The sequence below is a fragment of the Streptomyces sp. SAI-170 genome (assembly GCF_049739565.1).
Classification (GTDB): domain Bacteria; phylum Actinomycetota; class Actinomycetes; order Streptomycetales; family Streptomycetaceae; genus Streptomyces.
On record NZ_JBMGQD010000001.1, the window covers coordinates 633768 to 687826 of the forward strand.

General features: G+C 72.6%; 60 protein-coding genes and 1 tRNA gene (2 of these 61 cut by a window edge). 25 read left to right on the forward strand and 36 right to left on the reverse strand.

From position 1 onward, the window contains the following. Together RKD23_RS02775 and RKD23_RS02780 are read right to left on the reverse strand one after the other, a co-directional pair. Window positions 1–713 carry the 5' portion of a YihY/virulence factor BrkB family protein gene (locus RKD23_RS02775; protein ID WP_424858147.1) on the reverse strand. The gene continues 355 nt to the left of window position 1, outside the view, so 713 of the gene's 1068 nt are visible here — the first part of the coding sequence; it begins with the start codon at window positions 711–713; the stop codon falls past the left edge of the window. Window positions 714–780: 67 nt separating this feature from the next. Beyond that, window positions 781–951, reverse strand: a complete 171-nt coding sequence (locus tag RKD23_RS02780) for a hydrophobic protein (protein WP_404041229.1) — start codon at window positions 949–951, stop codon at window positions 781–783. A gap of 158 nt (window positions 952–1109) precedes the next feature. Here RKD23_RS02780 and RKD23_RS02785 point away from each other — a divergent pair, with 158 nt between their 5' ends. Continuing rightward, window positions 1110–1976, forward strand: a complete 867-nt coding sequence (locus tag RKD23_RS02785) for an RNA polymerase sigma factor SigF (RefSeq protein WP_424852112.1) — start codon at window positions 1110–1112, stop codon at window positions 1974–1976. A 37-nt stretch (window positions 1977–2013) separates the two neighbouring features. Here RKD23_RS02785 and RKD23_RS02790 read toward each other — a convergent pair whose 3' ends face one another. From RKD23_RS02790 to RKD23_RS02815, 6 genes are all read right to left on the reverse strand, one after another. Then, window positions 2014–3717, reverse strand: coding sequence for a PP2C family protein-serine/threonine phosphatase (locus RKD23_RS02790; RefSeq protein WP_424852113.1), 1704 nt, complete (start codon window positions 3715–3717; stop codon window positions 2014–2016). After that, window positions 3714–4775 (reverse strand): ATP-binding SpoIIE family protein phosphatase, encoded by a 1062-nt coding sequence (locus RKD23_RS02795; RefSeq protein ID WP_424858148.1) that lies wholly within the window; start codon window positions 4773–4775, stop codon window positions 3714–3716. Before RKD23_RS02795 ends, RKD23_RS02790 begins: the two co-directional genes overlap by 4 nt. Then, window positions 4775–5218: an anti-sigma regulatory factor gene (locus RKD23_RS02800; RefSeq protein WP_424852114.1), complete on the reverse strand. Its 444-nt coding sequence runs from the start codon at window positions 5216–5218 to the stop codon at window positions 4775–4777. The genes RKD23_RS02795 and RKD23_RS02800 overlap by 1 nt, the downstream gene beginning before the upstream one ends. Beyond that, window positions 5215–5637: an STAS domain-containing protein gene (locus RKD23_RS02805; RefSeq protein ID WP_424852115.1), complete on the reverse strand. Its 423-nt coding sequence runs from the start codon at window positions 5635–5637 to the stop codon at window positions 5215–5217. The genes RKD23_RS02800 and RKD23_RS02805 overlap by 4 nt, the downstream gene beginning before the upstream one ends. Further along, window positions 5634–6533, reverse strand: a complete 900-nt coding sequence (locus RKD23_RS02810) for an STAS domain-containing protein (protein ID WP_424852116.1) — start codon at window positions 6531–6533, stop codon at window positions 5634–5636. The genes RKD23_RS02805 and RKD23_RS02810 overlap by 4 nt, the downstream gene beginning before the upstream one ends. 159 nt (window positions 6534–6692) lie before the next feature. Next, a complete protein-coding gene (locus tag RKD23_RS02815) occupies window positions 6693–7052 on the reverse strand; it encodes an anti-sigma factor antagonist (RefSeq protein ID WP_424852117.1) in 360 nt (119 codons plus the stop codon). A 371-nt stretch (window positions 7053–7423) separates the two neighbouring features. Between RKD23_RS02815 and RKD23_RS02820 the strand changes: the two genes are divergently transcribed. Further along, window positions 7424–7864, forward strand: coding sequence for an ATP-binding protein (locus RKD23_RS02820; protein ID WP_404041246.1), 441 nt, complete (start codon window positions 7424–7426; stop codon window positions 7862–7864). A gap of 10 nt (window positions 7865–7874) precedes the next feature. Here RKD23_RS02820 and RKD23_RS02825 read toward each other — a convergent pair whose 3' ends face one another. Then, the gene (locus tag RKD23_RS02825; RefSeq protein WP_424852118.1) at window positions 7875–8309 is read right to left on the reverse strand and encodes an ATP-binding protein; all 435 of its coding nucleotides are present in this window, start codon (window positions 8307–8309) and stop codon (window positions 7875–7877) included. Window positions 8310–8482: 173 nt separating this feature from the next. Then, window positions 8483–8956, reverse strand: coding sequence for a hypothetical protein (locus RKD23_RS02830; protein ID WP_424852119.1), 474 nt, complete (start codon window positions 8954–8956; stop codon window positions 8483–8485). Between the two features lie 262 nt (window positions 8957–9218). Between RKD23_RS02830 and RKD23_RS02835 the strand changes: the two genes are divergently transcribed. After that, window positions 9219–9908, forward strand: coding sequence for an esterase/lipase family protein (locus tag RKD23_RS02835; RefSeq protein WP_424852120.1), 690 nt, complete (start codon window positions 9219–9221; stop codon window positions 9906–9908). Between the two features lie 93 nt (window positions 9909–10001). Here RKD23_RS02835 and RKD23_RS02840 read toward each other — a convergent pair whose 3' ends face one another. Then, window positions 10002–10370 (reverse strand): DoxX family protein, encoded by a 369-nt coding sequence (locus RKD23_RS02840; protein ID WP_424858149.1) that lies wholly within the window; start codon window positions 10368–10370, stop codon window positions 10002–10004. 232 nt (window positions 10371–10602) lie between these two features. On the opposite strand from RKD23_RS02840, the gene RKD23_RS02845 reads away from it, so the two are divergent. From RKD23_RS02845 to RKD23_RS02860, 4 genes are all read left to right on the forward strand, one after another. After that, window positions 10603–10821, forward strand: a complete 219-nt coding sequence (locus RKD23_RS02845; RefSeq protein WP_424852121.1) for a hypothetical protein — start codon at window positions 10603–10605, stop codon at window positions 10819–10821. 272 nt (window positions 10822–11093) lie between these two features. Further along, a complete protein-coding gene (locus tag RKD23_RS02850) occupies window positions 11094–11531 on the forward strand; it encodes a phage holin family protein (protein WP_424852122.1) in 438 nt (145 codons plus the stop codon). After that, entirely contained in the window at window positions 11528–11935 is a 408-nt protein-coding gene (locus RKD23_RS02855; protein ID WP_424852123.1) for a DUF3618 domain-containing protein, read from the forward strand. The genes RKD23_RS02850 and RKD23_RS02855 overlap by 4 nt, the downstream gene beginning before the upstream one ends. An 89-nt stretch (window positions 11936–12024) precedes the next feature. Continuing rightward, the gene (locus RKD23_RS02860) at window positions 12025–12315 is read left to right on the forward strand and encodes a hypothetical protein (protein ID WP_424852124.1); all 291 of its coding nucleotides are present in this window, start codon (window positions 12025–12027) and stop codon (window positions 12313–12315) included. A 21-nt stretch (window positions 12316–12336) separates the two neighbouring features. On the opposite strand, the gene RKD23_RS02865 is transcribed toward RKD23_RS02860, so the two are convergent. Then, entirely contained in the window at window positions 12337–13221 is an 885-nt protein-coding gene (locus RKD23_RS02865) for an oxygenase MpaB family protein (RefSeq protein WP_424852125.1), read from the reverse strand. 209 nt (window positions 13222–13430) lie between these two features. Between RKD23_RS02865 and RKD23_RS02870 the strand changes: the two genes are divergently transcribed. Together RKD23_RS02870 and RKD23_RS02875 are read left to right on the forward strand one after the other, a co-directional pair. Then, entirely contained in the window at window positions 13431–13787 is a 357-nt protein-coding gene (locus tag RKD23_RS02870) for a PRC-barrel domain-containing protein (protein WP_404041274.1), read from the forward strand. A 17-nt stretch (window positions 13788–13804) separates the two neighbouring features. After that, window positions 13805–13972 (forward strand): hypothetical protein, encoded by a 168-nt coding sequence (locus RKD23_RS02875; RefSeq protein WP_424852126.1) that lies wholly within the window; start codon window positions 13805–13807, stop codon window positions 13970–13972. Between the two features lie 64 nt (window positions 13973–14036). Here RKD23_RS02875 and RKD23_RS02880 read toward each other — a convergent pair whose 3' ends face one another. Together RKD23_RS02880 and RKD23_RS02885 are read right to left on the reverse strand one after the other, a co-directional pair. Then, window positions 14037–14477, reverse strand: coding sequence for a hypothetical protein (locus RKD23_RS02880; protein ID WP_424852127.1), 441 nt, complete (start codon window positions 14475–14477; stop codon window positions 14037–14039). A gap of 41 nt (window positions 14478–14518) precedes the next feature. After that, on the reverse strand, window positions 14519–15049 hold the full coding sequence (locus RKD23_RS02885) for an SRPBCC domain-containing protein (protein WP_424852128.1): 531 nt from the start codon (window positions 15047–15049) through the stop codon (window positions 14519–14521). Window positions 15050–15194: 145 nt separating this feature from the next. Between RKD23_RS02885 and RKD23_RS02890 the strand changes: the two genes are divergently transcribed. From RKD23_RS02890 to RKD23_RS02900, 3 genes are all read left to right on the forward strand, one after another. Beyond that, window positions 15195–15602, forward strand: a complete 408-nt coding sequence (locus RKD23_RS02890; RefSeq protein WP_424852129.1) for a winged helix-turn-helix transcriptional regulator — start codon at window positions 15195–15197, stop codon at window positions 15600–15602. A gap of 65 nt (window positions 15603–15667) precedes the next feature. Continuing rightward, entirely contained in the window at window positions 15668–16234 is a 567-nt protein-coding gene (locus tag RKD23_RS02895; RefSeq protein WP_424852130.1) for an NADPH-dependent FMN reductase, read from the forward strand. 53 nt (window positions 16235–16287) lie between these two features. Next, window positions 16288–17145, forward strand: a complete 858-nt coding sequence (locus RKD23_RS02900) for a GNAT family N-acetyltransferase (RefSeq protein WP_424852131.1) — start codon at window positions 16288–16290, stop codon at window positions 17143–17145. Here RKD23_RS02900 and RKD23_RS02905 read toward each other — a convergent pair. The 4 genes from RKD23_RS02905 to RKD23_RS02920 all read right to left on the reverse strand — a co-directional run bounded on the left by RKD23_RS02905 (window position 17138) and on the right by RKD23_RS02920 (window position 21027). Further along, the gene (locus RKD23_RS02905) at window positions 17138–17491 is read right to left on the reverse strand and encodes a hypothetical protein (protein ID WP_424852132.1); all 354 of its coding nucleotides are present in this window, start codon (window positions 17489–17491) and stop codon (window positions 17138–17140) included. The genes RKD23_RS02900 and RKD23_RS02905 overlap by 8 nt on opposite strands. Before the next feature lie 101 nt (window positions 17492–17592). Further along, on the reverse strand, window positions 17593–18594 hold the full coding sequence (locus RKD23_RS02910; protein WP_424852133.1) for an MASE1 domain-containing protein: 1002 nt from the start codon (window positions 18592–18594) through the stop codon (window positions 17593–17595). Window positions 18595–18669: 75 nt separating this feature from the next. Beyond that, a complete protein-coding gene (locus RKD23_RS02915; RefSeq protein ID WP_424852134.1) occupies window positions 18670–19482 on the reverse strand; it encodes a PP2C family protein-serine/threonine phosphatase in 813 nt (270 codons plus the stop codon). A gap of 213 nt (window positions 19483–19695) precedes the next feature. Further along, window positions 19696–21027 (reverse strand): acyltransferase family protein, encoded by a 1332-nt coding sequence (locus RKD23_RS02920; RefSeq protein ID WP_424852135.1) that lies wholly within the window; start codon window positions 21025–21027, stop codon window positions 19696–19698. A gap of 142 nt (window positions 21028–21169) precedes the next feature. Between RKD23_RS02920 and RKD23_RS02925 the strand changes: the two genes are divergently transcribed. Continuing rightward, a complete protein-coding gene (locus tag RKD23_RS02925; RefSeq protein WP_424852136.1) occupies window positions 21170–21970 on the forward strand; it encodes a GNAT family N-acetyltransferase in 801 nt (266 codons plus the stop codon). Window positions 21971–21988: 18 nt separating this feature from the next. Here the strand turns inward: RKD23_RS02925 and RKD23_RS02930 are convergent. The 3 genes from RKD23_RS02930 to RKD23_RS02940 all read right to left on the reverse strand — a co-directional run bounded on the left by RKD23_RS02930 (window position 21989) and on the right by RKD23_RS02940 (window position 23823). Beyond that, window positions 21989–22063, reverse strand: a tRNA-Trp gene (locus tag RKD23_RS02930). 25 nt (window positions 22064–22088) lie between these two features. Next, the gene (locus RKD23_RS02935; RefSeq protein ID WP_424852137.1) at window positions 22089–22919 is read right to left on the reverse strand and encodes a DUF1206 domain-containing protein; all 831 of its coding nucleotides are present in this window, start codon (window positions 22917–22919) and stop codon (window positions 22089–22091) included. A gap of 85 nt (window positions 22920–23004) precedes the next feature. Continuing rightward, window positions 23005–23823 carry a dienelactone hydrolase family protein gene (locus RKD23_RS02940; protein WP_424852138.1) on the reverse strand — a complete coding sequence of 273 codons (819 nt, stop codon included), beginning with the start codon at window positions 23821–23823 and terminating at the stop codon, window positions 23005–23007. Window positions 23824–24011: 188 nt separating this feature from the next. Between RKD23_RS02940 and RKD23_RS02945 the strand changes: the two genes are divergently transcribed. Further along, the gene (locus RKD23_RS02945) at window positions 24012–24932 is read left to right on the forward strand and encodes an NADP-dependent oxidoreductase (protein WP_424852139.1); all 921 of its coding nucleotides are present in this window, start codon (window positions 24012–24014) and stop codon (window positions 24930–24932) included. A 20-nt stretch (window positions 24933–24952) separates the two neighbouring features. Here RKD23_RS02945 and RKD23_RS02950 read toward each other — a convergent pair whose 3' ends face one another. Further along, window positions 24953–25684: a FadR/GntR family transcriptional regulator gene (locus RKD23_RS02950; protein WP_424852140.1), complete on the reverse strand. Its 732-nt coding sequence runs from the start codon at window positions 25682–25684 to the stop codon at window positions 24953–24955. 154 nt (window positions 25685–25838) lie between these two features. On the opposite strand from RKD23_RS02950, the gene RKD23_RS02955 reads away from it, so the two are divergent. From RKD23_RS02955 to RKD23_RS02965, 3 genes are read left to right on the forward strand one after another with little or no spacing between them, the layout of a single operon-like run. Continuing rightward, a complete protein-coding gene (locus RKD23_RS02955; RefSeq protein WP_424852141.1) occupies window positions 25839–27161 on the forward strand; it encodes an enolase C-terminal domain-like protein in 1323 nt (440 codons plus the stop codon). Next, complete coding sequence (locus tag RKD23_RS02960; RefSeq protein WP_424852142.1) at window positions 27158–27961, forward strand: SDR family NAD(P)-dependent oxidoreductase; 804 nt, start codon at window positions 27158–27160, stop codon at window positions 27959–27961. The genes RKD23_RS02955 and RKD23_RS02960 overlap by 4 nt, the downstream gene beginning before the upstream one ends. Before the next feature lie 22 nt (window positions 27962–27983). Continuing rightward, window positions 27984–28856 carry an amidohydrolase family protein gene (locus RKD23_RS02965; protein WP_424852143.1) on the forward strand — a complete coding sequence of 291 codons (873 nt, stop codon included), beginning with the start codon at window positions 27984–27986 and terminating at the stop codon, window positions 28854–28856. 260 nt (window positions 28857–29116) lie between these two features. Here the strand turns inward: RKD23_RS02965 and RKD23_RS02970 are convergent, their stop codons facing one another. Further along, window positions 29117–30130, reverse strand: a complete 1014-nt coding sequence (locus tag RKD23_RS02970) for a LacI family DNA-binding transcriptional regulator (RefSeq protein ID WP_424852144.1) — start codon at window positions 30128–30130, stop codon at window positions 29117–29119. A 180-nt stretch (window positions 30131–30310) separates the two neighbouring features. On the opposite strand from RKD23_RS02970, the gene RKD23_RS02975 reads away from it, so the two are divergent. After that, on the forward strand, window positions 30311–32494 hold the full coding sequence (locus RKD23_RS02975) for a discoidin domain-containing protein (protein WP_424852145.1): 2184 nt from the start codon (window positions 30311–30313) through the stop codon (window positions 32492–32494). 58 nt (window positions 32495–32552) lie between these two features. Here RKD23_RS02975 and RKD23_RS02980 read toward each other — a convergent pair whose 3' ends face one another. From RKD23_RS02980 to RKD23_RS02990, 3 genes are all read right to left on the reverse strand, one after another. Continuing rightward, a complete protein-coding gene (locus tag RKD23_RS02980) occupies window positions 32553–33611 on the reverse strand; it encodes a hypothetical protein (RefSeq protein ID WP_424852146.1) in 1059 nt (352 codons plus the stop codon). A gap of 96 nt (window positions 33612–33707) precedes the next feature. Then, window positions 33708–34541, reverse strand: coding sequence for an AfsR/SARP family transcriptional regulator (locus RKD23_RS02985; protein WP_424852147.1), 834 nt, complete (start codon window positions 34539–34541; stop codon window positions 33708–33710). Between the two features lie 204 nt (window positions 34542–34745). After that, window positions 34746–35450, reverse strand: coding sequence for a ScbR family autoregulator-binding transcription factor (locus tag RKD23_RS02990; RefSeq protein WP_424852148.1), 705 nt, complete (start codon window positions 35448–35450; stop codon window positions 34746–34748). A 679-nt stretch (window positions 35451–36129) separates the two neighbouring features. Between RKD23_RS02990 and RKD23_RS02995 the strand changes: the two genes are divergently transcribed. Further along, the gene (locus RKD23_RS02995; RefSeq protein WP_424852149.1) at window positions 36130–37110 is read left to right on the forward strand and encodes a ScbA/BarX family gamma-butyrolactone biosynthesis protein; all 981 of its coding nucleotides are present in this window, start codon (window positions 36130–36132) and stop codon (window positions 37108–37110) included. A 54-nt stretch (window positions 37111–37164) separates the two neighbouring features. Here RKD23_RS02995 and RKD23_RS03000 read toward each other — a convergent pair whose 3' ends face one another. Continuing rightward, window positions 37165–38055, reverse strand: a complete 891-nt coding sequence (locus RKD23_RS03000; protein WP_424852150.1) for an SDR family oxidoreductase — start codon at window positions 38053–38055, stop codon at window positions 37165–37167. Window positions 38056–38219: 164 nt separating this feature from the next. On the opposite strand from RKD23_RS03000, the gene RKD23_RS03005 reads away from it, so the two are divergent. After that, window positions 38220–38921, forward strand: a complete 702-nt coding sequence (locus tag RKD23_RS03005) for a ScbR family autoregulator-binding transcription factor (RefSeq protein WP_424852151.1) — start codon at window positions 38220–38222, stop codon at window positions 38919–38921. Here the strand turns inward: RKD23_RS03005 and RKD23_RS03010 are convergent. Beyond that, window positions 38897–40426: an FAD-dependent monooxygenase gene (locus tag RKD23_RS03010; protein ID WP_424852152.1), complete on the reverse strand. Its 1530-nt coding sequence runs from the start codon at window positions 40424–40426 to the stop codon at window positions 38897–38899. The genes RKD23_RS03005 and RKD23_RS03010 overlap by 25 nt on opposite strands. Before the next feature lie 114 nt (window positions 40427–40540). Here RKD23_RS03010 and RKD23_RS03015 point away from each other — a divergent pair, with 114 nt between their 5' ends. Further along, window positions 40541–40912, forward strand: a complete 372-nt coding sequence (locus RKD23_RS03015) for a thioesterase family protein (protein WP_424852153.1) — start codon at window positions 40541–40543, stop codon at window positions 40910–40912. A 25-nt stretch (window positions 40913–40937) separates the two neighbouring features. On the opposite strand, the gene RKD23_RS03020 is transcribed toward RKD23_RS03015, so the two are convergent. The 6 genes from RKD23_RS03020 to RKD23_RS03045 all read right to left on the reverse strand — a co-directional run bounded on the left by RKD23_RS03020 (window position 40938) and on the right by RKD23_RS03045 (window position 48400). Next, entirely contained in the window at window positions 40938–41306 is a 369-nt protein-coding gene (locus RKD23_RS03020; RefSeq protein WP_424852154.1) for an NUDIX domain-containing protein, read from the reverse strand. Window positions 41307–41423: 117 nt separating this feature from the next. Beyond that, window positions 41424–42092 carry a DUF305 domain-containing protein gene (locus tag RKD23_RS03025; protein ID WP_424852155.1) on the reverse strand — a complete coding sequence of 223 codons (669 nt, stop codon included), beginning with the start codon at window positions 42090–42092 and terminating at the stop codon, window positions 41424–41426. A gap of 92 nt (window positions 42093–42184) precedes the next feature. Then, a complete protein-coding gene (locus RKD23_RS03030; protein WP_424852156.1) occupies window positions 42185–42616 on the reverse strand; it encodes a hypothetical protein in 432 nt (143 codons plus the stop codon). Window positions 42617–42678: 62 nt separating this feature from the next. Beyond that, complete coding sequence (locus RKD23_RS03035) at window positions 42679–47190, reverse strand: HEAT repeat domain-containing protein (RefSeq protein WP_424852157.1); 4512 nt, start codon at window positions 47188–47190, stop codon at window positions 42679–42681. 225 nt (window positions 47191–47415) lie between these two features. Then, window positions 47416–48159, reverse strand: a complete 744-nt coding sequence (locus RKD23_RS03040; RefSeq protein ID WP_424852158.1) for a CbtA family protein — start codon at window positions 48157–48159, stop codon at window positions 47416–47418. Between the two features lie 19 nt (window positions 48160–48178). Continuing rightward, window positions 48179–48400, reverse strand: coding sequence for a CbtB domain-containing protein (locus tag RKD23_RS03045; protein WP_404041374.1), 222 nt, complete (start codon window positions 48398–48400; stop codon window positions 48179–48181). Window positions 48401–48650: 250 nt separating this feature from the next. Here RKD23_RS03045 and RKD23_RS03050 point away from each other — a divergent pair, with 250 nt between their 5' ends. Then, window positions 48651–49214 carry a histidine phosphatase family protein gene (locus tag RKD23_RS03050; protein ID WP_424852159.1) on the forward strand — a complete coding sequence of 188 codons (564 nt, stop codon included), beginning with the start codon at window positions 48651–48653 and terminating at the stop codon, window positions 49212–49214. Window positions 49215–49224: 10 nt separating this feature from the next. Here the strand turns inward: RKD23_RS03050 and RKD23_RS03055 are convergent, their stop codons facing one another. Beyond that, window positions 49225–51651: a penicillin acylase family protein gene (locus RKD23_RS03055; RefSeq protein ID WP_424852160.1), complete on the reverse strand. Its 2427-nt coding sequence runs from the start codon at window positions 51649–51651 to the stop codon at window positions 49225–49227. Window positions 51652–51946: 295 nt separating this feature from the next. Here RKD23_RS03055 and RKD23_RS03060 point away from each other — a divergent pair, with 295 nt between their 5' ends. Beyond that, entirely contained in the window at window positions 51947–52474 is a 528-nt protein-coding gene (locus RKD23_RS03060; protein ID WP_424852161.1) for a hypothetical protein, read from the forward strand. Window positions 52475–52484: 10 nt separating this feature from the next. Here RKD23_RS03060 and RKD23_RS03065 read toward each other — a convergent pair whose 3' ends face one another. Beyond that, on the reverse strand, window positions 52485–52919 hold the full coding sequence (locus tag RKD23_RS03065) for an OsmC family protein (RefSeq protein WP_424852162.1): 435 nt from the start codon (window positions 52917–52919) through the stop codon (window positions 52485–52487). A gap of 140 nt (window positions 52920–53059) precedes the next feature. On the opposite strand from RKD23_RS03065, the gene RKD23_RS03070 reads away from it, so the two are divergent. Beyond that, window positions 53060–53494 carry a hypothetical protein gene (locus RKD23_RS03070; protein ID WP_424852163.1) on the forward strand — a complete coding sequence of 145 codons (435 nt, stop codon included), beginning with the start codon at window positions 53060–53062 and terminating at the stop codon, window positions 53492–53494. A gap of 1 nt (window position 53495) precedes the next feature. Beyond that, a protein-coding gene (locus tag RKD23_RS03075) for a tyrosinase family protein (protein ID WP_424852164.1) crosses the window boundary here: on the forward strand, window positions 53496–54059 show its 5' portion. The gene runs 411 nt beyond the window's last position; the window shows 564 of its 975 coding nt (coding positions 1–564); it begins with the start codon at window positions 53496–53498; the stop codon falls past the right edge of the window.

Consider the following 54059-nt stretch of genomic DNA (forward strand, 5'->3'; position numbering starts at 1 on the left):
ATGACCGTGACCAGGACGACCAGCACCGGCCACTTGGCGATCGACCACACGGTCAGCGCCGTGTCACCGACCCCTAGGGTGGAGCCGACCTGCTTGGCCAGGGCACCGGTGAACACGACGATCACCGCGCTGATCACGGCCAGGACCATCAGCACCACGGTCACTCCGACACGGACCGGCAGCACCTTCCACACCGGGCGTCCCTCGGGGATGTCGTACACCGCGTTGGCGCTCCTGATGAAGGCGGCGACATAGCCGGACGCCGCCCAGATCGCGAGCAGCAGGCCCACGATCGCCATCACCGAGCCGATGCCGGCCTTGCCCTGCATCTGCTGCACCGCGTTGCGCAGGACGTCCTGCGCGGCACCCGGCGCCAGTTTCTGGATGTTGTCCAGCACCTCCTGCGTCGTGGACCGCCCGAGCACCCCGAGCAGGGAGATCAGCGCCAGCAGGGCCGGGAACAGCGCGAGGATCCCGTAGTAGGTCAGCGCTGCGGACCGGTCGGTCAGCTCGTCCCTCTTGAACTCCTTCAGGGTGCCTTTCAGCACCGCCGTCCAGGAGCCGCGGGGCAGGGCGGCCGGACTGTCCGGCGCCCTGCCTTCCACCTGTTCGTCCGGCCCGGCCGGGGAGCTCCGCGCCCGCTCGGCCGTCGGGCCGGGCGCGGGCGCGGTGGACCCGCCGTGCCTTCCATGCCGTTTCACCGTCCGTACCATGCCGCACGAGTATCCGGACATGGCACATCATTAACGAAATTCCGGCACCTGGCTGTGGACGCCATGGTCACCAGCGGTACCAGCGCCCCCGGCGTCCTCCGGTCCCTGCGGGCCGCACGACGAAGCCCAGCAGCCAGACCACCAGGACGGCGACGGCGATCCACCACAGCGCCTTCAGCGCGAAGCCGGCGCCGAACAGCAGCAGAGCGAGCAACAGAACGAGCAGAACGGGAATCACGTATCTCCACCTCCGCTCCGCCGGGTGCCCCGCTCTCGGACTCCTATGCACGCGCACGTACCGGAACGATCACTGGGCATAGGAGCCGCACACCGGGGCAGACGCTCGCTCGGACCACCTGATCCGCAGTCACCGCACAGATGGAGGAGACGACCACCATGACGGCGACGTCCGTGGGAGAGACGACGGCCGCACCCGTGAACCGCTGCGACAGCGGGCCCGCGGCGCCCGAACTGCCGTGCGTCGAGGACGCGTCGGCGGTTTCCCCGCGGGACGCGCGGGAGCTGACCCGGCTGTTCCTGGAGCGCCTCGCGGTACTGGAGGAGGGCACACCCGAGTACCAGTACGCGCGCAACACGCTCATCGAGATGAACCTCTCCCTCGTGCGCTACGCCGCGAAGAGCTTCCGGCACAGCGGTGATCTGGAGGACATCGTGCAGGTCGGCACGATCGGCCTGATCAAGGCGATCGACCGCTTCGACCTCGCCCGCGAGGTGGAGTTCTCCACCTTCGCCGTCCCCTACGTCACCGGCGAGATCAAGCGCTTCTTCCGCGACACGACCTGGGCCGTGCACGTGCCCCGCCGGCTCCAGGAGCTGCGCGTACGGCTGGCCAGGGCACGCGAGGACCTGTCCGCCCGGCTCGGCCGGGAACCCTCGGTCGGGGAACTCGCCGAGGAACTGGGCATCAGCGAGGAGGAGACCGTCGAGGGCCTCGTCGCCGCCAACGGCTACACCGCCAACTCCCTGGACCTGCCCACCGACGGCGACGACCCGCAGGGTTCGACGACCTACGCCGATCTGCTGGGGGACGAGGACCCCGCCCTGGAGATGGTGGAGAACGTGCACTCCCTCGCCCCGCTCCTGAAGGAGCTCGACGAACGGGACCGCGCCGTCATCGAGATGCGCTTCGGGCGGGAGATGACCCAGGCGGAGATCGGGGCCGCGGTCGGCTGCTCCCAGATGCACGTCTCACGGATCCTGTCCCGGGTGCTGCGCAGGCTCAGGGAGAACATGCTCGTCTGACGGAGCCTGCGCTGAGGGCGGTGACGGCGGCGCGCCGTCACCGCCGTTCGTCCACGTGGCACAGCAACAGGCATACGTCGTCGTCGTGTTCGGAGTCGTCGAGGAGCGGCGGCAGGAACCGGTCGGCGGACGCGTCGAGGTCGTCGGCGAGATCGGCCGCGGGCACGGCGGCGAGGGCGTCGGCCAGACGCCGGATGCCCGGGTCGATGCCCTGGGCGCGGCGCTCGACGAGCCCGTCGGTGTACAGGGCGAGCGTGGAGCCGGGGGGCAGCGGCACGGTGTGGTCGGCGATCTCCTGGTCCAGCGGGATGCCGAGCATCGCGCCGGGTCTGGCGTCCAGGGTGTGCACCTGTCCGTCGGGGGTGCGCAGCACCGGGGGCGGATGCCCGGCGGCCGCCCAGGTGAGTTCGGGCACGCCGGGCTGGAACCGGGCGATGACCGCCGTGGCGTACAGATCGAGCCTCAAGTGGTGCAGGAACTGGTGCAGTTGGGTCAGCAGCGTGCCGGGGCTCGCGCCCTGGACGGCGTAGGCCCGCAGGGCGGTGCGCAGCTGGCTCATCATCACGGCCGCGTGCAGGCCGTGGCCGGTGACGTCGCCGACGACGGCGATCAGGCTGCCGTCGGGCTGGCGGAAGGCGTCGTACCAGTCACCGCCGATGTTCATGCCGCTGGTGGCGGGGAGGTAGCGGGCGGCGAGGCCCAGGCCGGGGATGACGGGCAGTTCGGTGAGCAGGGCGCGCTGGAGGGTCTCGGCGATGTCGCGGTTGTGCTCGTAGCGCCGGGCGTTCTCCAGGGCGATGCCCGCGCGTCTGGTCAGCTCGATGAGCATGACGGCGTCGTCGGGGTCCCAGCGCTCGCCCGGCGGGGTGAGGGTGATGACGCCCTGCGGTGCCCGGTGGGTGAGCAGCGGGATGCACAGCAGTGGCCGGTCGGGGGCGAGAGCCGACGGGGGCCGGTCCTCGACACCGGGGAGCCCGCCGGGGTGGTCGGCGGCGTACTGGGGCCGGCCGCGCCGCGCGGCGACGACGGCGGCGGCCGGACGCGCGGGCGTGCGCCGCTTGTCGTCCGGCGTGTCGAACAGCCATACGTCGACGGTGCGGGCGTAGCGGGGCACCAGCAGGTCCGGCAGCAGCCGGACGATGGCGTCGGGGTCCAGGGAGGCGGTGAGGGCGGCGCTGGCGTCGGCGAGGAAGGTCAGTCTCCCCCGGGCGCTCTCCGCCTCGCGCCGCGCTTTCTGCTCGGCGGCGAACAGCTCGCGCTGCCGCTGTCCGGCGGCGTCCAGCTCGGCGTGCAGGGCGACGACGCCCTGGTTCGTCTGATGGAGCTCCTCCCGGTGGAAGGCGACCAGGGCCTGCTGCTCGTCGAGCTTGTCCAGCAGGAGCCCGGCGTCCTCGTCGGCGGAGAACAGCGCCTCGGCGAGGGTGCCGGTGTCGTCCGCGACGAGCTCTGCGGGGGCGGCTTCGGTGTCCGGGGTGCGGGCGGCGGAGGCGTGCCACACCGTACGGCCGTCCTCGGGGCGTACGTCGACGGTGAAGCGGTCGGCCCGGGGCGGCTCGTCCGACAGCGCGGTCACGACCCAGGTGCCGCCTTTGGTGAGGCACTGTCTGAGCTGGGCGGTGAGCGCGACCACCAGGCGGGTGCGCTCGACGGGACTCACTCCGCACGCCCCGGCCAGCCGGGCGGTCGCGATGCGGGCCCGGGCGGCGTCGGTGGCGGTGCGGACGTACCAGGTGTGGTTCATGACAGGCGATCCGGCGAGGAGGGGCTCAGCACGACGACGGCCGTGTCGTCGCGCACCGGGCGGGCGGGGCTGCTGGCGTCGCGCACGATGGTGGCGGCGACGACGGCGGGGTCGAGGGAGCTGTCGAGGTCGAGGGGGCCGGCGGACCAGCGGCTGGGCAGGCCGTCGCTGTGCAGCACAAGCAGGCAGTCGTCGGACCACTCCTCGGTGTGCCAGGGGAGCCGGCCGGGCAGGTGGGCGCCGACGATGCCGGGGTGGGACAGCAGGGGCCGCCAGCGGTCGCCGCGGCGCAGCCTGGCCCCTATGTTGCCGACGCCGGTGAAGGACAGCCGCCCGCCGGAGAGGTCGAGCTGGGCGACCGCCAGGGCCGCGCCTCGGGTGCCGCGCAGGGCGGTGTGCAGGGCGCGCAGCAGCCGGTCCGCGGGCAGATGGGCGCAGCGGTGCACCTCCGCCACCGCCGTGGAGGAGGCCCGTGCGGCGTGCTCGCCGTGGCCGAGGCCGTCGGCGAGCATCAGGGTCAGCCGGTCGCCCGAGCGCACCCAGGCCCAGGCGTCGCCGGAGAACTCGGCTCCGGCGAAAGGGTGGTTGATGCCGCCGGCCCGGGCCGGACCGGGATCGGCCGCGGGGCGGCCCGTGCCGCGGGGGGCGATCCGGGCCAGGGCGATCGTGCCCCTGCCGGGTGCGCTGTGCAGCGCGAAGTCGTCGGCGGCGCGCCGGCAGGTGCCGAGGCCCGCGCCGAGGGAGCCGGCGGTCGAGTGGCCGTCGCGCATCGCGGCCGCCACGTCGGCGATGCCCGGACCGTGGTCGACGGCCAGGATCTGCACGACACCGGCCCGCTCATCGCCGTGGGCGGGCGTGGCCGGGCTGGTGATCTCCAGCAGGACATGGCCGCCGCCCCCGTGTTTGAGGAGGTTGGTGGCGAGCTCGGTGGCCACCAGGGCGGCCCCGGCCGTACGGTCGTCCTCGAGCCCGGCCCACTGTGCGGCGGCCTCGGCGGCCACGCGTACGTCACGGACCCGGGTCGAGTCGTGCACCGGCACCTCCCACACGCGCGGCATCAGCGCGCCTCGCGGGGCCGGGGCGGGCGGGTCACCCACGAGGTGACGGTCACGGTGGTGCCGGAGCCGGGGCGGCTGTCGATCTCGAAGTCGTGGACGAGGCGTCTGGCGCCGCCCAGTCCCATGCCGAGCCCGCCGCCGGAGGTGTAGCCGTCGCACAGCGCCTGTTCCACGTCGGCGATCCCCGGGCCTTCGTCGGTGAAGGTCAGCCGCAGCCCCGGCACCCCGGACCTGGTGACCTGAGCGCACTCCACCTGACCGCCGCCGCCGTAGACGAGCGCGTTGCGCGCCAACTCGCTGGCGGCGGTGACCAGTTTGGTCTGGTCGACCAGGCCGAACCCGACAGCGACGGCGAGTTGACGCACCTGCTGCCGCACCAGGACCAGGTCGAGGTCCGAGTGGATCGGCAGACGGACGGAAGTTTCGCCCGCGGTGTGGGTCACGGACGCTCCCGGCGTTCGTGACCGCCGCGGACGACGTACGCGGCCTCGGCGCCGAGCACCCGCATCGCCTCCTCCGTGCTGAGCGCCGTACGCAGTCCCGGCAGCGTCAGTCCCAGCTCCACCAGGGTGATGGCCACCGCGGGACGCATCCCGGCCACCACCGTCTCCGCGGCCAGCAGCCGCGACTGCGCGGCGATGTCGCTGAGCACGCGGCCCATGAACGAGTCGATGATCTCGACCCCCGACAGGTCGATGACGACGCCGGAGACACGGCTCGCGGCGACGGTCTCGCCGATGTCCTGCTGGAGTTGCTCCGCGGTGCCGTCGTGCAGGTCGCCCTGCAGCGTCACCAGCAGCACACCACCGAGCTTGAGGACGGGTACGCGCCCTTCGTGGGGCGAGGTGAACACTGCGCTCACCGCGGTTCCGTGCCATGTGCGGCGTGGGGCACGATGTCGGTGCCCAGCTGCCGCAGGGCGTAGGCCAGCGCGTCCTCGAGGCTGGCCCGGGTGAGCACGGAGCTCAGGTCGATGCCCAGGTGGACGATGGTCTGGGCGATGGGCGGCCGGATGCCGGAGACGATGCACTCCGCTCCCATCAGGCGCGCCGCGGCCACGGTCTTCATCAGATGCTGGGCCACGAGGGAGTCGACCGTCGGGACACCGGTGATGTCGAGGATCGCGAAGCGTGCCTGCTGGTCGACGACGGCGTTCAGCAGCGTCTCCATGACCACCTGGCTGCGGGCGCTGTCGAGGGTGCCGATCAGAGGTACGGCGACGACGCCGTCCCACAGCCTGATCACCGGCGTGGCGACCTCCATGAGCTGCAGCCGCTGCCGGTTGATGAGTTCCTCCCCCGCGCTGATGAGGGTCTCCTGGACGACCAGGCGGAGCGTGCCCATCAGGACCGTCAGCGCTGTCGCGCACTCGAGGACATGCTCGGTCGGCGCTCCCGGCAGTTCCGCGACGAGGAGTTCGGCGACGGGCGGCCGCAACGCGTCCACCTCGGACGAGATCTGGGCCGCGGCGGCACCGGCCCGGGACCGGGCGTCGGCGGTGCGGGCCAGTTCCTCGCGCACGACGGCGAACGCGCCGGCGTCCGGGTCGTCGACCCGCCCTTCCGCGGCGACCGCCGCGAGGGCCTCCACCACGGCCCGGGCCACCTCCACCGCCTCGTCCCGGGACACCGTGAAGACCGTGCGGAAGAACGTGGCGTCGGCCCAGCGTTGGGCGATCTGCTCCCGCCGTCGCCGCAGCAGTTCGGCGACCTCCTCCGTCGGCGGCGTCGGGTGCGCTGACGTCTGTTCCTCCGGCACGTACTTCTCTCCTCACCTGTCGGGCCGGCCCCGTGCCCCCGCGGAGCACGATCCGAGCCGGTTCCGTGCGGGCCGCAACCCACTGTAAGAACACCTTGATCCATTGCAACCCTTACGAGGAAGAAACCCCTCCTCCGGGTACACGGTCCCACGGGCCGCTCAACGGGCCGCCGCGAGTGCTTCGTCGACGCTGTCGAGCAGCGGAACGGTGAGGCTCACTCCGGTCAGGTCCAGGATGCGCCGGACCGCGGGGGTCGGTGAGATGACGTAGACGCCGCCCGCGCTGTCGCGCACCTCCTTGTACACCCGCAGGATGATGTTCATCCCGGACGAGTCCATGAACGGGACGCCTGCTATGTCCAGCAGGAAGTGCCGCCTGCCCAGGCGGAGTTGTTCGGTGAGGTGCCGCTGCAGCGCGACCGCGGTCGCCGAGTCCAGGTCTCCCTCGACCGTGAGCAGCACGGCGTCCTCGCGCGGCAGTTCCACCCTGACGGACAGAGAGTTCTGGGTGTCGGACACAAGACCTCCCACAGTCGCTGGCGATCGGGACGGGTGCCCCGTCGGACGGATTCCATGCGTGAGCGCGCCCATGCGCCCAGCGAGCCCTTTCCTCTGACACTCAGTCGGCCGGCTCGGACGGAACCGACGGGCGCCGACCTCCCTGAGCCGTGACCGAGTGTCATCACCCGTCTGCCCGGCTTCCCGCGGATCACTCCCCCGACCTGGCCGCCTTCCCGCAGGAGGCCGTATCGCCGACCGGCCGTGGATCTCCACGGATTCACATTTCACCCCTCATGGCCCGGCGCCGAGCGGGTAGACGAGACTCGAAATCGTTCACGAGGCTGAGTGGCAGAGGGGTGAAGGCTGTTGGTCACGGAAGAGGCGAAGCGATGACGTCCGCCGAGTACCGTCCGGCCGGGCACCGGGAGCAGGCAGGGGTGCGTCCCGTCGCGATCACGAGCGCGGCCGCGGCGCGGCAGTATGTGCAGACCCTGGTGCGGGAACAGTGGCGGGGCCCCTCGGGCCCGGCGGGCGAGGAGTCCGTGATCGACCTGCTGCTGGTGGTGTCGGAGCTCGTCAGCAATGCCATCCGGCACGGCGGCGGCCTGGCCCGCTTCGAGGTGACGCTCGTCCCCGAGGGCGTACGGCTGGGTGTCCACGACCACAGCGACGTCGTGCCCGCGGCCGCGTTCGGCCGGGGCACGTTTCCCCGCCCGCGGGAGAACGGCGGCTACGGATGGCCGTTGATCCTCCGGCTGGCCCGCGAGGTCGGCGTGCAGCGCCGCCGGGAGGGCGGCAAGGCGATCAGCGTCCTGGTCCCGCTGGCCTGACCGAAGGCTGTCACCAGGGCAGGAAGACGTGCACGTCCTTGCCGTCCTCCCGCACGACGACGCTGACCTGTTCGGCCAGCGTCTGGATCAGGTACCAGCCGATGCCGCCGGCGCCCGTGGCGGGGCGGAAGGCGCGCGGGGCGGGCGGGCTGGTGCTCGTGTCGGCGAGCGTCACATGGACGCCGTCGAAGGTCCTGCGCAGGGTCAGCCGGAAGGGGCCGGGCGCGTACTGCACGGCGTTGGCCGCGAGTTCCGCCACCACGAGCAGGATGTCGTCCCAGGGCTCCGGGGCCGACGGCGGGTCCGACCGGCTGAGGTCGGCCAAAAAGGCCTCCGCCGTCAGCCGGGCGTCCGTCACGTCCTCCAGCCGCCCGTCGAACGCGGCGACGCACTCCCGCATGTACTCGTACGACGGTTCCCTGCTCCACCGCGGTTCGGTCGACATCGCACCTTCCCGGCCGCTCCACTGCGAACTGTGTGACCTCTGGTCCCTCTGTCTCCTGCTCCTGGTTCCCCGAGCGAGGAGGTCTACGCGCGGGGAACGTCAGGGGCATGGTCAGCGGCCCGGATCAGGCGCAGTCGGCTTCGGTGACGCCGGTGATCTGAGCGGGCGTCAGGTCAGCCGCGTATCAGACGGGTGAGGCCTCCGCGCGTGTTCCGGCCGGCACGGCGGCCCATCGCGTACGACCCGGCGCCGAGTGCGGTGACTCCCGCGCCGACGCCGGCGGCCAGCAGCTTGCGGTGGGCGATCGCCGTCCAGGCCGTCCTGGCGACGCCGGCGACGTGGCCCGATGCCGTGATCAGGGCCTGGCGCCCCGACTCGACGCCCTCGGCCGCCGTACGGGCCGCACCGCTCGCCGTCTCGGCCGCCGTACGGGCCGCACCGCTCGCCGTCTCGGCCGCTCGCTGGGCGCCGCCCTTCGCGGTGGACGCGGCGTCATCCGCCGATGCCGCGGCCTGCTTCGCCGCGTGGCCCGCCGGTGCCGTCGCCTTGTCGGCCGTCTGCCGGGCCTTCGCCGCGGACTTCTGCTCGGGGGCGGAGCCCTGCTCGGGGGCGGACTTCCGGCTTGTCTCGTTCTTCTGTTCAGTCATGGGCCTTCGCGTTGCCCTCCAACGCCCCGCCAAACGTAACGGGGTTGCGCACGCCTCTTGACCACCGATACCTACCGGCCAGTACGCTCTCGCCACCCCTCGACGACACCCACGTACTCCCCCATGCGGCTGCGGCGAACCGCCCCCGGGCCCGCCCCCGCATGCCCGCAGGTGCTGCTCCCGTGACCCGGGAACCGCCTCGCGCCATGCCGTCGGACCGCGCCGTCGACCGCTCCCCGTATCCCATCTGTGAGGTCCCCTCGTGAAGAGACCCGTTCCGGCAGCGGCCGTCGCCGCGGCCGGTGTTCTTCTTGCCATCCAGGCGTCAGGTCACGCCCAGGCCTCAGGCGGTTCCGCCTTCGGCCCGACCAGCAATCCCATCCTCTTCGTGCACGGCTACAACGGTGACCCGGGCAACTGGAACACCATGGCCGACCGCTTCACGACGGACGGCTGGCCGTCCTCCCACCTCGACCGATGGTCGTACGACTCGCGCCAGTCGAACGCCACCACCGCCCAGCAGCTCGCCGCCGAGGTCGACCGTCTCCTCGGAGCCACCGGTGCCACGAAGGTCGACATCGTCAGCCACTCCATGGGAGGGCTCTCCTCGCGCTACTACCTGAAGAACCTCGGCGGAACCGCCAAGGTCGACGCCTGGGTGTCACTGGGCGGACCCAACCACGGCACCGACAGCGCCAACAGCTGCTACGACACGTCCTGCACCGAGATGCGCATCGGCTCCGGCTTCCTCGCCGCCCTCAACTCCGGTGACGAGAGCCCGGGTTCGCCTCGTTACGCGACCTGGTGGTCGCCCTGCGACACGGTGATCAACCCCGACAGCTCCGTGTCCGTGTCCGGCGCGGCCAACACCCGGACCGCCTGCCTCGGCCACATGGCCCTGCTCACCGACGCGACCGTCTACGCCCAGACCCGGGACATGATCAACCGCTGACGTGTCCTTCGGCCCGCCGGTGCAGGACGCGGCCGTCATCGGCGGTCCAGCACGTCCTCCACCGGCGGTACACCCGCACCGCGACCGCAGGCGTCAGGCGCCCGTCCCCGCCTGCCCGCCTCCGGCGCGGGCCACACTGCGGGCCCACAGCACGAGCGGCAGCTGAAGCGGCAGCCGACCCAGGGCGGCGGCGCGCTGCGGGGCGGGGCGGTCGCTCCAGTCCTTGGCCATCTTCACGTTGGCCGGGAAGACACCGACGAAGAACCCGGCCGCGGCCAGAGCCGCGATCCGCCGGGTGCGCGGCAGGGCTATGCCGGCCGCGAGCGCGAGTTCGGCGGCGCCGCTGACGTACGTCCAGGTCCGGGGCGAGCCCGGCAGCGAGCGCGGCACGATCGCGTCGAACTGCCGCGGCGCGGCGAAGTGAGCGGCGCCGGCGGTGGCCAGCAGACCGGCGAGCAGCATGGGCGAGCGTTGGGGCACGGTTCCTCCTGGAGCGACGATCCGGCGCGCGATATTACTGGAAAGTAGCCTGGCACGCCGGGGAACCGGTCACGCCTGGTCGCGCGTGCACGGAGAGGGCGCGACGCATCGGCCGCCTGTGCGGAATACGTCGCGGGCGTCCAGCGCTGCGCCGATCGGTGACCTTGCCCGCCCGTCGCGCACCGACGGGCTCCGGCCGCAGAACGGAGACGCCATGACCGACGCCCCACCCCCGCCCTCGCCCTTCCTTCGTGCCGTCCTGCGCGCCGACGCCTTCGCCGTGTCCACGGCCGGGACGATGACACTGACCATCGTCCTTCTCACGCTCCTCTTCATCGACAGCGTCGTCGCCGTCGTCGCCGCGGTCGTCGTCTTCGCGGCCTGGATCGCCGTCGGCTGGACCGGCCGCCGGTATGAGCGGATGAACCGCTGACTCCCACGGCCTGGGACGTCGTTTTCGCACCGGTCGGGCCGATGGTGAATCGCACGTCCGCTCCGGGGAACTGCGCAAGGTGAGGACGACCGGAAACCGGAGTGTGCCAGGGCCCCGGGTTCGGAAGAGCAGCCCGCCCCGGCGCACTCCTTGAGGAACTGCCGCGTCATCTCTCCGAGCAGTTGCCGCGTCATCCGTGGGCGGCCGGGTACCCGCGCAGTCACCGGACGGCAGACGACCGTTTTCTTCAGGAACGGGCAGGTGAAACGAGCATGGCCACCGTCGATCCGTACAACAGCGCTCACAACGGCGGGCCACGGCCCCGCTCCGAGGAATCCGTGAGCGATCTCGTCCAGCAGGCGTCACGGCAGCTGTCCCAGCTGGTGCGGGACGAGATGCGCCTCGCGCAGGCGGAGATGACGCAGAAGGGCAAGCGATACGGGCGCGGCGGAGGTCTGTTCGGCGGCGCCGGCCTGTTCGGGGTGCTCACCCTCCAGGCCCTGGCGGCCACCGCGATCGCCGCGCTGTCGCTGGTCCTGGACGTGTGGCTGGCAGCGCTGATCGTCACCGCCCTGCTGGGCCTGATCACGGCCGTGATGGCGGCGACCGGCAAGAAGGAGATCAGCAAGGCGGGGTCTCCCACGCCGCAGGAGACCGTCGGCAGCGTGAAGGCCGACGTGAACGAGATCAAGGAGAGGGTGAAGCGATGACCCGGTCCCACGACAAGCCACAGGGAAGCGGGACCCAGGCGCCCGCGGAACTGCGCGCACAGGTGGAACGCACACGCCAGGAGCTGGGCGAGACCGTCGAGGCCCTCGCCGACAAGGCGGACGTCAAGGCCAGGGCGCAGGAGAAGGCCGCCGCCGTGAAGGGGCAGGCGAGCGGCATGGTGACCCAGGTGCGCGAGAAAGCCGGCCACACGACCGCGCAGGTCCGCGAGAAGGCCGCTCACGCCGGGCACGCGGTCCAGGAGAAGGCCCCCGAACCCCTGAGGCACAGGGCCGGTCAGGCTACGCGTCTCGCGCGGGAGAACCGCCCCGCCCTGCTGGCCGCCGGGGCCGGCGTGATGGCCCTGGTCCTGATGCGCCGCCGCCGCGGGAAGGGACGCCGGTGAGGGCCGGCGGGGCCGCCTGCGAGTCGGCCGGTGACCGGCCCGGCTCACCCCTCTCCGCACCGCCAGGCTGCTGCTGAAGGGAGCGAGACATGACATCTCCCCCCGGCCCGTACGTCGTGAGCGCCGCCGCTGTCACCGTCTTCGTCCTGCTGGCCCGCTGGGTGGCCACACCGACGCGAAGTCGACGGCGTGGCTCCGACACCCCTCCACCCCCGCCCGCACCTGAGCAGGACCGCGTCACCACGCCGCTCGGTCCGCCGCTGTGGGAGAACCGGTATCTGCGCGAGACCGACGCCCAGCTCCAGCGCTACTGGAATCTGCTGAGGCCCCTGTACCCGCAGGCGCACGACGCGGGCGAACGGTCCTTCCACCGGCTGTGACCCTGGGCGGCCGCCCGACGCTCACACCCGCCCGCTCGTGACCCTCGCCCGGGTCGGTGCCATGGCCCAGCGGATTCCGGCGGTCATCGCCGTGCCGAGGGGCCTCACGAGCAGGTCCTCGGCCATGGGGATGCGGGGCAGGCGCAGCTCACGGGAGGCCCAGCCCGGCAGCAGGGATACGGCGTTGGCGGCGACGACGGCGTACGGCAGGCGTGCCGGCCAGGGGATCGGCGGTCGCAGCAGCAGGAAACGGGCGGTGTCCCGGGCCTCGGGTGTGGCCCGCAGCTCGCCGCGGTAGGCGGCCAGGCGGCGGGCGAGTCCGGCCTGGTCCGTCGGAGGGTCGGGCACGCCCAGCGCGGCGGCGATCCGGGCCGTGTCGGCGACGTACCCGTCGCAGCCCGCGGCGTCCAGCGGGTGGGCGCCGTAGCGCTGATGGGCGCGCAGGAAGCAGTCGATCTCGGCGATGTGCACCCAGCACAGCAGGTGCGGGTCGGACGCGGAGTAGGCCCGGCCGTCGGAGGCCGTGCCGCGGACGGACTCGTGGACGGCCCGGACCTGGTCGCAGGCCCGCTGGGCGCTGTCGGCGGGGCCGTATGTGGTGACCGCGAGGAAGGTGCTGGTCCGCTGGAGCCGGCCCCAGGGGTCGCCGCGGAAGCCGGAGTGCCCGGCGACGGCGGCCATGGCCAGGGGGTGCAGTGACTGGAGCAGCAGGGCGGCCAGTCCGCCGGTGAACATCGCGGCGTCGCCGTGCACCCTGCGGACCGGCCGGTCGGGGCCGAACCAGCGCGGTCCGGGTGCGCCGTGGATGCGCGCGCGGTTCGCCGGGCCCTCGGGTCCGGCCACCCGGGAGAGGATCGCCTCGCCCACCCGGTCGCGTGCGGGGCCGAGGTCCGGCAGGAGTCTCATCGGGGACCGCCTCCTTCCCGTCCGCCCGCGTGTGTCCATTGTCGCCGTGGGACGGAGAGAAGAGGCTCCTGCTGCGGCCGCCGGGTCTGCCGCGCGGGGTGGGTCCGTTCATTGCACCCTGGATGCATGAGCTGCCGTGACGCGGTCACCCGCCGGGTGAGGGCCGTGCCGGCAGGGCACGGACCGGTGCGGAAGACGGAGGCCAGTGAATGATCAGGACCGCCGACATCCGGGAGTGGCGTGACCACGACGTCGTCGACGACAACGGCAAGAAGATCGGCACGCTCGAATCCGTCTATGTCGACACGGCGACCGACGAGCCCGCGTTCGCGACCGTCACCGTCGGCCTGCCCACGCGGCATCGCCTGGTCTTCGTCCCCTTGGCCGACGCCACAGTTGGCCCCGGCTATGTGAAGGTCGCCCACCCCAAGGCACTCGTCAGGGAAGCCCCGTCCATCGACACCGACGGAGTCCTGGCGGCCGAGGAGGAGGCTCCGGTCTTCGCCCACTACGACATGACGTACGTACCCGGCGCGGGCGGCGAACGCCGTCTCGCCCGCCGCTGACCCAAGGGAGGCGCGCCGTGGCCTGGGTGCTGTTCCTGATCCTGGTGGCTGTCGTCCTGGGCCTCATCGGTGCCGTGGCCGAGGGGCTGGCGTATCTGCTGGCCATCGGCGTCGTCGTGTTCATCACCGCCCTCGTGCTCGCCGTCGCCCTGCTGCGCCGCGCGGGCCGACGTCCGGTCCGCTGACCGGCACGGCGCAGGGCGGCCGAGGTCGTCGGCGAGAAGCAGGCGGGGCTAGAGGTAGGCGGGGCTAGAAGTAGGCGGCCACGAGGTCCTGGTCCACCACCATGGTGGCGCGGTTCAGCGCGGGCAGCCCCAGCTGGTCGCCTATCAGCCGGGTCAGCCGCGGTTCGTAGTCGTCGCGGTCATGGTCCAGCTCGGCCGCCGTGATGAGCGGGGCGAACGCGTTGGGCCAGTGTTCGCCGACGTAGTCGGGGTCCTCGTAGTCGATGCAGGACGCTGTCCGGCCGTCCTTGTGGTGGTACGCCTTGGGGCCGTGATGGACGATCACGCCCCAGTCGCCGGGTGCCGGGTCGCCGCCGTGGGCGAACGGCGGCCGGTGCAGCGCGGACAGTCCTTCGGCCATGGCCGTCAGGCCGGTCCCCTTGAAGTACACCAGGACGGTTTCGTCGTCGATGTACGGGGATTCCGACAGCCAGGCCATGACACCGCTTTTGATCCACTCGGTCATGTCCAGCACCGTAACCGCCACCACTGACATCGCCCGCCGGCTCAGCTCCGCAGCGCCGCCGTGAGGCCGTTCAGCCGCAGGCGGGTGGCGCCGCGCAGGTGGGGCAGGTCGTGCTCCGGCACCGCCGAGGCGGTGAGGAAGGCCGCCTGCTCGGTCCAGCGCAGGCGGGTGCCGCCGGAGTCGGGGTGCAGTTCGACCGTCACCAGCGAGCTCCACCGCGGGATGTCGTCGACGACGGACGTGTAGGCGTAGACGATGCGGGAGGCCGGGGTGATGTCGAGGTAGCGGGAGGTGTAGGCGAGCCGCTCCGGTGCGGCGCCCGGGACCGGGAAGACACTCGACGCCGTCTCGCCGCCGCCCACCGAGAAGTCGTGGTCGTACGTCGCGTCGCGGCCGGGCAGCCTGAACCACCGGCGCCGCACCGACGGGTCGGCGAAGGCCTCGAAGACCGCGCTCGGCGGTGCGTCCAGGTGGAGTTCGACGGCGAAGGTCTCGTGCCGTACGCCGGGAGCGGGGCTGCCGTCCTGTCCGTCGGCTGCCGGGTCGGGGGCGGTGGCTCCCGTGGTGGCCATGTTCACCTCACATGACATCGTGGTGGAATCGGGGGCGGGCGCCCGGTGCTCGTCCTTCGTATGAAACGTGGGTACGGCCGTCGCGATCAAGGCCCGCCCCATACGCACTTCGACGTCAGCTACGTACGAGAGGGAAAGCACAGGCATGGGTTCCGAGCTGCGTTCCCGGCTGGCTGCCGCCGGGGTGGCCCCGGAGTGCGCGGCGACCATCGAACTCGTGCGGGACGTGCTCGCGCGGGTCGGGGACAAGTGGACCGTCCTGGTCGTCACCGCGCTCGCTGACGGCCCCCTGCGCTTCACGGCCCTGCACCGGCGGATCGACGGGATCTCCGAGCGGATGCTGGGCCACACGCTCCGCTCGCTCACCCGCGACGGCCTGGTCACGCGCACGGCGTACGCCGAGGTCCCGCCGCGCGTCGAGTACGCGCTCACTCCGCTGGGCCGCTCGCTCGGCGACGCCGTGGGGCATGTCGTGCGCTGGGTGCAGACGCACAAGACGGAGATCGTCCGGAACAGGGAGGCGTTCGAGGGAGACGACCCCGCGGCGCGGTGAGGCACTCCCCCGGGCTCGGGCCCGCCGCCGAGCCGTTCGCCTTGCGCGGCGGGTAAGTTGGGCGAATGCCCGATCTTCCGATGATCCTGCTGCTGTCGGGGAGCCTGCGCAGCGGCTCCACCAATGAGGCCGTGCTGCGCACCGCGCACTCGCTGGCCCCGTCCGTGAAGGTGCGTCCCGTCCTGTACGGCGGTCTCGCGGACCTGCCGCACTTCAACCCCGATGACGACATCGACCTGCTGCCCGCGCCCGTGACCGAGCTGCGCGCGGCGATCGACGCGGCGGCCGGGATCCTGATCTGCACGCCGGAGTACGCCGGGACGCTGCCGGGCTCGTTCAAGAACCTCCTCGACTGGACGGTCGGCGGCACCGAGATCTGCGACAAGCCGACCGCCTGGATCAACGCGGCCGCCCCGGGCCGGGGCCAGGGAGCCGAGGCCACCCTGCGGACCGTACTGGGCTACACCGGCGCCGCCGTGGTGGAGGAGGCCTGCCTGAAGATCCCGGTGGACCGGGCGACGATCGACGGGGCCGGTCTCATCACGGACCCGGATGTACGGCGTCAACTCGCGGACGTGCTGAGCCTGTTGGCGACGTCCGGGACGCGGGAGGCCGTGCCGGAGGACGCGTGACGCCTCGCGGGCGTCGCCTTCCCCTCGGCCGAGGCCTTCAGGGATCATGAGGCATGCACCCGGACGACTGGTACCTCACCGACGACGTCGACGACTTCCTTGCCCGAGCCGGAGACTTCCTGCGCTCGCGCCCCGTTCTGCACAACACGCCGCTGACCGTGTTCGAGAAGCTGCGCACTCACGGGGTGCGGGCCCACGGCGAACAGCCGCCCGTCTTCGGGCGGCTGGAGCGGGCGGGTGAGGTGCAGGCCGTCTTCTACCGCTTTCCGCCCCGGGGACTGAGCGTCACCGCCCTCACCGGCGAGCAGGCCGATGCCCTCGCCGCACACCTGGCCGGACTCGGGCACTCCCTCCCGTCCGTGAGCGGGGACGAGGAGACCGCCGCCGCCTTCGCCGAGGCATGGCAGCGGCACACGGGCGCGACGCCGACGCCGCGCGTGCGGCTCCACCTCTACCGGCTCGGCACGCTCACCCCTCCGGAACCGTTCCCGGCGGGACGGGGCCGGCTGGTGGGCGAGGAGGAGCACGAGCACCTCATGCGGTGGTGCAGGGAGTTCGCCGCGGATGTCGGGGAGGACGTCACCATCGACGCCGGCACCTGGGCGGACACCCGCTTCGCCGAGAAGAGCTACACCTTCTGGGAGACCCCGGACGGCACGCCCGTCGCCATGGCGGGCGTGAACCCGATGGTCGTCGGCATGGTCCGGGTGGACCCCGTCTACACACCGGCCCCTCTGCGCGGCCGCGGCTACGCGGGTGCCGTGACGGTGGCGGTGAGCCGGGCCGCGCTCGCCGCGGGCGCGAAGGAGGTCGTGCTGTACACGAACGCGGCGAACCCGACCAGCAACGCCCTCTATCAGCGCCTCGGTTATGTCCGGGTCGTCGACTGGGCGGCGTACGACTTCAAGTAGCCCGCGACCGGAGGGAGTCGAGCACCTGCCGCTCGACCGGTGAGATCGTCCGCACCTGGACGGGCGAGGCCACGCGCAGCGCCGTCAGCGTGACCTGGGACGGCACCTCCGAGTGGGGCGAAAGGGGGCCGGGCGCCCCGTCATCCCTGTGCGGGCGTGCGTGCGAGGACCCAGTAGCCTCGGGGGCACCTTCTCTGTCGATGGAGCGTCTTCGCGTCCAGCAGCGGACGAAGGCGTCCGGGACGACGTCCTCCGCTTCGGGCAGGTCACCGGTCAGCAGGTACACCTGTCCGATCAGGCGTCTGACGCAGGACGCGTAGAACTCCGCATACTCCTCGTCGGTCAACCGCGCATCTCCTTGGGCTGTGCTGTCACCATCCGTACGCACCTCGGCCCGAGGTCGGTTGACACGCAGTCCAGAGAATTACGTCGCGTGATCGACAGTGATCATTCGGTGTCCCGCTCGTGGGGCGTGGGCGCGCGGCCGAACGACCGTGGGGGCGCGAGTCCGGCGACCACCTCGGTGAGGACGGTGCAGGCCTCCTCGATCTTGCGGTAGGTGGTCTCGCGCTCGGCGACGACGGCCACCAGCAGCAGGGTGCTGAGCGCGGCGGCCCCGTTGAGGCCCTGCAGCACGACCATGTTCTCGACGATGCTGCGGTCGGCGAACGGTCCGAGATCGTGGACGGACGCCACCACCGTGAGCACCGACAGCACCAGCACACACGCGGCGGCGTCGACCAGGCGGGTGCGCAGCGCCGCCCAGATCAGCAGCGGGAAGACCAGGAACAGCAGGTGGAGCGGGCTGTGGGTGACGGTGGTCGTCATGGCTGCCGTGGCGGCCACCAGCACCGCCGCCTCCATCCACTCCCGCAGGCCGGTCTCCCGCAGCGGCAGGGCGGCACGCGCACCGAGCAGCAGGGGCGTGACCACGAGGACGCCCATCACGTCGCCGGTCCACCAGGCGGACCACACCGACCAGAACTCGTCCGAGGCGAGCCCGCCGGTGACGAGCAGCGTCGTGCTGCCCACTCCGGAGCTGATCAGCATCCCGGCGAAGGCTCCGCCGAAGACCAGCGCCAGTCCGTCTCTGAGCCGGTCGAGATCGACCCGGAAGCCGAGACGCCGCAGGAGCAGGTAGGAGAAGAGCGGCCCTGCCGTGTTCCCGGCGGCGATCGCGAGGGCGGCCCAGGTGAGCGGGCCGAGGCTCGCCATGACCAGCAGGGCCCCCAGGGCGATGGCCGGCCAGATCCGCACCCCGAGGAGCAGCAGCGCGGCCAGCGCCACACCGGTGGGCGGCCACAGCGGGGTGATGCGCGCGCCCTCGACGACGACCTGGGCCAGCAGGCCGAGTTTTCCGGTGCCGGCGTACACGAGGGCGACGGCGAGGATCGTGAACCCCGTCGCAGCCGGGCGCCGCAGGCCCACGAAACGCACCACGCAGCCCATCACACGCCCTCCCGGGCCCGGAGCGGGGCGTGACACGCCTGGGGCGCGCCGCTCGTCACCCCGTCGCCGGTCCCCTCACGTGGCGCCCAGCACCAGCACCGCCGCGTCGTCGGTGTGGCCGGTCAGCTCGGCCACCTCGATGATCCGCGCCGCGAGCACATCGGGATCGCTGCCCGCGCCCGCCCGGGCGATGGCCAGCACCTGCTGCAGTCCGGACTCGATCGGGAAGGCCGGTCCTTCCAGCACACCGTCGGTCACCATGACGATCACGCCCTGGGCGGGCAGCCGGTGGCGGGTGACCGGGAAGCTCGCGCCGGCCACCACGCCCAGCGGGACGCCCCCTTCGTCCTCGACGATGCCGCCGCGCCCGTCGACCGCCGCCCAGACGGTGGGGACATGTCCGGCCCGGGCGGTGAGGACCTCGCCCGTGCCCGGGTCGAAGCGCAGGAAGCTGCAGGTCGCGAAGAGGCCGCAGTCCATCGACATCAGCAGGTCGTTCGTGCGGCTGAGCACCTCTCCGGGGTCGGTGGTGAACGCGGCCACCGCGCGCAGCCCTATGCGTATCTGCCCCATGAAGGCCGCCGCCTCCACGTCGTGGCCCTGGACGTCCCCTACGGAGAACGCCAGCGACCCGTCCGGCAGCCGGAACGCGTCGTACCAGTCGCCGCCGATGTCCAGTCCGGACCGGGCGGGCGCGTAGCGGGCGGCCGCCCGCAGTCCGGGCACCTCGGGGAGGCAGCCGGGCAGCATCTCGCGTTGCAGCACCTCGGCCAGCTCCAGCCGGGCCCGGTGCAGCTCCGTCCGCTCCAGCGCCTGCGTGGTGAGCCGGTTCAGCTCGCTCAGCAGGGTGTCGGCTTTCAGCGGCCGACGGAAACGATGACGGAACATGGGCCCTCCGAGGCGCTCCGGCCATGAGCCACCGCGCGAGGACCACGCGACCGGCGGGAACGCCTTCATCCACAGCCGATCGTAGTGCCGGGACCCGCCCGGGCGCCTATCGAGAGAGGTGATCGAGTCCCCTCTGCCCCGAGGACCCGTCGGCAAGGTCCCAGCCGGTGCAGCTACCTGGGGGCGCGGGCGAAGTCCTCGCCGGCGAGGTCTCTACGAACGGCCCGCCCGTTCCACCAGGAACCAGCCCGCGAGCCCCATCGCGACGGCCACCGGGGCGGACACCTGGACGGCGACGAGCGTGGCCGTGTGACCCTCCAGGAGGCCGCCGAAGCCGGTCATCGACAGCCCGAGGACACCGAACAGCGCCAGAGTGATGCCGAGCGCGGCGAGATGCCGGTTCCCTCCGCCGGAGCCAGAGGCACCCGCGCGGGCCGCCGCGACGGCGGGCGGCTGCTCGAAGCGGCGGAAGAGGGTCACCAGCAGCGCGGTCAGGGCGGCCGCGGCGGCGAGCCGGACGGGGACCTGGGCCCACCAGGCGGCCGACGCGGGCTGCGGGAGCCGTATGCCGAGGGCGAGCAGGGTGCCGTACACGCCGAGCATCGCCGTCAGGTGCCACAGGAACGCTGTCATCGCGACCCCGTTCGCGGCGACGACCGCGCGCCACACGCGTGCCCGGGCGGTGAACCGGGCGCCGGGGCGCTTCAGCAGCTCGACCGCGCCGACCAGCCACAGGCCGTGGCAGAGCAGGGCGAGCGTCGGCGGGGCCATGTTGGACACCTTCTCGCCGGGCATGCCGACCATGGACAGCGGGTACGGCCCGAACCCGACGAGCAGCGCCGCGCCCACGAGGCCGACGGCGGCGAGGAGGGCGGGGCGGCGGATGAGGCCGTCGGCGCGCAGGAAGCCCAGCTGGTGGATCGCCAGCCAGACCAGGCCGAAGTTCAGGAACGCGACGTACGGCACACCGGCCGCGAACCGCAGCACGTCCACCAGGACCGCGCCCCCGACCAGGGCGGCGAAGGCGCCCCACCCCCAGCGGCCGTGCAGCCGCAGCAGCGGCGGGGTGAAGGCCACCATCGCGAGGTAGATGCCGATGAACCACAGCGGCTGGGCGACGAGCCGGAGAGCGACGCCGGTCAGACCGTCGTCCGCGCCGAGCAGTTGGACGGCGAGCGCGAGGGCGCTCCAGGCGCCGATGAAGACCATCGTGGGCCGCAGCAGCCGCTGCAGCCGGGCGCGCAGGAACACCGCGTACTGCGGCCGCGACCGGTGGGCGAGCGCGTGCGAGAAACCGCCGACGAAGAAGAAGACCGGCATGACCTGGAGGGCCCAGGTGAGGATCTGCAGGCCGGGCACGACGGCGAGCAGGTTACCGACCTCCCCGTCAGGGGTGACGGCGGCCATCAGCCAGTGCCCGAGGACGACGACCGTGAGCGAGGCGACCCGCAGCAGGTCGACATAGCGGTCCCTAGACGCGGGGGTGGCGGCGGCCAGCTCCCGGACGCTGCTGCCGTGGCTCGCTCGGCTTGCGATGATTCCCATGCGAGGACGGTGCCGCGCGCCCGGTGGCCGACGTCAGCGCTCGGATACTCAACTTGCGTCTGAGTACGACGCCGCCGGCGTCCGGGGCATATCGTGACTCGGGGTCATCTCCCCTTCACACGCGACCACTTGAGAGGTCTGGATGCCTGAACTCGCGGATGCCGTCGAATCGGTGGAGCAGCTCGCCGTCGTGTGGCGCGCCATGGTGCTCGACCGGGATGCCGCCGCGGATGTGCGCGACCTTCCGGGCGTCGCCGTCCGGTGGGCCGACTCCCGGTTCGCGTTCTGGAACTGCCTCACGCTGACGGAGGTCGGCGTGGACGCGGGGTTGGTGGAGCGGCGTCTTGGCGAGGCGGCGGACATCATGCGCGCGAAACGCCGTCCTGGTTTCCTGTGGGTCTTCGACGATCTCCTCGAAGGCGAGGCGCGCGCGGAGCTGGACTCGGCGGCCGAGCGGGCGGGCCTGGTGTACGCCTTCCCCGGCACCGGCATGGCGGGAGATCTGCTGCCGCTGCCCGAGCCGGCCCATCCCGAGCTGACGTTCGTCCGCGTGAGCACCGACGCACACCTGCGCGCGTACGCCGACCTGAACTCGCGTGCCTACGGCTTCCCGCTGGAGGACGGCCGGGACGGACTCGCGGGCTCGGCGCTGTGGAAGGAGCAGGTGTACGCCTACCTGGGCCTGCGTGACGGCGTTCCCGTGACCTGCGCGGCGACGGTCGAGGCGGAGGGCCGGCTGTTCGTCGTGCTGGTCGCGACCGACCCGGACTTCGAACGCCGGGGCTACGGCGAGGCGGTGACCCGCAAGGCCCTCTACGAGGGGGCCCGGGCGACCGGCCTGACCCGCGCCACCCTGCACGCGACCGCTGCCGGGGCGCCGGTGTACCCGCGCATCGGCTTCGTACCGAACTCGCCGATCCGCTTCTACGGCCTCAAGTCCTGACCCCGAGTGCGGGAAGGGCGGAGCCGACCGGATTCGAACCGGCGTCCTCACGGTTTTGGAGACCGCGCGCGACGACCTCTGCGCTACGACCCCGCCCGGTCGGCCACCCTACCGTCGCTCACACTTTGCGCCACTTGGCCTGCCCGAAGGAGAACGCGCCGAACAGCGCGAGTCCGGCGGCGAGGGCGACGAGGAGCCAGGGGCCGGCCGGGGTGTGGGCGAAGGAGCGGATCGTGTCGTCCATGCCCTTGGCCTTGTCCGGGTCGAAGGCGATGGCCGCCTGCAGGCCGAAGACGCCGACCGCGGCGACGACGAGCCCGCGGGCGACGCCGCCGGCCACGCCCGTGAGGTCCATGAAGCGGCGCTGGTTGTGGGACATGCCGGCCCACGCCAGGTGTTTGCGGTACTTGCGCAGGAGGGCCCGGCCCCCGATCCACACGCCCGCGGCGATGACGCCCGCGGCCACCAGCCCCACCCACCAGGGCCCGCCGGGCAGGCCGAGCAGCCGGCGGGTGATGTCCTGGCTCTGCCGGTCGGTCGAGCCCGCGCCGCTGCCCCGGCCGCCTGCCGCGAAGGACAGCACGAGGAAGGACGTGACGCCGTAGAAGACGCATCGGGCCGCGGCCATGAGGCGCTTCGCCACGCGCTCGCCCTTGGGTCCGCCGGTGCCGAGGACGGCTTCCGACAGCCGCCACAGGGCCATTCCGGCCAGGCCGATGCCGAGGGCCCACAGGAGTCCGGCTCCGAACGGCGTCGCGGCGACATCCGCCAGGGCTCCGCCCCGGTCGGCCTGCTCATGGGTGTCCGTCAGGGCGATGCGTACCGCCAGCGCCGCGACGAGCAGGTACAGCACGCCCCGCGCGACGAAGCCCGCCCGGGCGCCTGCCCGGACGGCGTCCGTGCGGGCCGCTCGTCTCGCCACGGTCGTGGACGTCCCCGCTGTGGTCATGTGTGGTCACTCCCCTCGGCTCCGGTCAGCCGGGTGCCCGCGTCCTGGGCGGCCGAACCCTCGCCTGCGTGAGTGCTCTCGCATGTCAGGAAGTCAGCAGGCGCTCCCGCAGATGCTCCAGGACCCGGTCGAGGGCCTGGCGGGTGGGCTGGCCGGGCTCGTCGACCAGGTGCTCGGTGAGAGCCGAGTGCGGGGGCGTGACGGCGTCCGGTGCGGCGGCGCTGTCGTCGAGCTCGATGCCGACGAACGCCTCGCCGAGCTGCTCCCGCAGCAGCGCGAAGCGGTCGCCCGGGACGAGCCGGTCGCCACGGAAGCGCACGCCGAGCACGGTCAGGCCGGCCTCGCAGCGCTGCCGTACGGCCCGCAGGTCGGCCGGGGAGATGTCCAGGGAGCGGCGGTTGCGGGCGGTGACGGCGAGCGGCAGGGACGGCTGGCAGAGCACCGGCGCGAGGAGGCGTTCGTCGGTGGCCATCGCGAGGGCGTAGCCGCCGGTGAAGCACATGCCGACGGCGCCGACGCCCGGGCCTCCGCACCGCTTGTGTTCGTGCACCGCGAGCGCGCGCAGCCAGGTGACGACGGGAGAGGTCCGCCCGGCGGCGAACACGGTGAACTCATCGCTGACGCAGATACGGCCGACGGCGCGCAGGCCCGTCAGCGCGGTGCCGGCCCAGCCGTGCGCGGCCGGGTCCGGATCGCGTCCGGCGATGCCGAACAGGTCCGGCAGGACCACCGTGCAGCCCAGATCGCGGACCCGGCGGGCGAAGCGGGCCACCTTCGGGGTGATGCCCGGGATCTCGGCCATGACGATCACCGCGGGTCCTGTACCGGACCGCAGTACCCCGTGCGAGCGGCCCGCGTGCGTGAACCGCTCCCGGGTGAAGTCCTTCAGTGGATCGTCGGCCACAGGTCCTCCTGGCTCCGGCCTCGCCCGGTCGTCCTCCACAGCGACCTGGATCCTACTGCCAAGTAACCGGCGGGACAGCGGCTTTGCCGCAACGCGCGGGGCCGAGGCGCCGCACCCCGCGCCGCGTACCGGCGTGTGATGTACTCGATCTTCCTTGGTGCCTACAGCCGTCCTCAGGAGGTCTGTACATGCGCGCGGTCACGTACGACGCCTACGCCCCGGACAACTCCCGGCTGCGCCTCGGAGAGGTGCCCGACCCCAAGGTCGCTCCCGGGCAGGTGCTCATCCAGGTCCGGGCGGCCGGGGTCAATCCCGTGGACTGGAAGATCATGACGGGCGGGCTCGACGGCATGATGGACACGGTCTTCCCCGCCATCCCCGGCTGGGACGTCGCCGGAGTCGTCACCGGGACGGGCCCTGACGCACCGGAGTTCGCCGTCGGGGCGGAGGTGATGGCGTACGCCCGTAAGCACGTGGTCCACGCGGGAACGTTCGCGGAGTACGTCGCCGTCGACGCGTCGGCAGTGGCCCACAAGCCGGCCGGGCTGGACTGGGCGCAGGCCGGCGGGCTGCCACTGGCGGGGCTGACCGCGCTGCGCACGCTGGACCGGATGGACGTCGGGGCGGACGACACGCTGCTGGTGCACGGGGCCTCGGGCGGTGTGGGCAGCCTGGGCGTGCAACTCGCCGTGGACCGGGGCGCGCGGGTGATCGGCACGGCGTCCGAGCGCAATCACGACTTCCTGCGGGGTCTGGGCGCGGAGCCGGTCGCGCACGGCGACGGTCTGGCAGAGCGGGTACGCGCGCTGGCCCCCGACGGGGTGTCGGCCGTCGCCGACTTCGTCGGCGGGCAGCTGGAGGCGACCCTGGCCGTGCTGGCGCCGGGCGGCCGCCACGCCTCGGTGGCGGACCCTTCGGTGCAGCAGCACGGCGGCTCGTGGATCTGGGTGCGCCCCGACGGCGGGAAGCTGGCGGAGCTGGCGGCCCTGGTCGAGCGGGGCGCGTTGACGGTGGAGGTCGCCGAGACCTTTCCGCTGGAGTCCGTGGGGGCCGCGTTCGACGCGAGCCGGACCGGCCGCACCCGGGGCAAGCTGGTGATCACGCCCTGAGCCCCGCTCGGCGGGAGCGTTCAGTCCTTGGCGCCCGGGTCGGGGGCGCAGGGCATCGGGGGCAGGGCGGAGTCCGCTGAACCGAGGGTGTCGCGCAGCCACTGTTCGACGCCGGCGAGGTGCACGGTGGCCCAGGCCTGGGCGAGTTCGGGCCGGCGGGCGGCGATGGCGTCGCAGATGGCGCGATGCTGTTCCACGGTCCGGGCCACGGCGCCCTCCTCGGTGAGGCCCCGCCAGATCCGGGCCCGGACGGTGGGACCGCTCAGGCCTTCGAGCAGGGAGCACAGCACCGTGTTGCCGGCGCCGGCGGCGAGCCTGCGGTGGAACTCCAGGTCGTTGGCGATCAGTTCGTCGAGTCCCGCGTCGGCGGGGAGGCTGTCGAGGACCGCACGCAGCCGCGCGATCTCCTCGTCGGGCATCACCCGGGCGGCCACGCCCGCGGCATGTGTCTCCAGGATCCGGCGGACCTCCAGGAACTCCAGCACGGTGTCGTCCTGGTGGAAGTCGACGACGAATCCGAGGGCCTCCAGCAGCAGCCCGGGCTCCAGGCTCGTCACATAGGTGCCGTCGCCCTGGCGGACGTCCAGGACCCGGATCAGCGACAGCGCCTTCACCGCCTCCCGCAGCGAGTTGCGGGACAGCCCCAGCCGCTCGGCGAGGTCGGCCTCCTTCGGCAGCCGCGTACCGGGGCGCAGCTCGCCGCCGACGATCATCTCCTTGATCTTCTCGATCGCCTCGTCGGTGACCGGCATCTTGACCTCCCTATGGTTTCAGGTCATCGGATGTCTTTCCCCTGAACTCCCTTCTTGCCTCCCCGCATTGCCCGACCCTAAAGTCCTTCCGCAGAAGATACATCGGATCTATCGGCTGTCCGGGAAGTGTCCGCACCTCTCAAGGAGAAGGCCCGTGACCGCGCGGATCACCGCACTCGACACCTACGACATCCGCTTCCCCACCTCCCGGGAACTCGACGGCTCGGACGCCATGAACCCGGACCCCGACTACTCGGCGGCCTATGTGGTGCTGCGTACCGACGAGCCCGGGGGCCCCGAGGGGCACGGCTTCACGTTCACCATCGGCCGAGGCAACGACGTGCAGGTCGCCGCCATCGACGCCCTGCGCGAGCATATGATCGGCCGGAGCGTGGCCGAGGTGTGCGCCGACCCGGCCACGCTCAGCCGCGCGATGACCGGTGACAGCCAGTTGCGCTGGCTCGGCCCCGAGAAGGGCGTGATGCACATGGCGATCGGGGCCGTGGTCAACGCCGTGTGGGACCTGGCCGCCAAGCGCGAAGGCAAGCCGTTGTGGCTGCTGCTGGCGGACGCCGATCCCGAGTGGCTGGTCTCCCAGGTGGACTTCCGCTACCTCACGGACGCGCTCACCGAGCCGGAGGCCCTGGAGCTGCTGCGGGCCGGCCGTGCGGGCCGCGCCGAGCGGGAGGAACTCCTGCGCGGGCGTGGGTATCCCGCGTACACGACCTCCCCCGGCTGGCTCGGCTACTCCGACGAGAAGCTGACCCGCCTCGCCCATGAGGCGCTCGCGGACGGCTTCACGCAGATCAAGCTGAAGGTCGGGGCCGACCTCGACGACGACGTACGGCGCTGCCGGGCGGCCCGGGCGGCGATCGGCCCGGACATCCGGATGGCGCTGGACGCCAACCAGCGCTGGGGCGTTGCCGAGGCCGTCGAGTGGACGAAGGCGCTCAGCGAGTTCGACCCGTACTGGATCGAGGAGCCGACCAGCCCCGACGACGTGCTGGGACACGCGGCGGTACGGCGGGCGGTGGCCCCGGTGAAGGTGGCCACGGGCGAGCATGTGCACAACCGCGTCGTCTTCAAGCAGTTGCTCCAGGCTGAGGCGATCGACGTCCTCCAGCTGGACGCCACCCGGGTCGGTGGGGTCAACGAGAACCTGGCGATCCTGCTGCTGGCCGCCAGATTCGGGGTGCCGGTGTGCCCGCACGCGGGAGGGGTCGGCCTGTGCGAACTGGTGCAGCATCTGGCGATGTTCGACCATCTCGCCCTGTCGGGCACCACCGAGGACCGCGTCATCGAGTACGTCGACCATCTGCACGAGCACTTCGTGAGCCCGGTGGTCGTCGAGGGCGGCCACTACCGGGCGCCTCTCAGTCCCGGTTTCTCGGCCGAGATGCACCCGGCGTCACTCGCCGAGTACCGCTATCCGGACGGGGAGTTCTGGACCGCTTCCGGGGAAGGACGGACGGCATGACGACGGAGGATCTGCGGGGCCTGCGGGCCCTCGTCACCGGCGGCGGCTCGGGCATCGGCCGCGCCACCACCGTACTTCTGCTCGCCCGCGGGGCACGGGTGGCCGTGCTCGACCTGGACCCGGCCGGCGCCGCGCCCGGCTTCACCGCCGACCTCGATCCGGACCCGGCCGGCGCCGCACTCGGCTTCACCGCCGACCTCAGCGACGACACCTCCGTACGCCAGGCCGTCGCCGCGGCCGGGGACGCCCTCGGCGGACTGGACATCCTGGTCAACAACGCGGGCATCGGGGCGGCCGGCACCGTCGAGGACAACCCGGACGAGGAGTGGCACCGGGTGCTCGACGTGAACCTCCTGGGCGTCGTCCGCACCACCCGGGCCGCGCTGCCGCTGCTGCGCCGCTCGCGGCAGGCCGCGATCGTCAACACGTGCTCCATCGCCGCCACGGCAGGGCTGCCGCAGCGGGCGCTGTACTCGGCGAGCAAGGGCGCGGTGCTCTCGCTGACCCTGGCGATGGCGGCCGACCACATCGGGGAGGGCATCCGCGTGAACTGCGTCAACCCCGGGACCGTGGACACGCCTTGGGTGGGCCGGCTGCTCGACGCCGCCGAGGACCCCGCGTCCGAGCGGGCCGCGCTCGAAGCGCGGCAGCCCACCGGGCGCCTGGTCAGTCCCGACGAGGTCGCCGCCGCCATCGTCTACCTGGCCGGTCCGGCCGCCGGTTCGGTGACCGGCACCGCGCTCGCCGTGGACGGCGGAATGGCCGGGCTGCGGCTGCGGCCCCGGGCCGTCTCAAACTGACGCACCGGGGAGCTGTGCGCGGATGCGGATGATCGACGCCCACCACCATGTCTGGGACCTCGCCGTCAGGGACCAGGACTGGATCACCGGACCTGAACTGGCCCCGCTGCGACGCGACTTCTCGCTGGCCGACCTGGCCCCCGAGGCGGCGGCGGCCGGGGTGTCCGCGAGTGTGCTGGTGCAGACGGTGACGGTGGCCGAGGAGACTCCGGAGCTCCTGCGGCTCGCCGCCGGCAGCACGCTCGTGGCGGGGGTGGTCGGCTGGACGGACCTGACCGATCCGGCCGTCGCCGAACGGCTGGCCGAACTGCGTGAACTGCCGGGCGGGCACGCGCTGGTGGGCGTACGTCACCAGGTGCAGTCGGAGCCGGACCCGCGCTGGCTGCTGCGGCCGGACGTGCTGCGCGGACTGCGGGCGGTGGCCGCGGCGGGACTCGTCCACGACCTGGTGGTGCTGCCCCACCAGTTGCCCGCGGCGGTCGACGCGGCCCGTGCCGTACCGGACCTCGTCTTCGTCCTCGACCACCTCGGCAAGCCGCCCGTCGCCACCGGCGTCCTCGAACCCTGGGCCACCGACCTGCGCGCTCTCGCCGCCCTGCCCAACACCGCGGCCAAGCTGTCCGGCCTGGTCACCGAGGCCGACCTCGCGCACTGGACCTCCGCCGACCTGCGCCCGTACGCCCGGCTCGCCCTGGAGCACTTCGGCGCCGAGCGGCTGATGTTCGGCTCGGACTGGCCGGTGTGCACCCTGGCCGCCGACTACGGCCGGGTCGTCGCCACCGCCCGCGAACTGACCGACGACCTCGGCCCCATGGAGCGCGCGGCGGTCTTCGGCGGCACGGCGGCCCGCGTCTACGGCCTCGCTCCCCTGACCCCGCGACCTTCGGCGGTGTGACGGCCGACGAAATCGCGTCCACGACCTCTCTGCCCAGCCCCCGCGACCTCCGCCGACGTGACGGCCGACGAGGCCGCGTCTACAACCTCACTTCCCCGGTCCCCGCGCCCTCCGGCAGCGTGACGGCCGACGAAATCGCGTCCACGACCCCTCTCCCCAGCCCCCGCCACCTCCGGCCGCGTGACGGCCGACGAAATCGCCTCCACGACCCCTCTCCCCAGCCCCCGCCACCTCCGGCCGCGTGACGGCCGGCAAGGCCGTCAGGCCGACTCCCGCACCACCAGCACCGGTTCGAACAGCGCCGACGTCTCGGCGGCCCCCCGCAGTTGATCGAGCAGCAGCCGCGCCATCGCCGCGGCCATCTCCTCCACCGGCTGGCGTACGGTGGTCAGCGGGGGCCGGCACTCCGTCGCGGCGCCCGAGTCGTCGAAGCCCACCACGGCCACCTCTCCGGGCACGGACACCCCCTGCTCGCGCAGGTACTGGCAGGCGCCCTGGGCCATCAGGTCGTTCGCGGCGAACACCCCGTCGAGTCCGGGGTGTTCCCGCAGGAGGCGGGCCATCGCCTGGCGGCCGCTCGCCATGGTGAACAGCCCTCGCACGACGGGCACGTCCTCGATGCCCGCCGCCGCCAGGGCGGCACGGAAGCCGGCCAGGCGTTCCCGGGCGGCCGGCGCCGACACGGGCGCGGCGATGGTGGCCGGGCGGCGTCGGCCGAGGGCGAGCAGATGCCCGGCGGCCAACCGCGCGCCCGCCTCGTTGTCGAGGTCCACGAACCCGGTGCGCACCCCGTCCCGCGGGCGGCCGAAGAGCACGGTCGGGACACCCGCCGTCACCAGCATCGCCGGCAGCGGGTCGCCCACGTCGAGGGACACCACCAGCGCCCCGTCGGCGGCGCCCTGCCGCAGATACTCCAGCACCTGCCCCCGGGCGTCGTCCGACTCCGCCACCAGCAGGACCGGCTGGACGCCCCGCTCGCGCAGCGAGGCCACCGCGCCGTCGACCACCCGCCCGAAGAAGGGGTCGGCGAAGACCCGGGCGGCGAAGGCCTCGCCCACGGCGGAGAGCACGAGGGCCACCGCGCCGGTGCGGCGCGTCACCAGCGACCTGGCGGCCCGGTTGGGGGTGTAGCCGGTCCGGTCGATGGCCCGGCGCACCGCGCGCTGGATCTCCGGGTCCACATTGCGGACACCGTTGACCACGCGCGAGACGGTCGCGCGGGACACCCCGGCCTGCCGCGCGACGTCCTCCAGGGTCGGTCCCCTCTTCGTCACGCAGGCACCCTAACGGGCTGTCGCCGAGCGAGTACGCGCAGGTGCCCGTCCTCGATCTCTGGCGACTTAAGCCAAGTCAAAAGAAAAGTACGACACGACGCTTGACCGTTCATCAACAAGGCGGGCAAGGTGCCGGAGAGCGCTCTCCAGTTCCCGCACGGTCAACACCTAGGAGCCCCCATGCCTTCAGTCGGGACACCGCCGGCCCTCCGGCGTTCCACCCCGGCAACCAGACGCGCCACCGCCGGCGCGCTGGTCTCCTCCCTGATCGGCACCCTGCTCGCCCTCGGCCCGGCCGGCGCGGCACACGCCGACCCCGTCCTGCTCTCCCAGGGCCGTACCGCCACCGCCTCCTCCACCGAGGGCGCGGCCTTCGCCCCCTCAGCCGCCGTCGACGGCAACCTCACGAGCACCCGCTGGGCCAGCCAGTGGACCGACAACCAGTGGTTCCAGGTCGACCTCGGCCGGTCCGTCGACATCAGCCGGATCGTCCTGACCTGGGAGGCCGCGTACGGCAAGGCGTACGACATCCGGCTCTCCGACAACGGCACCGACTGGCGCACCGTCAGGTCGGTCACCGCGGGCGACGGAGGCACCGACGACCTCACCCTGACCGGCACCGGCCGCTACGTCCGCCTCCAGGGCATCACCCGCGGCACTGGGTACGGCTACTCCCTGTGGGAGTTCCAGGTCTACGGCGGCGGTGACACCACCCAACTGCCGGGCGGCGGCGACCTCGGACCCAACGTCCATGTCATCGACCCCTCGACGCCGGACATCCAGGGCAAGCTGGACGCGGTGTTCCGCGAGCAGGAGTCGGCCCAGTTCGGCACCGGACGGCACGCGTTCCTGTTCAAGCCGGGCACGTACAACAACCTCAACGCCCAGATCGGCTTCTACACCCAGATCGCGGGCCTCGGCCTGAGGCCCGACGACACGCTGATCAACGGCGACGTCACCGTCGACGCGGGCTGGTTCAACGGCAACGCCACGCAGAACTTCTGGCGTTCGGCGGAGAACCTCGCGGTCAACCCGGTCAACGGCACCGACCGCTGGGCCGTCTCCCAGGCCTCCTCCTTCCGCCGGATGCACATCAAGGGCGGGCTGAACCTCGCCCCGAACGGCTACGGCTGGGCCAGCGGCGGCTATATCGCCGACTCGAAGGTCGACGGACAGATCGGCAACTACTCGCAGCAGCAGTGGTACACCCGGGACAGCTCCATCGGCGGCTGGTCCAACTCGGTCTGGAACCAGGTCTTCTCGGGCGTCGCGGGCGCCCCGGCCACCGGCTTCCCCGAGCCGCGCTACACCACGCTCGACACCACCCCCGTCTCACGCGAGAAGCCGTTCCTCTACCTCGACGGCAACGAGTACAAGGTCTTCGCGCCCGCGCTGCGCACCAACGCCCGCGGCACGACCTGGGAGTCGGGCACCCCGCAGGGCCAGTCCATCCCCCTCAGCAGCTTCTACGTGGTCAAGCCCGGCACCACCGCGGCCACCATCAACCAGGCTCTCGCGCAGGGACTGCACCTGCTGTTCACGCCCGGCGTCTACCACGTCGACCGGACGATCGAGGTCAACCGGCCCGGCACCGTCGTCCTGGGTCTCGGCCTCGCGACGATCGTCCCGGACAACGGCGTGACCGCGCTGCGCGTCGCCGACGTCGACGGAGTGCGCCTGGCGGGCCTGCTGATCGACGCGGGCACGGTCAACTCGCCCACACTTCTGGAGGTCGGCCCGCAGAACGCGTCCGCCGACCACGCCGCCAACCCGACCACCGTCCAGGACGTGTACATCCGCATCGGCGGCGCGGGCCCCGGCAAGGCCACCACCAGCATGGTCGTCAACAGCGACGACACCATCGTCGACCACACCTGGGTCTGGCGCGCCGACCACGGCCAGGGCGTCGGCTGGGACACCAACCGCGCCGACTACGGCGTCCGCGTCAACGGCGACGACGTCCTGGCCACCGGCCTGTTCGTGGAGCACTTCAACAAGTACGACGTGGAGTGGTACGGCGAGCGCGGCCGCACGATCTTCTTCCAGAACGAGAAGGCCTACGACGCCCCGAACCAGGCCGCCATCCAGAACGGCGGCACCAAGGGCTACGCGGCCTACCGGGTGGACGACGCGGTCGACACCCATGAGGGCTGGGGCATGGGCAGCTACTGCTACTACAACGTGGACCCGACGATCCGTCAGGACCACGGCTTCAAGGCGCCGGTGAAGCCCGGCGTGAAGTTCCACAGCCTGCTGACCGTCTCACTGGGCGGCAACGGCCACTTCAACCACGTCATCAACGACACCGGCGCCCCCACCGAGGGCACCGCGACCGTCCCGTCGACCGTCGTCTCCTACCCCTGACGGTCCCGGCCGGGTCACGCGCCCCACGCGTGTGACCCGGCCCCCGTGGAGCGGGCCGTCAGTCGCCGCCGCCCCCGCCGTCACCGCCGCCGCCGTCGCCGCCTCCGCCGGAGTCACCGCCGTCGCCGCCGTCCGAGCCCCAGCCGTCGCCTCCGCCGGATTCGTTGTCCTCCCCGCCGCTGCCGAGGTTGCTGAACCAGGGCCGGTCCCACCACTCGTCGACGGCGACCGGCTCGCCGCCGATCGACCGGCGCCGCTCCGACCGGAACCGCGCCGTGCCCGTGGTGTCCCCGAGCCCGAAGGTGACGGCGAACGCCTGCGCCAGCACGGCATCGAGCGGGTCCGGGCTCTCGTACCGCACGGGCGTCAGCGGCAGCAGGACGCTGTCCGGCTCCATGTCGGGCCTGCGGGGCGGACGGGTCAGCAGGGCGACCCGCCGGTCGTCCCGCCACAGCCACGAACTGCGCGCGTTCTCCCGCCGCAGCACCCAGAGCCGGCCGGACATCCGCAGCTGCGCATAGCTCTTGGACTTGCGCAGCTTCCGCTGCAGCCCCAGCTGGGCCGGCTCCTCCCCGACGGTCGCCCGCAGTCCGAGCGACGGATCGGAGGCCTGGCCGTGGAAACCGTACGGCGCCCGGATGCGTACGACGGGAGCCTGGGGCCCCCATACGTCGACCCGCACCAGATGCCGGTCGACGGCGACGGCGATCGGTCCGGCGGGGCCCGGCGCGAACCGGCGCGCGATCCACAGCGGGACCCCTTCGGCCCGGGCCCGGGCCCCGAGGGCGGCCACCTGCTCGGGGCCGCCGCAGACGCGGACCGCCAACTCCCCCAGTTCGCGGGCGAATCCGGCGGCGTCACGCACCTTCACCGGTCGGGCGGTGCCGGTGGCGCGGGTCACCGGCACGACGCCGGGGCCGTCCGCCAGCCGCTCCAGCGGGCGTTCCGAACCGCCGCCGCCGAGCCACTGGCCGCGCCGGTACGCCTCGGCCATGGCGCCGAGGTTCAGCTCGCTCAGCGGTGTGGTTCTGCTGCCCCTGCGCAGACCGTCCTCGGTCAACTCCACCGTGCGGGCCAGCGGGTTCCACGACCGCTCGGCATAGAGCACCCGGCTCACGACGCCCCCCATGTCCTGTGCGACTCAGCCCTGGCGGGCCGACCCCCTACAACTACCAGCACATCGTCGAGCCGCTCGGGCGGGGGCCTGCCGGTGTCAGCCGACGCGGGTGAGGTGCTGTGTGTCGCCCCTCTCGACGCCGGGCCGAATCGGGTCGGGGGCCGGCATGAGGATGGAGCGCTGGATACGGCGCAGTGCGGCGGAGGGTTCGAGGCCGAGTTCCTTGGACAGGGTGGTGCGCAGGCGCTGGTAGACCTGGAGGGCCTCGCTGCGCCGGCCGGAGCGGTGCAGGGCCAGCATGAACTGGCCGTGCAGGCTCTCATGGGTGCGGTAGTGGCTGACCAGGACGCTCATCTCGCCCAGCAGTTCGCGGTGCCGGCCGAGCCGCAGGTCGGCGTCGATGCGCCGGTCGAGGGCGCACAGGCGTATCTCCTCGAGGCGTCTGGCCTCCGTCTGGAGCTGCACTCCGCAGCGGACGTCGGCGAAGGCGGGGCCCCGCCACAGGGCGAGGGCCTCGTGCAGCCGGCGTGCCGCGTCGGCGTGGTCACCGGCGTCCATGGCGCGGTAGCCGAGGCCCGCCAGCCGCTCGAACTCGGCGGCGTCGCTGGTGCCGCCGAGGGTGTTCAGCAGATACCCGCCCGGTTCGGTGACGAGCACGTCCTTGGCGACGGCCCGCGCGTCCTGGCCGCTTTCCTGCCCGAGGGCCGCTGTGATCAGCTCCCGCAGCTGCAGTACGTACGTCTGCAAGGTGGTGCGGGCGCTGCGGGGCGGTCTGTCGCCCCACAGTTCCTCGGTCAGCGCGCTGACGGGCACGACCTGACCGGCCCGGACCGCGAGCAGCGCCAGCACCTGCCGCGGCTTGGGCGCCGTCGGAGTCACCGACGCGCCGTTCTCCGTCACGCTCAGCGCGCCCAGTACTCCGATGTCCACTGCCGTCTCCCCAGTCCGCGCATGCGCACTCTCCTGTGCTGCGTGACGCCTTCGGCGTCCCGGCCTCGGCCGTGCACAGCCTTACCCCGACCTCAGTAATACAAAACAGGGCGGTCGGTTTGTCAACATGAAACCGGCTACGCTGTTTTCTTTCCACCCAGGCCAGAGCCGCGCCTCCTCAGAGGCGCCGCCCGGCCACCCCTGTCACGTCCGGACGGGTTCGCGCACCCCGGCAATGGCCGTCTCGTGCCCCGGGCCGGGACGTGCGGCCGTGCCACTGGAGCGCAGCACCGCTGCCGCGCGGGCTCCCCGGCCGGCGCCCACCGAGACGTGCTGCTCGCTCAGCCGGGGCAGCAACAGGCCCCAGAAGCCCCTGACCCGCTCCATCGACAGCCACGCCCGGTGCTCACCGGCGAGCACCTGGAAGCCGGTCGTCGCGGCGACCACCGCGGCCGCGGCATCCTCCGGGGACACGCCCCGGGCGAGCCCTCCCTCCCGGCCGGCCCGGCGCATGGTCTCCTCCACCCAGCACTGCCACTCCCGCCTGGGCGCCGACATCGTCGCGCAGCCCGGGTCGGCGCCCAGCACGAAGCCCGCGCGCAGCACCACGTCGTCGGCGAGGCGGCCGACCAGGCCGTAGGTGGCCTCGACCACGATCGCGAGCGGCCTGATCTCCCGCTCGGACGCCAGCCGCACCACCTCGCGCACCATGTCCAGAGCCTCGGCCTCGACGGCTTCGGCGAGCGCCCGCTTGCTCTCGAAGTGGAAGTGCAGCGCGCCGTTGCTCACCCCCGCCTGCCGGCTGATCGACGACAGCGAGGCCGCCACGAACCCTTCTCTGGCGAACACCTCAGCTCCGGCACGCACCAGTGCCCGGCGGGTACGAACCGCACGCTCCTGCTTGACCATCAGTCGCCTCCTGGTCGCCGGCCCGGTTCCACGGCATTCACCGACCGGGCGCCGCACAGTCCCCATCTCTGCACGACTCCTTGAGAGTAACAAACCGCATCGACGGTTTGGTTGGCGTCCCGGGGTGCCCGGTCTGCGCGGGCTCGTGGTGCGGGGAAGGGAGGGCTTGCTACGCATCCCCACCGATCAGTTCCAGCCTGATGCCGGGGAGCCGGCCGCCGGTCGGCGGTTCGCGCCGGAAGCGCGGACTCCGCCACCTTCGGCGCTGTCGGCGGCGCCCCGACCGTGCCGGTACGAGCGCTGCGGGCGCACTCTGCGCCCGGCTCCGGCGGCACGCCGGCCCCTCGGCCACGGCTCTTCCTCAGGGGGTGTTCACACCCCGGGCGACCGGGCGTCCATAATTGTCCGCATCCGTCTGCGCGGGACGTCGTCCGAAGCCACGGAAGGCGGCCCGACCTGGTCCACCGGCCGGGGCCGGCCACCGACCCGAGGGCGGCGGACCGGCGTCCCGCGAAGCGGGTCACCGGGGCCCGAGCGGCATCGCCGCCGACGCCTGCCACCGCTTCGGGGCAGACGAGTACCGGCCACCGCTGGAAATAAAACCGGTTGGTATGTATCTTCGGGGCGTTGAGGGGCTGACGTACGGTCCACTCCCACGATCGGCTGCCAAGGGGGATCGATGACGGCAAGCACGTTCCGGGCCGAACACACCACGGCAGGCCTGGCACCGGCGCGGAGCACCTTCGGGGCGCCGGCCACTCCCAGCGGATTCCGCTACCCGTCCCTCACCACCACGGTCCCCAAGGAGCTGGTGCACCGGGCCGCCGTCGCCGAGGTCATCCTCACCGACTGGTGGCGCGAGGGCGAGACGCGGTTCGCCATGCAGGGGCAGTGGCCCCGCGGGCACAGCTTCTTCACTCCGATCGCGGGCCACCACGATCCGCTCATCGCGGTGGAGACGATCCGTCAGGCAGGCCTGCTGCTCGCGCACGCCGAGTTCGGAGTGCCACTGGGCCACCACTTCCTCGTCTCCGACCTGGACGTCACGGTGGATCCCCGGCACATGCCGGTCGGCGACACTCCCGCCTCCCTGGACATGACGGTGACCTGCCCCGACATCCGGCTGCGCGGCAGCAGTCTGGCCGGACTGCGCATCGCGGTGGAGATACGTCGCGACGGCGAACTCGCCGCGCGCGGCGGCGGGTCCCTCACCACGATCGCCCCGGCGGTGTACCGGCGTCTGCGGGCCGCCCGCTCCGACTCCAGACAGCGGGTGCTGCCGCTCACCGCACCGGCCGCCCCGCAGCTCGTGGGCCGTATGTCGCCCACGGACGTCACCCTCACACCCGTCGGCGAGCCCGACCGCTGGCAGTTGCGGGTCGACACACGCAACCCGGTGCTGTTCGACCACCCGCTCGACCATGTGCCCGGCATGCTGCTGATGGAAGCCGCCCGCCAGGCCACCGCCGCGACGCTGCGACACCCGACGCTGCTCCCGCTGAGCATCAGCAGCGAATTCCTTCACTACGTGGAGCTGGACAAACCCTGCATGATCGAGGCACGCCCCGACCGGTCCCGCGGCGACCGTGTCACGGTGAACGCCTACCAGGACGGCGCGGTCGTGTCCCGCTCCACCGTCGTCGCGGCGCAGATCGGCTGAACGCCCCGGCGTCGCGGAGGCCCTGACGCGGACCCACGGGGCCCTGGGCGCCGGTCAGCGGCCGCCCCGGGGCGCGGGCACGGCGAAGTCGTCGAGGTGGTCCTCCGCCCACCGGGCGAAGGAGCGGGCGGGCCGGCCCGTGAGCCGGCGCACCGTGTCCGTCACACCGGTCTTGGCGCCCGCCCGCTGTCTGTGTGCGCTGTGCAGCAGCGCCTCGACGACCGGCTCGGGATAGCGCCTGCCCATGGCCGCACGCGCCTGGTCGGCCGCCAGCTCCTCCAGGCGCAGCGGGACATGGAGCAGGCGGGCCAGCTCGGCCGTCTGATCGGCCGCGCTGATCGCCCGCGGGCCGGTCAGTACGTAGGCCCGGCCGTCGTGCCCGTCCTCGGTCAGGGCGCGCACCGCCACCTCGGCGACGTCCCGGGGGTCCACGCACGCGTTGAGCGAGCTGCCGTACAGCACCCGCACGACCTGTTCCGAGCGGATGGAGGGCGCCCAGGACAGACAGTTGGACATGAACGAGCGGGGCCGCAGCAGCGTCCACTCCATCCCCGAGTCGCGCAGCAGGGCCTCGCTGTCGCGCTGCCACGTGGTGATCAGGTCGTCGGCGCCGGGATCGGTGACGGCCGCCGCCGACAGCTTCACCACGTGCCGTACGCCGGCCGCCCGGGACGCGCCCAGGAAGCGGACGTCGTCCTCGCCCGTGACCCGGGTCGTGACGAGCAGGGCCCGGTCCACCCCGCGCAGGGCCCGGCCGAGCGCGGCCTCGTCGCCGTAGTCTCCTGTGACGACCTCGGCGGTGCGGGACGCGGCGGGGTCCAGGCGCGCCGGGTCCCGCACCAGCACCCGTACCCTGTCGGCGGCGGAGCCCGGTCCGGCGGGGTCGGCGAGCTGACGCAGCACCTGACGTCCGACGGTTCCGGTGGCGCCCGTCACGAGAATCACTGACACTCCTTGCCTGGCCGACAGGGGTCCGTAGCAACCGCGTTCCACCAGGTGGCGGGTTTCGCTCGGCGGTGGCTCCCGTCTCGGCCTGTAAGATACGAACTAGACGGTTTTTTTAGAGGGCCGTTCCGGGCTCCAGGCCGTGGACATGGAGGGCGAGACCCATGGCGAAGCAGGAGCGGGCCATCCGCACCCGCCATTCGATCCTGATGGCTGCCGCCAGAGTCTTCGAGGAGCGCGGTTACCAGGCGGCCACCATCAACGAGATCCTCGCCGTCGCCGGCGTCACCAAGGGTGCCCTGTACTTCCACTTCCAGTCCAAGGAAGACCTCGCCGAAGGCGTCCTCGCCGGACAGGACCAGCACCTCGCCGTGCCCTCCCGCGCCTGCAAGGTACAGGAACTCGTCGACGCGGTGCTGCTGCACGCCTACCGGCTGCAGACCGATCCCATGGTCCGCGCGGGCGTACGTCTCACCCTCGACCAGCGCGCGCAGGGGCTGGACCGCAGTGGCCCCTTCCTGCGCTGGCGCGATGTCGGCATCGACCTCCTGGAGCGCGCCCGGGCGCAGGGCGAGCTGCTTCCCCATGTCACTCCCGCCGAGACGGCCGGCGTCATGGTGGGCTCCTTCGCCGGTATCCAGGCCATGTCGCAGGCCCTCACCGACTACCAGGACCTGACCCAGCGCGTCAGCGAACTCATGTGCCATCTGCTGCCGAGCATCACCATGCCGTCCGTCCTGACCGCCCTCGACCTCACCCCTGAGCGCGGTGAGAAGGTCTGCAACGAGCTTCTCGAACGGCAACGACTGGCGGAGACCGCCTCCGAGGAACAGGACACCGCTCAGGAGCCCGCCGCCCTCGGCTGACCGACGTCACCGGCTCCGCCCCTCGCACGCCGGCCGAAGCAGCCCTCCAGCGCCGCTTCGAGGTCCGCCCCGCCGGGTGCCCAGCCGACATAGCCGTCCGGACGCACCAGCACCGCCTCGCACGGCACCGACGCGACAGGCTCCGCCCGCACCACCCGTACGACATCCGCCCAGGAACCGGCCTGCTCCTCGATCCGAAGGGCGTCCGGTCCGCCGAACAGCATCAGCAGCGGCCGTCCTTCCCGCAGCAGCCCGATCAGATCCGTCTCGCCCTGCGGCGTACGCAGCGCGACGTTGGGAAGGAAGCGCCCTTCCCAGGGCGACGGCCCGAACCTCTGCGGCAGTACGGTGTCCTGGGCGCTGACCAGATCACCGACACGGCTGCCCGGCCCCTGTGAGGCCAGCATCTCGGCGAACACCGACCGCAGCGCGTCGACCTCCGCGCCCGGCCGCATCAGGGCCAGCTGGGCCTGCGTGTTGTCGATCACCCGCCGGGCGGCCGGCCGGCGCTCCAGGTCGTAGCTGTCCAGCAGTCCGGCGCCCGCTCGCCCCCGTACCGTCAGCGCCAGCTTCCAGCCCAGGTCGATCGCGTCCTGCAACCCGGTGCTCAGGCCCTGCCCGCCGATCGGGAAGTGCAGGTGCGCGGCATCGCCCACCAGCAGCACGCGCCCGGCCCGATAGCGATCGGCGAGCCGGGAGAAGTCGCTGAACCGGGTCAGCCAGCGCCCCCGCTCCATCTCCACGTGCCGCCCCGCGAGCCAGGACACCTCGTCCCGCAGCTCCTGGAGCGTCAGGGGCTCGTCGCGGCGGGCGTGCGTGCGCGAGCAGTTCAGGGTCCGCAGGTGCGTGCCGCCTCCGGGCTCGTGCTTCACCACGAGCCAGCCCCGGGCCGTACGGTGCCAGCCCGCCTCCAGCGCCTTGTCCTGCGCGAGGTCCACCAGGCCTGCCATCGCCGACACCGTGGCGGGCCACTCCTGGCTGCCGATGCCCGCCAGTTCACGGACCGTGCTGCGTGCCCCGTCGGCCCCGACCAGGAACTCCCCCGTGACGGTCAGCGCGCCCTCGGGGCCCTCGGCGACGGCCCGTACCCCGTCGGCGTCCTGCGTCACCTCGGTCACCCGGTGCCGGCGCAGAATCCGCGCGCCCGCCGCGGCCGCCCGCTCCTCGAGCATCCGCTCCAGATCGGCCTGCGCCCGCTTGAGCAGCGGGCCCGGCTCCCCCGCGGGGACGGACAGCGGCAGGCCCTCGACGCCCCCGAAGTGGAACGGCGCCGTCGATCCCTCGCCACCCGTGTCGCGGGGCCGCAGCTCGGGGAGATACCCCCGCCTGACCAGGCACTGCAGGGCACGCGCGTGCAGTGTGGTCGCCCGCGGCCGCATCGACACCTCCGCCGCGGCTTCCAGTACGACGGTGTCCACCCCGAAGGCACCCAGCTCGGCCGCCACCAGCAGGCCCACCGGCCCGCCGCCGACCACAACGACCCGTGTCCGCACATGCCCCGTCATCAACCGCCCCACTCGGTCGTCGGTCTCCCACCCAAGCCGGCAAAAATATACCGGTCGGACGGTTCCCTATTGCGGGGGCCCCGTGCCCCGGCGGGCGGGAGATAGCGTGGCGCCATGCGCCATGAAGTGACCCCCGCCGACACCGCGGCCGCGCTGGGCAGCGGTGATGTGCCCGTCCTCGCCACGCCGCGGCTGATCGCGTGGCTGGAGGCCGCGACCGTGCGGGCCGCCCGGCCGTTGATCGGGGCCGGGTCGACCACCGTAGGAACGGCGGTTCGCGTGCGGCATCTGCGTGCCACCGCGGTGGGCGATGCGGTGGAGGTCTCCGCTCAGGCGCCCGCCGACCCGACCGGACGACGGCTCACCTTCCAGGTGCGGGCGGTCGACGGCTCGGGGGAACTGGTCGCGACCGGCGAGATCGAACGGGCCGTCGTCGACCGGGACCGCTTTGTCGCAGCCGCGTCGGGCAAGGCGCCGGGCCGCTGAAGAGGGGGCCCTGGGACCGGGTCGCTCACACGGGCCGGTGTCCCAGCAGATAGGTCCGTACGGCTTCCGGGAGGCCGGTGCCGGCGGCCTGCTCTATCGCGGTCCAGCGGATCTGTTCCGGTGCGAGGGCGGCGCCGTCGGACGGGGACTCGGTCAGCAGTTGGCACACCACGGCGGCCGGGGCGGTGTCCCGCAGGGTCTGGGAGCCGTCCACGAGGTAGCCGGTGAGTTCGTAGACGACCCGGGCTGCCGTGGCCTCCGGCGTCTCCGCCGGTTCCGGGGTGCCTGCGGGCAGACTCCAGTCGCCCTGGCGCTGCACGAGCAGTACCTGTCCGTCGTACACGGTGACCGCCTGCACGGAGGACGGGGACGCGTCTGCCTGATCGATCGTCATGGGCCTCTTCTACCCAGGGAGTGAGCCCCACACCCGGGTCGCCGTCGAGCACGCCGCCCCGGGCTCCCCGGCCGTGTGCCGGGGAGCCCTTGGCGGTCGATGGGTGACGGACGGGGGTCAGAGGCGGTCGAGGATCTTCTCGAGCCTGTCGACCTCGGCGGACTGGTTCGTCACGACGTCGGCGGCGAGCCGCCTGGCCGTGGCGTTGCGGCCGTTCTTCTGCTCGGCCCGCGCCATGGTGATCGCGCCCTCGTGGTGCTCGATCATCATCTGCGCGAACATCCGGTCGAACGCGGTGCCCTTGGCGGCCCGGAGCTTCTCCATGGCGTCGGCGGACATCATCCCCGACATGCCCGAGTGGTCCGTGGCGCCGGAGCCGTGGTGCATGCCGGGCATCTCCTCGGCGGCCTCGGGCCTGCCCCAGGCCTCGAGCCAGGACTTCATGGTCCGGATCTCGGGGTCCTGGGCCTTCTCGACGGCGGCGGCCAGGGTCTTGACCTCCGCGTCGGAGGCCCGTCCGGCGGCGAGCCGGGACATCTCGACGGCCTGCTCGTGGTGCGGGATCATCCCCTGCGCGAACGCGACGTCCGCGTCGTCGAACGCGCCGGGTGCCGGGTTGCCCCCCGGCGTCCGCGGGGACGTGGCGGAGGCGGTGCTGCCGCTTCCGTGATCACTGCCCTCGCCGTGCTCCCCGCCGCAGGCGGCGAGCAGCAGTGCACCTGCCGCTACGGCACTCACGATCGCGCTACGACGACGAAGACGGCGGGCAGGGTTGTGTGCGGTCATGTGCGGATTACCTCGCTTGTACGGTGCTGTCGGTGTGGGTCGGGACCGGGCGCGGCGTGCGCGGGCATGACGAACCCGCGCCGCGGCCCGGCCTATATCCGCAGCACCGACAGTCGTGCGAGGAGTGGTTCAGGGGGCGGCGAGCCGGGACGCAGCACGGCCATCGCCCGGGCGAGCAGAGCGGGCAGCCGCTCCTTGCGCAGGGCCGCCGCGCACAGGAACACCCACAGCAGCCATCCGCTGAGCACCGCCACGCACACGGACAGCACGTCCATGCCGATCACGGGCGCGTCGACCGACGGGCCGGATGCGGGTGCCGCCGAGAGGCCGGCCGCTTCCCCGGCCATGCCGCCATGGTGCGCACCGGCGGCGGCATGCGCGACAGCGTCTGCCGCCCGGCCGGTGGAGTGCTCCGGGTGGCCCATGGTGTGCATGGCGAACACGCCGAGGGCGAGCACGGCGACCAGCAGGAGGTGCCCCCAGGCCCCACCCGCACGCAGTCGCGTGTTCCTGACCAACTCCACCACCCGAGATGTTCGTTCCTGCCGTTCCGCGCATGCTACTCGGCGGCCGGTGTCGGACGGTGTCACGCATCGGCGCGGCGGAACGCGCCGGCCACGTCCAGGGCGACCCGTGCCGCCCGCCGCGCGGCCTCGGTCTGCTTGGTCTTCTTGTCCACGGTCATCTCCTCGTCGCCGAGGTCGCTGACGCACTTGAGCATCGCGCCGCCGATGAACGCCTTCGCCTTGAACGTCTCCCAGATCGCGTGCAGCACGCCGTGCGCCTCGGTCTCCACCCCGCCGATGTCGGCGGACAGTCCGAGCAGTTGGGCCCGCAGTGCGGAGTCCCGCCAGGCGATCACCTTCTCCCCGCTGGCGAAGTCCTTCACGAGGAGCTCGCCGTCGCCCAGCGAGGCGTCGAGTCTGCCCCGGGTGTGGAGCCTGTCGACGAGCCGCAGGGCCTGTTCGTCCGTCCGGTACACCTGCGGCCGCAGGCCCCCGCCTTCCGGTCGTACCTTCTCCGGGCCGTGGTCGAACACCTCCCGCGCGAACAGCACGTCCCCCAGGGACACCCCGCGCTCGCCGAAGCCGCCACACACCCCGACGAGGAACACCAGGTTCGGCCGGAACGTGGACAGCAGGTCGCGCGTCACGGCCGCCGCCGACTGGCCACCCTGGTCGGTGGCCTGTGTGGTGACCACACGCACCGGGGGCTGCCCTGCGGTGACCAGCTCGAAGACGTCGTAGTAGCGGCCGTCGCGCTGCATCTCGGTCGTGCTGAGGCGGCGCTCGTCGAGCACGTGGAAGAGCGCCTTCGTCTCCACGGGCACGGCCGTCAGCAGGGCGACGTGGTACTCGTCGTCGGTGGTGGGTGCGGTCACTTCGAACCTCGACTTCCGTTGTTCGCGGAACCCCGCGAGCACCGCCTCGGGGTTGCGGGTGAACGACTCGACATCGGCCTGCACCCGTTCGCGCTCGGCCAGGGACTCCCGTTCGGCGGCCAGTTCCGGCTCGAGGTGCGGGTTCTCCGGCGCACTGTCGCCCTTGAGTTCCACGATGCGGGCGAACACCCGCTGCGCGACGGGCAGAGGCAGCAGGCGCAGTTGGGTGAGCGAGGAGACCGTCGCCCAGTGCGTGTTCTTCTGCAGGAGCAGCCGGACGACGCTGGGGAGCAGGGACTCGGTGTAGGCCGGTCGGTCGGCGGCGGCACGCAGGACGGCCGACGCCGCGACGCACAGGACGCCCGCGTCGCTGTCCCGAGGCCGCTTGTCCGGCCGCGGGCGCTCGGGCTCGATGACGAACCTGATCAGGTCCGCGTCCGCCTGACCGGCGCGGGCCAGCCCTTCGAGGGCGGTCGTGCGGTTCAGCGGGTCTCTGTCCCCGCGGATCACGCCGACCAGCCAGTCCTTCGTCGTCGGCGTGATCTCCCGGCGGGCCACCAGGTCGACGATGGCTCCGCGCAGGGCACGGCCGTGCCGGTCGCGGGCGGTGAACTTGAGCCGGTCGGCGACCTTCGTGATCCACGCCTCGTCCCCGGTCTCCAAGTGGGTGAGGGACCCGACGGCGGCCCGCCGGGTCAGATACGTCTCCTCGGGGTTGGCGATGGTGGCCCGCAGGACCTCCGCCGCGGCCGTGTCTCCCTGGTGTCCGAGGGCGTTGGCTGCCGAGCCGCGCACTTTGGCGTCGCGGTCGTGGAGCAGCGCGTAGGTGAGCGGTTCCAGCGCACCGGGGGCGTTGACGCGGCCGAGGGCGTTGGCTGCCGAGCCGCGCACCTTGTCGTCGGGGTCGTGGAGCAGCGCGTGGGCGAGCGGGGCCAGCGCACCCGGGGCGTTGACGCGGCCGAGGGCGATGGCGGCCGCCCCCTTGGTGTGGGAGTCGCCGTCCTTCGCGAGGGCCAGGGCGAGCGCGTCCAGGGCGCTGGGGTCGCCTATGCGGCCCAGGGCGTTGGCGGCCGAGGTCCGGACGAAGGCGTCGGGGTCGCGGGTGAGCGAGGTGGCGAGGACGGGGACCGCGCCGGGGTGTCCGATACGGCCGAGAGCCTCGGCGGCCGAGCCCCTGGTGCGGCTGTCGCCGTCGTCGGCGAGGGCGACGGTGAGCGCGTCGAGAGCGCTGGGGTCGCCCGCGCGGCCGAGGGCGTTGGCGGCGGACCCGCGGACGACGGCGTCGGGGTCGGTGAGCGCCGCGGTGAGGTCGGGCACGGTCTGCGGGTGGCCGATGTGACCGAGGGCGAGGGCGGCCGCTCCTCGGACGACGGGCGCGGTGTCGGTGAGCGCGGTGGTCAGCACGGGGACCGCCTGAGGATGGCCGATGCGGCCGAGCGCGGTGGCGGCCGCTCCTCGGACACTGCCCTCGCTGCCGGTGTCGCGGAGCGCGTCGGTCAGTGCGGGCACCGCCTGGCGGTCGCCGATGCGGCCGAGGGCGGTGGCCGCCGCGCCGCGGACGCTGACCTCGGTCTCGGGGCCGCCGAGCACGGTGATCAGCGCGGGCACCGCCTGGGCATGGCCGATGTTCCCGAGGGCGGTGGCCGCCGCGCCGCGGACACTGCCCTCGGTGTCGGTGAGCGCGACGACGAGGGCGGGGACCGCCTGGCGGTCGCCGATGTTCCCCAGAGCGTTGGCCGCCGAGCCTCGCACGACGGAGTCGCCGTCGGTGAGCGCGGCGGCGAGGGCGGGGACGGCCCGGGTGTGGCCGATATGGCCGAGGGCGGTGGAGGCCGCTCCTCGGACGATGGCGTCGCCGTCATGGAGCGTGGCGGTGAGTCCGGGAACCGCCTGGCGATCGCCGATGTTCCCGAGGGCGGTGGCGGCCGACCCCCGGACGGTGGGCTCGAGGTCGTCCTTGGCGGCGTCCAGCAGGGCGGGGACGGCCCGGTGCGCGCCGATGCGCCCGAGGGCGGTGGCTGAGGCGCCGCGGACCGTGGCCTCCGGGTCCTCCAGCATCGCTGCCCGCAGGTCGTCCACGTCCGGCTCGCCGCCGTTGACGCCGAGCCAGTTCGCGCTGCGGCGACGGGCGTCCGCGGCGGCGTGCTCGCGCAGGGCTGCCCGCCGCTTGGCGGCGAGGGCCGGGTCGCGATCGGGTTCTCGCGGTGCCGGCTCCTTCTTGTTCCGCTCGTAGGTGCGGCGCAGTCGCTGGAGCGACTGGGCGTCCAGCGACCCGTTCCACAGTGCGGCGAAGATGTCGTCCGCGAGTTCCGGTGCCTTGGCGTTGACGGTCCGCAGCAGTCCGCGCTGGAGTCCGTCGCGCAGCACGGTCTGGGGCAGGCCTGCCAGCGCCACGGCCAGGCGGTCGCGGATCTGGCGGCCCTGGTGGAAGCAGCTGCCCAGGCGTCGCCAGAGCATCCCGCGCACCTCGTCGCCGAGCACACCGCGGTTGGCGAGCAGGACGTCCACCATCAGTTCCGGCGGCAGCGGTTTGGCGCCGATGGCGAGCAGGTCGATCACGGCGCTGTCCGGGTCGGGCTGCAGGCCGACCCAGTCGCCCAGGCACTGGTCCAGGTAGAGGGGGTCGAGTACGACAGGTGGCAGGCCGGTGTTCTGCCAGGCGAGGGCCAGGCCGAAGTCCACGAAGGCCGGGTGCATGAGGCTGTACTGGCCGTCCAGGGCGTCACCGACCGGCTGCACCATCTGTGTGTCCAGGAACGCCCGCACCGTACGGGCGATCTCGTCCCTGTCGTCCCACACCTTGCCGAGCAGCGCCTCCACGTCCCGGGCGAGGAAGTCGGCGTTGCCCTTGCCCGTGGTGATCGCGGCCAGTGCGGCCGCGCACAGTGCCGCCTCCATGCCGAGCCCGCGTTTCGCGGCGTCCTTCTCCGCCGTGGCGAACCGGCCCTCGGTGCGGGGCCGGACCACGGTCGCCCGCAGCAGGTCGGCGCGGCTGCGCGGGATCGCCCGGTCCTTGACGGACCGCGTCCCGAGCAGCCAGTCGGTCAGCAGCGACAGCATGAACGGGTTGGACGCCACGCCCAGCATGTCGCCCGACCTGATCTCGGCCAGCGCGTCGGTCGCCGACCCGTCGCGCATCTCCAGGTAGGTCTCGATGTCCTGCTCGCCCAACGGCTCGATGGACAAGGTCTCGACACCGCGCAGGGAGGTCCCGGCCAGGTCGTCGGTCTCGGTGCGGGACGTCGCCAGCACGGTGAAGCCGTTGGACCCGGCCACCAGGCGCCAGATGAACTTCCACGCGGCGGTGCCGTGGAACTCGCGCTCCAGCTCGTTCAGCGCGTCGACCAGGAACACCAGCCGGTGGTGCTTGACGCGCGTCTTCCACAACTTCTCGGCGACCTCGGAGGGGCGTAGCGCCTTGGCGAACTCCTCGATGGTCATGCCGTCGACGTACCACTCCCTGATCGCGCGGTTGTCGACGATGACGGAGGGGGTCTCGCGGTCCAGGAGGGCGATCGCGTACTGCAGGACGGCGGTGCTCTTGCCGCTGCCCGCGCCGCCGGTCACGAGCCAGGTCTTGGGTCTGGGCTCGTGCTTGGCCAGGTGGGACGGCAGCTGGTCGAGGAGGGCTTCGAACCGGAGGCGCTCGCCGGAGTCGTCCACGGAACCGCGGACCCGGAAGGTGGGGCGGAGGTAGTGCCGGACGGTTCTGCTCACCAGTCTGGCGCGTAACTCGCTGTACGGCGAACCGCTCATCCGTCCCTCGTGTCCGCTTCACCCCACCCCGACGAAGTGATCCAAGCTACCACGCACGAAAGCCCGTCGGAACGAAACGCCCACGGCCCGATCAGGGCTCCCACCTGCGCCGGTGGCGGTCCCCGCACAGCACGCCGGGACCCGTCGGGCGCGCCCCCGACGGGTCCCGGTGTGGCGTTGTGCGGATCAGGCGGCCGGTGCCGTCACGTGGCCGGAAACCGGTCGCCGTTGGAGGGCACGTTCGGCCAAGTACCCGAAGAGCAGGCCGAATCCGGCCCACAGCACCGCCTGGATGCCGATGGAGGCGAGGCGGAACTCCCACAGGTCCGTGGCGGGGAAGTCCTTGGGGACGGCGTCCCCGGACGGCAGGAACACCATCGCGACCGTCACGGCGGCCACGAACGCCAGGCCGGCGGCGACGGAGGCGTTGCCCACACCCCACCGGGGCGTGAGGCGGCGGCCGAGCAGGACGGCCGCGGTGCCCAGGAGCACGGTGAGCACGATCATCAGGAAGAACAGCGCGGTGCGCTGCCCGATCGTGTCCGGGTCGCCGACCGCGGGCGGGTCGGCGGGATACTTCAGCATCGGCACCAGGTACACCATGAGGAACCCGGCCAGTGCCGTCAGGGCCGCGGTGGCCCGAACCGACAGCCGGCCCAGGCGGCCCAGCGCGAAGCAGAAGGCGAGGGCGGCGATGCCGCCGATCGCCACACCGAAGACAAGGACTCCGGTGGCAAGGCCGGCGGTCGACTGCACCGTCCGGCTGACCAGTTCCTCGCCGTGCTCATGGGAGTGGGCGGACTCGAACGCGATCGCCGCGTCCACGGGGCCCTCACCGACCAGGTAGGCGAAGACGAGCGCGGGGACGGCGGCCCCGAGCCCGGCGAGCATGCCGCGTACCAGCAAGGCACGCACGATGGCGGAATTCATGTGTGGTCCCGACCCGTCTTCAGTGGCAGGGGAAGCCGAGCAGATGGCGGGCGTCGTGCACCCACTCGTGCACGCCCTCGCCGGAGACGGCGGAGACGGCGCCCTGTTCGGCGCCGACGAAGTAGAGCAGCACCAGCATCAGGACGCCGAAGAACACCGCCCAGGGGGCGATCGTCTTCAGGGGCAGGGGTGCGACAACGGGCTGGGTGGTGGGGGCAGGGGCGGCGGTGGACTGCGCCATGGCGAGACCTCCTCGGGAACATCGCGTCCCGCATCGTGTGGAGCACGCGACGACGGCGTTGGGTCTGACTCACCACCGCCTCCGCGGGGAAGGGTGGCACACAGTGGCGCGACCGTGCCGGATTTGCACCGGACTTCCGTGGCGCCGTCGTCCTTGTCATGGACAGAGTAGGGGCAAGAGGGAAGTCGGCCAACATGGCGTACGCCACCTACGATGGCGCCGACCGTGGTGAATCAGCCCAGGGGGGCGCATGACTGTCCGGCTCACGCTCGTGTGCGCCGCCGCGCCGACGGGGCGCGAGGTGCGGTTCGGGGACGCCCCGCTCGACGAGCGGGCGCTGCTGCGGGCCCGTACGACGGGACCGGCCGTGCCCGGGGGCGGCGTACGGTACCGCGGGCCGTCGCAGCGGTGCCGGGCGACGGCCGCGGCGCTGGCCTGGGACGGGGCCGTCGTGGAACCGGCGCTGCGGGACCTCGACATGGGCCGCTGGGACGGCCGGACCCTGGACGAGGTGGCCGCCGGCGAGCCCGCCGCGCTGGCCGCCTGGGCGGCCGATCCCGAGGCCGCGCCGCACGGCGGCGAGTCGGTGGCCGAGCTGTGCGGGCGGATCGCCGCGTGGCTCGACGCGCTGCCGGAGGGCGCCGGGCGGGTCGCGGCGGTGGTGGAGCAGGCCGTGGCGCGGGCCGCCGTGCTGGGTGCGCTGTCCGCGCCGTACGCGTCGTTCTGGCGCGTCGATGTGGCGCCGCTGGCCGCCGTGGAGCTGACGGGCCGGGCCGGCCGGTGGAACCTGCGGTGGGGCGCCGCAGGTTCCTGACCGGTGTCGCTCAGTGGCGCGGCTGGAGCAGCAGCCGCGCACCCGCGTTGCGTTCGATCGCCTCCTCGCTGTACAGCAGCGGGAAGGAGCCGCCGGTGCTCCACTCGTCGTGCAGGTCCTTGAAGTGCTCGCTGCGCTCGTCGCCGGACTGGCCGGGGGCGTTGACCGCCCGGGAGTTGTCCCACTCCCCCACGTCCAGGGCCATCTTGAACGTCGGGCCGAGCACCTCCGAGTACGGGTAGGCGCGGTAGTAGTAGTACGAGGAGCGGACCGTGGCGAAGGTGCCGCCGCGCTCGACCGGGCCCACCATGGGCGAGCCGAGCGGGTGGACGAACATGTGCAGATGCATCGCGCCCCACCGCCAGCGGCTGTCGTCGGCGCCGAGCTTGGAGGCCACCTCGGCGTAGGCCTGCGCCAGGGTGCCGAGGATCAGTTCGTCGCGCTTGCGGGCGCCGTCCGTGCCGAACCAGTCGTCGGGGCGGGCGAAGGAGTCGTGCACGATCCGCAGGTCGAGGTCGATGCTGACGCCCACCAGCTGGTCGGCGGCCTGCTTGGGCAGCAGGAGCTGGGCCCAGGCGGGGTACAGGAACCGCATCATCCAGGTCTCGAACAGCGCCGCGCCCGCCGAGTCCTTGTGCGCGACACCGTCGTAACCGGCGAGCAGCCGCAGCGCCTTGGCCGTCGTGGCGTCGGTGGAGCCGAGTCGGGTGACGTACGGCAGGAACTGCCGGGCCACGCCGGAGCGTTCGTCGTTCTGCAGGGCGAGGGTGTCGGCGAGGGACGTCCTGCGCTGTCGGCCGAGGACCTCGCGGATGCGGTCCTTGCGGTAGGCGGGCTGCCACTCGTAGGCGGGGATCGGGTGGCCGGGCGGGAAGTTGAACTCGTTGGCGGACACGAAGAACCCGGCGCGCGGGTTGTGCACGCGCGGCAGGTCGGCGGGGTCGTGGAAACCGTCCCACTCGAAGCGTCCGTCGCCGGGGACCGGCAGGAGTCCGTCGTACCCCTTGCCGGTGCGCCGGGGGACGAGCGCGCCGGGCACCCAGCCGATGTCGCCTTCAGTGTCGGCGTACACCAGGTTCGAGCCGGGGGTGCGCCAGACGTCCGCGGCGCGCACGAACTGCCGGGAGTCCTTGGCGCGCAGGAAGTTGAGGCTGCCGAGGTAGGGCGAGGTGCCCGGCTCGGTCCACACCGTGCGCACCGCGTACGCCTTGTGGTGCTGCTCGTCGATCTTCACCACGGGCCCGTGCCGGGTGAACTGCAGTTCCACCGCGCGGGGTTCGCCGCCCTCGACCGCGATCTCCTCGGTGACGGTGGTCAGGGTCTCCCAGCCGTCGCGGTAGCGGTACCTGGTGTGGTCGGCCGGGTCGAGGTCGTAGACGTACAGGTCGGCCTGGTCCGCGGGCAGGTTGGTCAGGCCGAAGGCGACATGGCCGTTGTGGCCCATGCTGATGCCCGGGTTCCAGGGCTCTCCGGCGCCGATGATGTCCAGGCCGGGGGCGCTGAGGTGGACGATGTAGCGGTTGGCGGGCAGTCCGTAGTTCTCGCGGTGCGGGTCGCCGGCCAGGATCGGCCGGCCGGTTGCCGTGCGGGAGGGTGCCACCGCCCAGGCGTTGCTGCCGGTGGTGGTCTCGCGCAGCAGGTGCGTGTCGTCGGCCAGCCGGCGCAGGGTGCCGCCTGTGAAGATCATGGGCGCGGTGGCCAGGCTGTAGACGCGCGTCACGTCGGCGGGGATGAGGCCCAGCTCGAGCCCGTCCGGCACCGTGGGGGTGCGGGCGGGCTCGAGCTTGCGGAAGCACGCGCTTGCCCGCGCGCCCGCCAGATGCATCAGGCGGGCGCGCGCAACCTCGGATCCGAGGTTGTTGCCGATGCCGTGGCTGCGGATCAGCACCACGTCCTCCGGCTCCCAGCGCGCGGGCTGGTAACCCAGCTTCCGGAACTCCACCGGCAGGGCGTCGGGGTGGTCGCCCAGCCAGTCGACGTAGGCGTTGATCCCGGCCGCGAACCGGGTCGCCGCCTCACGGGCGTGGGGGCCGTAGCTCGCCCATTCGTCCGCCATGTCGCCTCGGTAGAGGAACAGCCTTGCGGCACGGTCCTGTTCGACGTACGACGGCCCCAGCACCTCGCTGAAGCGGCCGAGGCCGCGCCGGCGCCAGGTGTCGATCTGGAACAGCCGCTCCCGGGCGATGTTGAAGCCCTGCGCCAGGAACAGGTCGCCGACGGTGCGTGCGTAGATGTGCGGCACGCCCCAGCGGTCGACCGTCATCCGCACCGGGCGCCGTAGGCCCGGCACGGAGTACGTCTGCCCCTCGTCCGGCTCCCACCGCGTGTCCGCCTCGCCGGCGGCCGCCGTGGCGGACGGCACGCCGCCCGCGAGCGCGGCCGCGGCACCCGCGACCGAGGAACCCAGAACGACCCGCCGACTAGGCCGAGTTGACATGACACTCCTGAAGGTTTCGAGGGACAGCGGCGTGAGTCCCCCTGCGCCGGCACGAAGCTAGCCAGCACGCCGTCCGCCAGGACACCCGTACCGGCCCCCTAACCGGGCACCCCTACGGGGCTCTACGGGGCTGTTCTCCAGGTGCCTGCGTGCGCTCCTCAACGGACGCGAACCCGCCAACACAGGCGTGTTCAGGGCGGGTTCGTCGACGGCTGGGGATCGCCTTGTCCGGCGGTGACTCAGGGCTGAAGGATCGGTTCCGGAGAGCGACGTCGGCGTCGAGGGGAAAGAACGCGTGAGCAACAAGCTGCTGGAACCGGACGGCTGGCTGGTGCTGGGGCTGCCCTGGCCGGAGCAGGCGCGGGACGGGTGGGCGGAGTGCGCGCTCGCGCTCGCGCCGCAGACGATTCCGCGCGGTCTCGTCGAGGAGGGCACGGGTATCGCGCTCGACCTCGCGGGCGGCCTGGCCCGCGATCCCGGGCAGGGGCCGGGCAGGGCGGTGTTCTTCTCCGACGTCACCGTCTGGCTGGACCGGCAGGGTCAGGACTGGGGCATGCTGGGCGTCGACCACGAGGCCGTCATCGACGAACTCACCCACGCCCCTGTCCCCCAGCTCTACCTGACGCTGTCGCAGAAGGCGCACGCCGTGCTGTGCGACGCCAGCCGCGAGGGCCTGCGTCTGCACTACGCCAACGGCGACGTCGAACGCGTCAGCCCGCAGGTGCGTGCCGACGTCCACGCCGCCATCACCTCGACCCTCGAGCGGGACTGGCGTCCCTACGTCCAGGGACTCATCGACGGCGGCGCGATCCTGATCGGGTAGGGCCGCGCGCTCAGGCGTCCTCGACCTTCGCGGTGACCGGCGTGCCGATCTCGACGGTCCTGCTCACCGTGCAGAGCCGGTCGTGCGAGGTCTTGACCGCCCTGGGCAGGATCGCCCGGGCGCGGTCGGCCCCCTCGCCGTCCGGGAAGGACACGGAGAAGGTGACCTGGAGGTCGGTGAGCCGGTTGCCGAGGTCGTCGCTGATCTTGTGGCCGCTCACCGCGACACTGAACCGGTCGGGCTCGGCATGGCGGCCGGTGGCGATGTCCACGTCCACCGCCGTGCAGCCGGCGAGCGCGGCGAGCAGCAGCTCGACCGGGGTGAACTCGGTGTCCGTGTCGGAACCGCTGCCGAAGGAGAGGGTGCCGCCGCGGGCGTTGGTCGCGACGAAGTGGCCGGTGCTGGCGCGCTCCACGGTGACGGAGCGCAGGGTGTTGTCGGTCATGCCGAGACAGTAACCCCGCACGCGTCCCGCGGGAGGCATACACCTGTTCGCTCCGCCCGGAGTGCGGGCCGCGCCGCCTCCTCGGAGACTCGGGAGAAAAGGCCGTCCACGGCCGCCCTCGCGTGCAGGAAGGGACTCCCGTGACTCCCGAGGAACTGGCTGCGGCCGCCGACCCGACGACTCTCGGGAACTACCTGGCGGGACTGCCCGAACAACCGCACCACCACGGCCCCGTGACCACCGTCCGCGAGGACGAGTTCCAGGGCCACCACATCGTCATCAGGACGACGTACGAAGTGACGGTGGACGGTGAGCCGCTCACAGCTCCGCTCAACGTCTCCAACGACGGCCAGGTCGACTGCCACGCCCTGCCCACCTACCAGTTCCTGTCCGCGACCGACACCATCCGGGCGCTGATCGAGAACTTCCCCGACGACTTCCCGAGCGGGGGCCATGGAGGCGGCCACGGAGGCGGTCATGGTGGCGGAGGCGGTCACGGCGGTCATGGCGGCGACCCCCACGGCGGTCACGCCGGTCATCCCGGACATCACACCGGCCCCGAGGGGAGCGTCTGACATGGCCGTCGTCCGCAGGAACATCATCGTCAACCCCGCCGACCGCGACGCCTACATCGAGGGAGTCCTGCGGCTGAAGCGGGAGGACTCGACCCTCACGACGGCCGCGTTCGGCATTCCCGGACCGCCCGCGCCGGTGAGCACGTACGACCTCTTCGTCATCTGGCACTTCAAGGCGATGATGACGCCCGTCCCGCCGAACGGGGACGTCGGTCAGCGCAACGCGGCGCATCGGGGCCCGGTCTTCCTGCCGTGGCACCGGTTCATGCTGAATCTGCTGGAGGTCCATCTCCAGCGCGTGCTCGACGACCCCACCTTCGGACTGCCGTACTGGGACTGGGCGATCGACGGCTCCCTGCCCGCCCCGGAGACCGCGCTGATCTGGAAGCCGGAGTTCATGGGCGGCGCGGGCGACCCGGTGACCGACGGGCCGTTCGCGTTCCGTCCCGGCGACCCGGACAGTTTCCGGGTGCGGGTGGAGGGGAGCCCCCAGGTCACGCTCCGTCAGACGGACCGGGGTCTGCGCCGCGCCTTCCCGAACGCCTTCCCCTCGTTGCCGAACGCC

Coding starts and splice junctions, on each gene's coding strand:
- RKD23_RS02885 (WP_424852128.1), bottom strand. CDS start 15,049: ATGGCCACCACGGGAGCCACCGCCCCCGACCCGGCAGCCGACGGACAG.
- RKD23_RS02950 (WP_424852140.1), bottom strand. CDS start 25,684: ATGCCGGTCACCGACGAGGCGATCGAGAAGATCAAGGAGATGATCGTC.
- RKD23_RS03025 (WP_424852155.1), bottom strand. CDS start 42,092: ATGACCGCACACAACCCTGCCCGCCGTCTTCGTCGTCGTAGCGCGATC.
- RKD23_RS02865 (WP_424852125.1), bottom strand. CDS start 13,221: ATGAGACTCCTGCCGGACCTCGGCCCCGCACGCGACCGGGTGGGCGAG.
- RKD23_RS02840 (WP_424858149.1), bottom strand. CDS start 10,370: ATGCTGCTCGCCGGTCTGCTGGCCACCGCCGGCGCCGCTCACTTCGCC.
- RKD23_RS02890 (WP_424852129.1), top strand. CDS start 15,195: ATGGGTTCCGAGCTGCGTTCCCGGCTGGCTGCCGCCGGGGTGGCCCCG.
- RKD23_RS02965 (WP_424852143.1), top strand. CDS start 27,984: ATGCGGATGATCGACGCCCACCACCATGTCTGGGACCTCGCCGTCAGG.
- RKD23_RS02945 (WP_424852139.1), top strand. CDS start 24,012: ATGCGCGCGGTCACGTACGACGCCTACGCCCCGGACAACTCCCGGCTG.
- RKD23_RS02975 (WP_424852145.1), top strand. CDS start 30,311: ATGCCTTCAGTCGGGACACCGCCGGCCCTCCGGCGTTCCACCCCGGCA.
- RKD23_RS02785 (WP_424852112.1), top strand. CDS start 1,110: ATGACGGCGACGTCCGTGGGAGAGACGACGGCCGCACCCGTGAACCGC.
- RKD23_RS02925 (WP_424852136.1), top strand. CDS start 21,170: ATGCCTGAACTCGCGGATGCCGTCGAATCGGTGGAGCAGCTCGCCGTC.
- RKD23_RS02855 (WP_424852123.1), top strand. CDS start 11,528: ATGACCCGGTCCCACGACAAGCCACAGGGAAGCGGGACCCAGGCGCCC.
- RKD23_RS02920 (WP_424852135.1), bottom strand. CDS start 21,027: ATGGGAATCATCGCAAGCCGAGCGAGCCACGGCAGCAGCGTCCGGGAG.
- RKD23_RS02795 (WP_424858148.1), bottom strand. CDS start 4,775: ATGCCGCGCGTGTGGGAGGTGCCGGTGCACGACTCGACCCGGGTCCGT.
- RKD23_RS02915 (WP_424852134.1), bottom strand. CDS start 19,482: ATGTTCCGTCATCGTTTCCGTCGGCCGCTGAAAGCCGACACCCTGCTG.
- RKD23_RS02860 (WP_424852124.1), top strand. CDS start 12,025: ATGACATCTCCCCCCGGCCCGTACGTCGTGAGCGCCGCCGCTGTCACC.
- RKD23_RS03010 (WP_424852152.1), bottom strand. CDS start 40,426: ATGACGGGGCATGTGCGGACACGGGTCGTTGTGGTCGGCGGCGGGCCG.
- RKD23_RS03040 (WP_424852158.1), bottom strand. CDS start 48,159: ATGAATTCCGCCATCGTGCGTGCCTTGCTGGTACGCGGCATGCTCGCC.
- RKD23_RS02900 (WP_424852131.1), top strand. CDS start 16,288: ATGCACCCGGACGACTGGTACCTCACCGACGACGTCGACGACTTCCTT.
- RKD23_RS03050 (WP_424852159.1), top strand. CDS start 48,651: ATGACTGTCCGGCTCACGCTCGTGTGCGCCGCCGCGCCGACGGGGCGC.
- RKD23_RS02910 (WP_424852133.1), bottom strand. CDS start 18,594: ATGGGCTGCGTGGTGCGTTTCGTGGGCCTGCGGCGCCCGGCTGCGACG.
- RKD23_RS03055 (WP_424852160.1), bottom strand. CDS start 51,651: ATGTCAACTCGGCCTAGTCGGCGGGTCGTTCTGGGTTCCTCGGTCGCG.
- RKD23_RS02995 (WP_424852149.1), top strand. CDS start 36,130: ATGACGGCAAGCACGTTCCGGGCCGAACACACCACGGCAGGCCTGGCA.
- RKD23_RS03020 (WP_424852154.1), bottom strand. CDS start 41,306: ATGACGATCGATCAGGCAGACGCGTCCCCGTCCTCCGTGCAGGCGGTC.
- RKD23_RS02870 (WP_404041274.1), top strand. CDS start 13,431: ATGATCAGGACCGCCGACATCCGGGAGTGGCGTGACCACGACGTCGTC.
- RKD23_RS03005 (WP_424852151.1), top strand. CDS start 38,220: ATGGCGAAGCAGGAGCGGGCCATCCGCACCCGCCATTCGATCCTGATG.
- RKD23_RS02850 (WP_424852122.1), top strand. CDS start 11,094: ATGGCCACCGTCGATCCGTACAACAGCGCTCACAACGGCGGGCCACGG.
- RKD23_RS02880 (WP_424852127.1), bottom strand. CDS start 14,477: ATGACCGAGTGGATCAAAAGCGGTGTCATGGCCTGGCTGTCGGAATCC.
- RKD23_RS03045 (WP_404041374.1), bottom strand. CDS start 48,400: ATGGCGCAGTCCACCGCCGCCCCTGCCCCCACCACCCAGCCCGTTGTC.
- RKD23_RS03065 (WP_424852162.1), bottom strand. CDS start 52,919: ATGACCGACAACACCCTGCGCTCCGTCACCGTGGAGCGCGCCAGCACC.
- RKD23_RS02790 (WP_424852113.1), bottom strand. CDS start 3,717: ATGAACCACACCTGGTACGTCCGCACCGCCACCGACGCCGCCCGGGCC.
- RKD23_RS02825 (WP_424852118.1), bottom strand. CDS start 8,309: ATGTCGACCGAACCGCGGTGGAGCAGGGAACCGTCGTACGAGTACATG.
- RKD23_RS02820 (WP_404041246.1), top strand. CDS start 7,424: ATGACGTCCGCCGAGTACCGTCCGGCCGGGCACCGGGAGCAGGCAGGG.
- RKD23_RS02895 (WP_424852130.1), top strand. CDS start 15,668: ATGCCCGATCTTCCGATGATCCTGCTGCTGTCGGGGAGCCTGCGCAGC.
- RKD23_RS03015 (WP_424852153.1), top strand. CDS start 40,541: ATGCGCCATGAAGTGACCCCCGCCGACACCGCGGCCGCGCTGGGCAGC.
- RKD23_RS02935 (WP_424852137.1), bottom strand. CDS start 22,919: ATGACCACAGCGGGGACGTCCACGACCGTGGCGAGACGAGCGGCCCGC.
- RKD23_RS02830 (WP_424852119.1), bottom strand. CDS start 8,956: ATGACTGAACAGAAGAACGAGACAAGCCGGAAGTCCGCCCCCGAGCAG.
- RKD23_RS02960 (WP_424852142.1), top strand. CDS start 27,158: ATGACGACGGAGGATCTGCGGGGCCTGCGGGCCCTCGTCACCGGCGGC.
- RKD23_RS02845 (WP_424852121.1), top strand. CDS start 10,603: ATGACCGACGCCCCACCCCCGCCCTCGCCCTTCCTTCGTGCCGTCCTG.
- RKD23_RS02990 (WP_424852148.1), bottom strand. CDS start 35,450: ATGGTCAAGCAGGAGCGTGCGGTTCGTACCCGCCGGGCACTGGTGCGT.